This window comes from Tabrizicola soli (assembly GCF_015999335.1).
GTDB lineage: Bacteria > Pseudomonadota > Alphaproteobacteria > Rhodobacterales > Rhodobacteraceae > Tabrizicola > Tabrizicola soli.
Genome location: NZ_JAEACP010000015.1, coordinates 1 through 56304, shown reverse-complemented (window position 1 = coordinate 56304; position 56304 = coordinate 1). Strand labels below are relative to the sequence as shown.

The window sequence follows — 56304 nt, the reverse complement described above, 5'->3', positions numbered from 1 at the left end:
TCAGCTGGTCCCAGGCCCAGACCACCTCCTGCAGCCGCTCCTCGTCGCGCCGGTCGCCGCCGTTCATGTCGGGATGCAGGTCCTTGACCAGGATCTTGTACTGCCTGCGGATCTCGGCCTTGGTCCAGGTGTCGCGCGCGTCCAGGATCTCGATCGCCTTGCGCTCGGTCGGCGGAAGCTTGCGGGTCGCGTTGGAGATCACCTTGCCGGGATTCTGCGTCGCCTTCTCGCCCAGAAGCGCCATCGGGTCGTTCACCCCCAGCCGCGCCCAGGCATTGCCGTCGCCGATCCGGCTGAAGGGCTTGGTCTCGCGCTCCCAGACCCGGTCCTTGTCCAGGAACTTCTGGAACTCCTCGTCCGAGGTGCCCTGGAAGAAGTTCCATTTCAAATTGTACTCGCGGATGTGGTCCTTGCAGAACCAGAAGAACTCGTCCAGGAGATCGGGCGATTTCGGCGCGCGATAGGCGCCCTTTTCCTTGCAGCCGGGATAGTCGCAGGCGCGGTCCGCGGTCTCGAAGGCGCCCGACATGCCGCGCCGCCCGGTCTTCTTGCGCCTCTTGTCCGCCGCGGCGCTGAGGTTGAAATCAAAGGGCGGGCGACTGGTCATGCGAAGGGGGCCTTTCCGACTCGGGGCCACGAGTTTAGGTGTTTTCGCGGCAGATTGAAGGGGGTTGGACTGACATGGCCGTGAAAGACGAGATCGAGGCCCGGCTGACCGAGGCCTTCGGCCCGACTGCGCTGGAGGTGATCAACGAAAGCCACCGCCACCAGGGCCATGCGGGCGACGACGGGTCGGGCGAAAGCCATTTCCGCATCGTGATCCGCGCGCCGGCCTTCGCGACGATGACGCGGATCGCCCGCCACCGTGCGGTGCAGCAGGCGCTGGGGGAACTCAACCAGCGCATTCACGCCATCGCGCTCGACATCGGCTAGGGCGCGCGGGAACCCCGGCGGCCCCGGCGGGTTGCCTTTCCGACCCCAGGCAGGAAAGGAGAACGCCATGGTCCCGCATCTTCGCCTCTGGCTCATCGCGCTCTGGGCCTCCTCGGTCGCGGGCGCGGTGGTGATCGCCGGCCTCGTCCTTGGACATTACGAATGGGCCACCTTCCTCTGGGCAGCCGCCATCGGCCTGGCGGTCGGCCTTCCAGCGGCGCTTCTGAACTGGGCATACCTCCGCCCCCGCCGGGCGCGCGAGGTCGGCCTGCTGGGCCAGGCACCCCCCGACAGGGGGTAGCGCGCCCCGGTCAATGCCCCTCGGCGGGCATGGCCGCAATTCGGTAAAAGGGCAGAGGCCGGGCCATCGCCCCGCCATGACCCGAGGCGTCTCGCCGACACAATCGTCCAAGGGGGGTGTGCGCCGTGTGCCTCCCGGGGCGTCGTCATTCTCGTGAGAGAAACGCGCTGTCTGCTTCCGGAGCTCCGGAAGCGACTCATCCCGACCCGCCGTGCCACAGGCCGTCGAAGCTGAGGTTCAGGACTGTCTCCAGCAAGCCTGAGGGCCGGGCGGGCAGACATGGCCCACCCCGGCAGGGAGGCGAAGAGGGCCAGTTTGTGGCAGGCCGGGCACCTTGACCGCCCCGGCAGGTTGTCCATTCCTGAAGGACCGCACGCAAACCCCTGAAAACGAAACGCCCGGAAAGCCGCCCATGCGAGGACAGCTTTCCGGACGCCGGGGATGATCGCGCAGCTTCTGCGGCCCACGGGAAAGGCGGAGTCCTGGACCGGGCGCGCTCCTGCCACGCCCGGTCCAGGGAGAGCGTCACCTCTTCAGATAGGCCTTCGCGATCCCGGTGCCGACGGTGTATTTCGGGTCCACCATGTTGCCCAGCCGCGCCTTGCCGGCCATCGTCAGCAGCATGTAGGCCTCTTCCTCGCCCATGCCGGTCTCGGCATCGACCCAGCGCACCAGCTCGCGGTAGGCGATGCGGGCGGCATCCTCCAACGGGCGGGCGCTGCCGATGGTCATGATGTGGGTCTCGGTCTCCAGCCGGGGCCAGCCGATCGTGTGGCCCTTGATCAGGTCGACCTGGATTTCCACCGTCGCCGGCATCTCCATCGCCACGCCGCACAGTTCGCCGTCGCCCTGGATCGCGTGGCAATCGCCCAGATAGAGCAGCGCGCCCGGCGTGTTCACCGGCAGATAGATGATCGCACCCGGCGCCACGTCCGGCAGGTCCATGTTGCCGCCATAGTAATCCGGCTGCAGCGAGGAGATCGCCTCGATCTCGGGGCTGGTGCCGATGGTGCCGATGAAGGGCTCGTAGGGCAGGGTGATCTTGTCGGACCAGTAGACGCCGTTCTCGTCCAGCCGGACCTTCTTGACCCTCTCGGGCAGCGGCGCGTTCAGGACGGCGGTCTGGCCGGTGCCGACGAGGCCGCCGAATTCCGGCAGAAGGCAGGTGGTCCCCACCGGCTGCGGCCCGCGCGGCCGGATCGAGAGGATGCGGACGGCCAGGCAGTCGCCCTTTTCCGCGCCTTCGACATGGATCGGCCCGGTCTGCGGGTTCAGGTAGGGGAAGTTCAGGATCTCGGACGGGCGGTCGGTTTCCTTCTGGATCCTGCCCTCGAAGGCATCATGCGTTTCCACGGTCACGACCGCGCCCGGCTCGACCCGGATCACCGGCGGGACATAGGGGCCGTAGACGTAGTGGAACCTGCCCTGGTCCTCGATCGAGATCTTGTGGCTTTTCCCGGCCTTGCCCCTGGCGACGCCCTGCCGGGCCATGAAGGACGTGTCATACCAGCTCATGCGGACTCTCCCTGCTTGATATTCAAAGTGCGAGCCATTTCTTCACCTTCTCGCGGTCGCGGATATCCTCGGGCGGGACCTCGGCGATGATGCGGCCCTTGTCGATGACGAAGCCCCGCTGCGCGAGCGAGACGATCAGGTCCAGGTTCTGCTCGACGAACAGCACCGTCAGCCCGGTCTCGGCGTTCAGCTTGCGGATGTTGCGGGCGATGTCCTTGACGATCGAGGGCTGGATCCCCTCGGAGGGTTCGTCGAGAAGCATCAGCTCCGGCCCGCCGATCATCGCCCGGCCGATGGCCAGTTGCTGCTGCTGTCCGCCCGACAGGGTGCCGGCCGCCTGGGTGGCGCGTTCCTTCAGGATCGGGAAGAACTCGTAGACCTTGGCGTAATCGGGCGTCCCGCCCCGCCTCGCGGTCTCGCCGACCAGCAGGTTCTCGCGTACCGAGAGGCGGGGAAAGACGTCGCGGCCCTGCGGGATATAGCCCATCCCGCGTTTTGCCCGGTGCTGGGCGGGCAACGCATTGATCACCTCGCCGTTCAGGGCGATGCTGCCCTGGCTGACCGGGATCAGTCCGATCAGGGCGCGCATCAGGGTGCTTTTGCCCACGCCGTTGCGGCCGATGACGGCGACGATCTCGCCCTTGCCGACATGCAGCGACACGCCCTGCAGGACCGGCTCGCCGCCATAGCCGGCGCGCAGGTTTTCCACTCGCAGCAGGTCACTCATCGTCCGAGGCTCCCAGATAGATTTCGGCCACGCCCGGATGCGAGATGATCTCGGCGACGCTGCCTTGCGCGAAGATCTCGCCGAAATGCAGGACGGTCACCCGGTCGGCGATCTGCTGGACGAAGGACATGTCATGCTCGACCGCCAGGATGGTGACGCCCTGCGCGTTCAGTTCGCGCAGCATCTCGCCGGTCTGGCGGGTCTCCTCGGGCGACATGCCGGCGGTGGGCTCGTCAAGGAGGAGAAGCGACGGCTCCACCCCCACGGCCATGCCGATCTCCAGCCATTGCTGGCGACCATGCGACAGGGTGCCGGCCAACTGGTCCTCCAGCCCGGTCAGCCCGGTGAAGCCAAGCACGCGCCGGATCGTCGCTTCAAGGTCGTGGCCATGCAGGTGATGCTGGAACGAGATCACCAGGTTCTGCCGCACCGACAGGTCCTTGAAGATCCCCGGCACCTGGAACTTGACGCTCATCCCCTTGCGGATCCGCGCGAAGGAGGGGGTCCGGGTCACGTCCTCGCCCTTGAAGCGGATGGTCCCGGCATCGGGGGCATGGGCGCCCAGGATCAGCCTGAACAGCGAGGACTTGCCCGCGCCGTTCGGGCCGATCAGGCAGTGGATCTCGCCCTTCTCGATGCCGAAGTCGATGTTGCGCGCCACATGCACGCCGCCGAAGCGTTTGCACAGGCCGCTGGTCTGAAGGATCATCATTTGCCCCGCCCCTTGCCGAACAGCCGCGAAACCCGCTTTGCGGCGCTCAGGACGATGCCCTCGGGCGCGAAGAGGACGGTCAGCACCAGGACGGTGCCCATGACCACGATGGCATACTGGCTGCCGTAGATCGTCAGCGACTGGTAGACCGCGATCACGATCAGCGTGCCGATCAGGGTCGCGGTGATGTCCTTGCGGCCGCCGAAGGCCACCCAGATCACCGGCAGCGCGGCGGCGGTGATGCTCATCGAACTGGGGGTGATGTACTGGCCCCAGGCGGTGTAGAGGACGCCCGACAGCCCCGCCAGCGCGCCCCCCAGGATGAAGGCGAGAAGCTGGTAGCGGCGGACCTCGTAGCCCAGCATCTCGGCCCGGTCGGGGTTCTCGCGGATCGCCACCAGCACGTTGCCGAAAGGCGCGTTCAGCAGCATCCGCAGGCCGAGGTAGACCAGAACCACGAGGCCGAGCAGGACGTAGTAGAGCGCCACATCGGCATAAAGCATGATCTCGCCCCCCGGCCAGGGGATGGTCAAGGGCGGCATCCCGGACATGCCGTTGAACCCGTTCAGCCGCGCCTTGCCGATCGCCCATTCCGGCCCGGCGGTCTGCGCCATGAAGGCCTGGAACACCAGCGTCACGGCCAGCGTGACGATGCCGATGAAGACGCCGGTGACCCGGCCGTAGAACATGAAATAGCCCAGCACCAGCGCCAGGAGCGCCGCCACCCCGACCGACAGGACCAGCGCGATCAGCGTAAAGCCATAGGCCGCGCCGAAGTTGATCGTCAGCACCCCATAGGCATAGCCCGCCAGCCCGAAGAAGGCGGTCTGCCCGAAGCTCAGCGCCCCGGCATAGCCCCAGATCACGCTCAGGCCGAGCGCCATGAAGGTCCAGACCAGGAAATAGGCGGTATTGCCGACGGTCCAGCCATCCGCGAACTGCGGATAGGCGGCAGCAGCCAGCACCACCAGCGCGAAGCCCGTCCAGAAGCCCCGGCCTCGCCCCATGGTCTGCGGCCCCTCCAGCCGCGACAGCCAGAGCTTCAGCGCCGACTGACGCGCCATCGGCGCCACGTCGACCAGCGACGGATGTCCGGAAAGCCCCGGTTTCATCTTGGTTCCCCTCATTTCCGGCCCCTCAGCAGCCAGCCGGACAGCCCGCCCGGCATCAGGCGGATCACGACGATCACGGTCAGCAGCAGGCCGATCTGCCCGAAGAGCTGCCCCTGCCAGGCGGTCATCCCGGCCCGGATCACCGCCAGGATCGCCGCCGCCGGGGCCGCGCCCATGAAGATGTCCCCGCCGCCGATCACCACGGTGACGAAGCTTTCGACGATGAAGGTGCTGCCCATCGTGGGCACCAGCGTCATCGTCGGCGCATAAAGCCCGCCCGCCAGCCCGGCCAGCGCGGCGCCAAGGCCGAAGGTCAGGGTATAGATGCGGCTGGTATCCACTCCGGTCGCCCGCGCCATGCGCGGCAACTGGATCGTCGCGCGGGCGATCACGCCGAAACGGGTGTGGTAGAACAGAAGGTACAGACCCAGGAGCAGCAGGACGGCAATCGCCATCAGCACCAGCCGGTAGGTCGAATAGGAATAGCCGCCGACCGAGAAGCTGCCCAGCGGCGTGCCCACGCCCTGCATGGTCGAGCCGAGCACGATCAGCACGCCCTGGGTGGCGATCATGCTGATGCCCCAGGTGGCGACGATGGAATCCAGCGGCCGGTGGTAGAGCCGGCGGATGATGGTGATTTCCAGGATCATGCCGATGATCCCCGCGCAGGCCGCGCCGCCCAGGATGGCCAGCGGCAGGGGCAGGCCCTTCTGCGCCAGCGTCGCGGTGACATAGGCGCCGCAGGTGATGAACTCGCCATGCGCCAGGTTGATGACGCCCATCATCCCGAAGATGATGGCCAGCCCCATCGAGGCGATCACCAGGAAGGCGAAGGCGTCGCCGAACTGGTAGAGGAACGAAAAAGCGGTCGCGAACACGGCCGTCTCCTTGCCAGGGTTTGCTTGTCCCGAAGGCGGTGCCGGGGGGCACGGTGGCCCCCCGGTGCCGGTCAGGCTCACTTCGTCGGCGGGTTCGACGGGGTGTATTGTTCGCTCGGGTCGTTCTGGGTCAGGTCGCAGCCCGCCTCGCCCAGCCAGTAGGGGGCGATGTTCTCCCAGACCTTCGGGAACTCGATCGAGTGGTCCTCGTTCACCTTCGCCAGGAAGATGTTGTGCGACATGTGCTGGCTCTTCGGATCCAGGCAGACCTTGCCCGACGGCCCGTCGAAGCAGACGTCGCCCTTGGCGATCTCGGCGCGCAGGGCGGCGTGATCGGTGGTGCCGGCACGCTCGACCATCGACTTGTAGAGATACATGGCGATGTACGAGTTCGCGGCTTCCTGGTTGATATAGGGCTCGTCGGGGAAGCGGGCGCGGAACTTCTCGATGAAGGCCTTGCTTTCCGGGGTGTCCACTTCCTCGATGTAGTTGGTGGTGACGTACATGTCCTTCAGGCTGGGCGGGGTGAAGCGCTTGTGCTCATAGCCCTGGCCGACGTTGACCGAGGAGGCCATCGGCAGGCCCACGTTCGCCGCGGCCGCCTGTTCGTAGTACGACGCCTGCGCCGCGCCGACCAGAAGCGTCACCACGAAGTCCGGCTTCGCGCCCTGGATGTTCTGGATCGTCTGGCTGAACTGCGAGACACCCAGCGGGATGAACTCCTCGCCGACCATCGTGCCGCCGTTGTCTTCCACGATCTTGCGCACCCATTCGGCCGAGATCTGGCCGAAGTTGTAGTCGGCGGCGATGGTGTAGACGTTCTTGCCGTAGGTCTCCATCATCCAGGGGATGAGGGTCGAGAACTGCTGCTCCGGCACGGCGCCGGTGACGATCATGTTGGCGTCGCAGACCCCGCCTTCGTACTGGTTGTTGTAGAAGGCCAGCCCGTCGAACTGGTTGACGATCGGGCGGTACGCCTCGCGCGAGGCCGAGGAGAAGCCGGCGAAGACCACGTCCACCTTGTCGCTTTGCAGCACGCGGCGCATGAATTCCTGGTAGCGGGTGTTGTCGGACTGGGTGTCGTAGACCACCAGCTCGACCGGGCGGCCGCCGATGCCGCCGGCGGCGTTGATTTCCTCGGCCGCGAGGGTGATGGCGTTGACCTTGACCATGGTCGCCGCGGCGAAGTCGCCGGACTGGTCCTCCAGAACGCCGATCCTGATCGGGCCATCCTGCGCCAGCGCGGCCGTGGCCGACAGCGCGACGGCGGCGCAGCCAAGGCGCAGCGCGCTTGCCATGCGGGTCCTGAATGTCATCGTAACCTCCTGTTCATGTTTGATTATTGTTCCGCGCCTGCGGGGGCTGACCGCCCAGCCGCATCGAGGATGTGGACGCCGCCACGAGTTCGGCGGCGAATTCTTCGACCGAGATGCGGCGGCGCATGCTGGCGGCCCGCAGCTCGCGGTAGGCCTCGTCGTCGCTCAGGCCCTGCTTTGCCATCAGCTGCAGGATCGCCTTGACCACGACCCGCCGCCCCTCGGCCCGGCGGCGCAGCGCCTCGCGCTCCTGCGCCTCGCGCTGGCGGGCGGCATGTTCGTTGAAGGCGACGAAGACGGCGGTGAAGATCCCGGTCGCGCGCAGCGGCTTCATCAGCCAGGCCGAGGCCCGCTGCCGCACCACCCGTCCCAGACGGCTGGGGGCCTCGCTGCCGATCAGCGCGACAAGGGGAATGTCCCGGGCGGGCGCGGCGACATCCTCGTCGGCATCGAAGAAGACGATCTCGGCCTCGGCCGGGTCGGTGGTGATCTGCAGCCCCAGCCGTTCCAGCGTGCGGACCAGCACGGCCGATCCGGCCTCGTCCCGAAGCTGGATCAGCGCCCGCGCGCCGCGGAAGTTCGAGCGGGTGACATGGCCGGTCATGACACCACCTTCAGGGCGGGCGGGGAAAAGGTCAGCGGCTCCCAGACCAGATAGGGGTCGGGCTCCACGACGCTGCTGCCCTCGTGGATGATGTCGAAGGTCCCGTCGGCGCGGGACCGGCCGATGCGGGGCCAGAGGAAGCTGTGCCGGTTGTCGGGATTGATGCTGACCGGGCCCTGCGGCGCCTGGAAGCGCACATCCTTCAGCGCGGCAAGCACGGCCGGCACCTCGGCCGATTGCGCCAGCCGGATCGCCTGCGCCAGGACATGCACCGCGATATAGCTCGCCTCGGCATCGGCCGAAGGCTCTCCGGCCGCGGGATAGGTCGCCTTCCAGGCGGCCAGGAAGCGGGCGTTCGCCTCGGACCGGATCGAGGAGAAATAGACGCTGGAGGACAGATGCCCGTCGCAGGCCGCCCCGATCAGCGCCAGCTCGGGCTCGGCCAGGCTGCAGCTCACGACCGGCAGCTCGGCCGGCTGGTCCAGCCCGGCCGCGGCGCATCTTTCGCGGAAAGCGCGGAAGAAGCTGTAGGAGGATTCGCCGATCAGCGTATTGAAGATGAAATCCGGCCGGCTGCGCAGGATCAGCTCGATGATCTCGTCCAGCTCGCACTCGCCCAGGGGCACATAGCGCTCGCCCAGGACCTGACCGCCGTTGCGGCCCAGGATGTCGCGCATGATGCGGTTGTTTTCCCAGGCCCAGATGTAGTTCGACCCGACCATGAAGGCATTCCGCCCACCCTGCGCCAGAAGGTAATGCGCCAGCGGCACGACATGCTGGTTCGGGGCCGCGCCGGTGTAGACGATGTTCTCGCTGGTCTCGAACCCCTCGTAATGCGACGGATACCACAGAAGCGCATCGTGCTTCTCGAAGACCGGCAGCACCTCCTTCCGGCTGGAGGAGGTATAGCAGCCGACGACATGCGCCAGCCCCTCGCGCTGCAGAAGCTGCCGCGCCCCGGCGATGTAGTTCTCGTTCCGGCCCTGCGGCTCGACCTCATGCACGGCGAAGGCAAAGCCGCAGGAGCGGTCCGCCGCGATCTCGTCCACGGCCAGCATCGCGCCCCGGAACATCGTGGTTCCGACCTCGCCATAATTGCCCTGCCGCGAAAAGAGCAGCCCGAGAGGGATAGGGATGCGGTCCAGTCTTGCCTCCAAAACACGAAGGCCCACCACATTGCTGTGCTGGGCGTCATTGCCATCCGGCGATCGGTATGTCGGGTCGGGAAAGTGGCTCTCTCAACGATGAGATCGGGCGCCACTTGTGGGACGCTTGCATGGAATCACCTGCCAGTCAAGCAGCCCGGATGCCCGACATCATGCGGAGACCGAACCACTAAGCCGCCGGAAGGCGGCCAGCACCGTGATCCGCCGCCAGTGACCCGGCCGTCCGCCCTTTCGCGTCAAGTCCTTCTTTCCGACCGGCCGTTCATGCGGTTTTGACGCATCCCGCTCGGTTTGCGCTTTGCCGCGCCCGGCAATCGGGCGTAGCATTTGACGCAACGTCATTTCCCGATGCCGCCGGATACCGCCATGCCCCGCCGTCTCCTGGCCTTGCCGCTCATCCTGCTGCTCCTGGCCTTCCCGGCCCTGGCCGAGACGCGGGCCAGCGACCGGGTCGCGCTTGTGCTGGGGCTGGCCGCCTACCAGCACATTCCGGGCCTGCGGAACACGGTGAACGACGCCGGCGCGCTGGCCGAAACGCTGGAGGGCATCGGCTTCCAGGTCCAGATCCTGATGGACGCCACCCGGGACGAGACGCTGGCCGCGCTGTCCGACTTCGCCTTCAAGGCCGAAACGGCCGATATCGCGCTGATCTACTATGCCGGGCACGGCGTCTCGGTGCAGGGCACGACCTTCCTGATCCCGGTCGACGCCCAGGTGCGCGCCGCCAGGGACATCGTCGCGGCCTCGGTGACGATGGACCAGATGCTGGCCGCGGTGGACGGGGCGCGGAAGATGTCGATCCTGATCCTGGACAGCTGCCGCGACAACCCTTTCCCCGAGGTGATCGACCTGCGCGACCCCGAGGTGGCCAAGGGCCTGACCACCGGCAAGGGCGGGCTGGCCGCGCCTTCCCCCGAACGCGGCACGCTGGTCGCCTATGCCGCCCGCGACGGCGAGGTGGCGCTGGACGGCGACGGGGCGAACAGCCCGTTCAACGTCGCGCTGCGCGACAACATCGTGAAGCCCGAGCTCGAGATCAGCCTGCTCTTCCGCCAGGTGCGCGACGAGGTGCTGGCCGCCACCGGCAACCGGCAGGAGCCGACCACCTACGGCTCCTTGCCCGGTCAGCCCTTCTACCTGACCGGCGGCACGGCGACCCCGGCCGAGCCGGGGCTCGAGGACCTTGCCATCGCCTGGCAGCGCGTGGTGGCGGCGGACCGCGCCAGTCTGGAGAGATCGGCCGCGGCCGGGGATTCCCGCTCGCTGGTCGGCCTCGCGCTGGCCAAGCTCGACCGGCAAAGCACCGATTACGCCCCGCAAGAGGCGCAGGAGCTGCTGGAACAGGCCGTGGCCGCAGGCGACGCGGACGCGAAATACCGGCTGGCCAAGGTGCTGGAGGGCGGGATCGGCGTCGATCCCGACCCGGCGCGCGCGCTCAGGCTGTACCAGGAGGCCGCCGAGGCCAAGATCCCGGCCGCGCTGAACGACATGGGCTATTTCCACTTCGCCGGCGAGCTGGGCCTGACCAAGGACCGCGACAAGGCGCTGGCCCTCTTCCGCGAGGCGGCCGCCCAGGGCCATACCGAGGCGATGTTCAACCTGGCTTCGTTCGCCGCCAACGGGCTGGTGCCGGACCTTGGCCCGAAGGATGCCGCCGACCTGCTCTACCGCGCGCTGCGGGGCGGCAGCGAGCTGGCGCTGGACGCGCTCTTGAACAACGCCGACAAGTTCCCGGCCGAGACCTGGGCCGGGTTGCAGGCCATCCTGGCCGGGAAGGGCCTTTACGACGGCGCGGTCGACGGATCGTTCGGCCCCGGAACGCGGCGCGCCATCCTGGCCGCCTATGGCATTTTCGAAACGGAGGATTGAGCGATGCGAAGATTTCTGACATCGGCCCTGCTGGCCCTGGGGCTGGCGGTCCTGTGGCCCGCGGGCGCCGCGCTGGCGCAGTCCTGCGGCGGCATCGAGGAGCCGGCGTGTCCGCCGGAACACTCTCGGGTGGACCCGGTCGCCCCCGGACCGGCGCTGAACACCGGCTCGACCCGGATCATCGTGCGCCTGCTGGAGGGCGCGAACGACACCTGCGACGACGACCGGATCGAGCTGCGCTACCGGATCGACTGCCTGCGGCTCTACTATCTGAAGGTCGCCGAGCTCCTGCCCGACAACGGCGATTACCTGCCGGTCAAGAAGGCGATGCTGGACGCGGCCGCCAGGCTGGATGCGATCGTGACCGCCAACCTCGACACGACCGCCCCGGCGATCCGCCCGCGCGAGAAGCACAAGCCCGCCGCCAAGCGCATGCCGCCGATCCGCGCGGTCACCGAAGAATCGGCCGTGCAGGCCGCCGCCGAGGCCGCGAAGGTGGTCGAGGAGACCGAACTGATCATCATCCGCTCCGGTGGCGATCCGGCGCGGCGCACCCAGCATTACACCGACATCGCTGCCGCGGTGGAGGAGAACCTGGTCATCCTGCGCTCGGCCTGATCCGGCACGGCCCCCTTCGGGGCGGTCAGTAGAGATCGACGCGGAAGGGCGTGGTCGACCAGTGGATGCGGGCGATGTCGACCAGCCGCTCGACCGGATCGGTCTCCAGCCCGCCGCCGCCGTGCTGCGCGGCGGCGGCCTCGTAGGCCGCCTTGCTGCCGGCGCCGAAGGCCCCGTCCGCCGTGATGTCGGCGCCAAGCTCCTGCAACAGCCGCTGCGCCGCTGCGTCGACGGCCTCGCGCGGGGTCGCGGCCAGCACCTTGCGGGCGCGTTCGACCGCGACCGGATCGCGCAGCGCGGCGGCGCGGCCGGCGCGCAGGGCCGCGTCGGCCGGGGAAAGGCCGCCCGCGCCCTCGGTCAGGATCAGATAGGCGGCATGGGCCCCGGCATTGGCGTCGCCCCGCTCCAGCCCCTTGTCGAACCACTCCACCGCCCGGCCGAGGTCGGCCTTGCCAAGCGCCCCGCTGGCGATCAGCGTGCCGATGTTGCCGGGCGCATTGGGATGCCCGCCCTCGGCCGCCTTGGTGAACCAGTCCAGCGCCTGCTTCGCGTCCTTCTCCTGGCCGCCAAGCCCGTTCATGTAGACCAGGCCCAGGTTGTTGTAGCCGTAGATGTCGCCCCGCGCGGCGCTTTCGTTCAGATAGCGCAGGCCGCGCGCGGGGTCATGATAATCGCTGTCCCGATCCAGGTAGAAGAACCCCAGTTCGTTCATCGCATAGGTATGCCCGACCTCCAGCGCGCGCATCAGCAGGTCATAGCCGCGCAGCTTCTCGTCACGGGTCTTGCCGAAGCGCACCAACTGGCGGCCGAGGGCGTAGAAGGCATAGGGATCGCCCAGTTCCACCCCCTCGCGGTAATAGGCCAGCGCCTCGGGGGGTGCGGCCTCCAGCGCCGCGCCGCCGGTTGCGCGCGCTTGGTTCAGGATGGCGTTGCCGATGGCATAGGAGGCCCGGGTATGGCCCATCTCGCGCGCGGTTTCCCAGGCGGCGCGGGCCTCGTCATGGCGGCGCAGCGCGGCAAGGGCGCGGCCCAGCTGGTAGTGGAAGCGCGCGTTCTGCGGCTCGCGCAGGATGGCGGCCTCGCAGGCCTCCAGCGCGGCCTCCGGCTCGATCTCGTTGGCGAATCGGGCAAAGCCGACGCCCTCCGGGTCCAGGTGATCCGCCGCGGCAAGGTCGCAGGGATCGGGGGCCAGCTCGACCTCCACCACTTTCGCGCTGCCGTTCAGCTCGACCTCGAACTGCGAGCGCAGGACCGCCTCCTGCCCCGCCGGCATCGCAAGGCCGTTCACGGTGGCGAAGGCCAGCCGGTCCAGGTTGGCCGCGGGAAGCGGGAAAAGCGGCGCGGACTGGACCCCCGCCTCGTCCAGAAGCACCAGCCGGCCGCCGCGCGGCGGCTCGACCAGGTCGATCCGGTCCGTCGGGCCGGCGGCCAGCCCTCCGGCAAGGGCCGCGCCGATCGGGACGGCAGGGGCAAGGGGCGCGCGGATCGTGATGTCGGCTTCGGCCGGCCCGGCCTCGATGGGGATCGCGCCGGCCGAACTGGCAAACAGCGTCAGCCCCCGCCCGACCGAGCCGCCGTCCTCCGTTGCCGGGGCTGCGGGACCGCTCCCCCCGGCGACCGCGGCGATCCTGGCCTCCTCGACCATGGTCGAGCTGTCCCAGGGCACCTGCGCGCCCTTGGTCTCGACAAAGACCTTGCGGCGGATCTCGTCGAAGACGTCGGTGACCGGGACGGCCCCCAGCGCCGCCGCTTGCAGGAAGGCGCTCGCGAAGGGGCTGTTCTCGCCCGCGCCGTCCAGCGCGACCTCGCCGGGCGAGGTGGAGAAGACGAGGTAGGAATTCACCGGCGCCGCCAGCGAGGCGAAGCCGGTCTCGACCTCGCGCATGTCGGGGCCGAGCGAATCCTGCAGTTTCACCCCCGCGAAGGGGTTGTTGCGGCAGCTGTCCAGGATGACGATCTGCAACCGCGCCCGCGCCCCCAGGATCGAGACCAGGCTGCCGACCGAGACGGTCTCGAACGGCAGGTCGCCAGGCTGGTCCAGCCGGGCGTCGGTCGGGATCAGGTAGTTCTCCGACCCGACCTGCACGCCGTGGCCCGCGTAATAGAGCAGCACCTCGGTCCGGCGGTCGGCGTCGAACAGGATGCGCTGCATCAGCGCCTCGAAATCGCGCTTGGTGGCGTCCTTCAGCAGCGTGACGTCATAGCCCTGGCCCGCCAGCATGTCGGCGACGTCCACGGCATCGTTCCAGGCGTTCGGCAGGCGGGGTGCGTGGGCATAGCTCTGGTTGCCGATGACGACGGCGTATTTCTGGCGCGGCCCCTGGATTTCCGCCAGCTTCCGGGCGACCGCCGGGACATGCCCCTGCGGATAGGCGCCCATGTCGCTGTCCTGGGCCAGGGCCAGCGCGGCCGAGGCGAGCAGCATCGCGGCGGACAGGCCGCCGCGCGACCAGGTCCGCCGGTCCATCTTTCAGGACCAGCCGCCGCCGCCGCCGCCCGAGTCGTCGAAGTCGATCACCGGCTTCTTCTTGACGACGGGGGCGGGCGCGGCCGCCGTGGCAGCCGGGGCGGGGGCGGGGGCCGGAGCGACCGCCGTGGCGGGTTCTTCCGGCGGAACGATCTCGTCACAGGCCGCGACAAGGGCCAGGGCAGAGACAAGCAGCATGGAACGGGAAAGGATGGCCGGCATGGATGCACCCATGGGTTCACACTACCGAAGTATCGCACCAAACGCGGCGAAATTCACGAACCGAATCGCGCCGGCCGGACAGAAGTTCCAGACGGCGCCTAGCTGAGGGCCTGGAACTCCACCCGGCGGTTCTGGTCGGAATCGGGGTCGTAATCCTCAAGCAGGAACCGCTCGCCCAGCCCGACCGCCTCCAGACGGCCGGGGTCGATGCCGCAGTCGCCGACGAAGTAGCGCTGCACTTCCTCGGCCCGCAGACGGGACAGGCGTTCGTTGTAGTCGTCCGAGCCCGAGGCATCGGTATGGCCGATGATGCGGAACAGCTGGATGTCCGCCGCCCGCATCACGTTGCACAGCTTCTGCAGCTTGGGCTTCTGCGCGTCGTCCAGTGCCGCGCTGTCGAAGGCGAATTCGATCCGGATGTTGACGCCAAGGTCCGCCGGCATCTTGACCAGGGTGGCGGTGGCGTTCTCGGACACGACCGTATCGGTCCGGGGGGCTTCGACCGGCTCGACGGCGGCGACTTCGGTGCCTTCCGGCGTCGGTGTCGACGGTGCCGTGGGTTCGGTGGCGACTTCGGTGGCGATCTCGACGTCTTCGGCGGTGACCAGGGTCAATCCCCGGGTCAGCGAGGTCTTGCCCTCGACCGCGGCCTTGTAGGCATCGCGCTGCGCCAGGAACAACTCCAGCAGCTCCTGTTCGGAAAGGTCCTGCGCCGATCCCGCCGCCGGAACCAGCGCGGCACAGACTGCAAGGCCTGCCAGCATCTTGCGCATGGTCGAACCCCCTTTTCGTGAAAATCGGAGTCTTGCCTTGGCGAAGATTAGGGTATGCTGTCCCGGTATTCAATTCACACCTTTGGGCGGGCTGCACGATGCTGCAAATCTCGACCGAACCTCCGACCTCTCCGCGCGCGGGCCGGGGATGAGCACGCCGATCACAGTCGTTCCGACCGCGCGGCCGAGGTTGCCGGTCGCCGTGGGGGCCGGGCTGACCAACCGCGGCATGGTGCGCGAGCGCAACGAGGATTCGATCCTGACCGATCCCTCCGGCGCGCTTTGGGCGGTGGCCGACGGGATGGGCGGCTATGGTTTCGGCGACCTGGCCTCGGACATCGTGATCGACTGCCTGGCCAGGATCCCCGACGGGGTGGACCCCGGACCCGCGCTGGTGGCCCGGCTGAAAGAGGCCAATGAGCTGGTGCTGCAACGCCAGCGCGCGCCCGGCATGGGCCGGATGGGCGCGACCGTGGTCGCCGTCCTGATCGGCCGGGCGGTGGCGCATGTCGCCTGGGCGGGCGACAGCCGCGCCTATCTTCTGCGCGGCGGGCATCTGCGGCCGCTGACCCGGGACCATTCGGTGGTGCAGGAGATGGTCGACCGGGGCGAGCTGACCCCGGCCGAGGCCGAGAGCCATCCGGAATCGCATATGGTCACCCGCGCCGTCGGCGGCGGGGCCGAGCTGGACGTCGATCTGGTCAGCGTCCCCCTGGCGGTCGGGGACCGGCTGCTTCTGTGCAGCGACGGCCTGACCCGCTGTGTCTACGAATCCACGGTCGAGACCCTGTTGCGCGACGCCGCCAGTCCCGAGGAGGCCTGCCAGAAGCTCATCCGCGAGGCGCTGGACAGCGGCGCGCCCGACAATGTCTCGGCCATCGCCATCGTGATCCGGGACGGCTGACATGCAGCCCGGCAACCTTGTCGCCCCGATCATCGTCGCCATCGGCGTCATCATCGCGGCCGTCGCCTTCGCCATGGTCACGACGCTGCTGGAATCGGCCGACAGCGGCGCCGACCTGCGCCTGACCCGGCTTGAGGAGAGCTTCGCCGCCGAAGCCGCGCAGCGTGCCCGGCTGGAGGCCGAGATCGGCACGCTCAAGGCCGATCTCGCCCGGCTGCGCGACGAGATGAGCCTGATCGCCAACCGCGCCCCGGCGGCCCCGGCGGCGGAAGTGGCCGCGCCGGTGGACAGCGGGCTTTCCCTGCCCGAGGACGGCCAGCACCTGCCCGAGACCGAGGCGCTGACCGAACAGATGCGCGCCGCGCGGGAGAGGTTCAACACGGGCGTCACCCAGCCGCGCAACAAGACCATGCTGGCGCTTCTCGGCCGCCCGCGCGAGGATCTGGGCACCGATTGCCGGACGATCACCAATCCCCGGCTGAAGGACCTGGTCGAGACCCGGCAGATCGGCCCGGTCAAGGCCACCATGCTGAAGCCCGCGCTGGACAGCCTGGAGCGGATCCTCGCCCGGCTGAAGGAGGACGAGCCCGACATCGCGGCCAAGCTCGGCACGGCGGGATCGCTCTGCGTCCGGCTGATCCGCGGCTCGACCAGCGCGGTCTCGAACCATTCCTTCGGCACCGCGATCGACATCACGCTCCAGGGCGAACTCGACCCCTTCGCCGACGGGACGATGCAGATCGGGCTGGTCATCCTGGCCGAGCATTTCAACGCAGAGGGCTGGTATTGGGGCGGCGGCTACAACCGCGAGGACGGGATGCATTTCGAGGTGGGCGAAGAGACGCTGCGCAAATGGGTCGAGGACGGGCTGATCCCGGCACAATGAGCGACCGGCCGGACCCTCCGCGCACGGTCCCGCCGGCCGGGCGCAGGGCGATCCCGGAGCCGGAGCTTTACGAACATGCGGCAGGGCCGGTCCTGCGCATGGCCGCGCAGCTGGCGACGATCCGGGGCCAGGACGCGTCCCTCCTCCTCCAGCGCGCGGCCGAGGCGCTGGACCGTTTCGACGCCGAGCTTCAGCGCGCCGGGGTGCCGCCCTCGACCGTGCTGCCCGCCCGCTATGCGCTTGGCCTGGTGCTTGACCGGGCGGCGCGGGCGAACCGCGCGGTGGACGTGGCGCTCTGGGGCGCGGGGGCGCACCGGCTGATCTTCGACGGGCGCGACCTTTCGGCGGCCTCGCTCCGCGACTTCATCCGCAAGGCCGCCGAGGCCGGCCCCGAATTCGACGGCGTCCGCATCTTCCTGGAACGTCGCCTCGCCACGCTGGACGGCAGCCGCACCCGCCTGAAGCGCGACATGGGCGCGGGCTGGACCGGGATCACCCTGGTCCTGATCCTGGCCTTCGCGCTTCTGGTGGCGGGCTGGGCGGGCTTTGTCGAATGGCGCTTCCATCGCGACCTGACGCGGCTTTTCGATGCCGAGGCCCTGGCGATCGGCCTGGATCGCGAAGGGGTGATCCCCGACCTGCCGCAACGCCTGACCCGGCTGGGCGCGGCTGCCGAGGGCGTCGCGCGGTCGGCCGCGAAGGCGCCGATCCGGTTGTTCGCGGGTCCCCTGGGCTTTGACGCCGCCGCCCATGCCGATGCGGTCCATGACGCGGCGGTGCAACGGCATCTGCCCGCCGCCCTGGCCCGCGCCATGGATGCCGCGCTGGCCGGCGAGGGGGAAAGCCTGCCGCTCTACGATACGCTCCGGGCCTGGGCGGTGCTCTCGGGGCAGGCCGACTGGTCGCCCGCCTATCTGGCCGGCTGGCTTTCCGACCGGGCCGGGGCGATGCCCGACCTGCAACCGCTGGTCCCGCACATCACCCGCCTCGATCCGCCCGCCGGGCCGCTGCCGCAGCCCGACGCCGAGCTTCTGGTCCAGGCCCGCGGCTTCGCCGCCGAGGCCGCCGAAGCGGCGCGGGCCTTCCTGGAACTGCAACGCTCGCAAGGTGCCGCCGGGCTGGCCCCCTGGCGGCCCGATGCGGCGGTTCCGGGCCTCGCCATCGTCCTGCAACGGCGCTCGGGCGGGGCGATGGACCGGCCGATTCCCGGCCTTTTCACGCAAGGGGGCTGGGACTACGCCCGCCGCATCGGCGCGGGCCTGGCCGTGCAGACCGCCCGGGCCGAGGCCGCGCGGCTGTTCGACACCGCTCCCGCCACCACCAACGACGCGCCGGACCGGGTGCTGGACCTCCTCCAGCGCGAGACGCTTGCCCGCTGGAAGGCCTTCCTCGCCGACCTCCAGGTCCGCCCCTTCGCCGATCCCGACCAGGCTGTCCTGGTCTCCGGCCGCCTCGCCACCCGCGATTCGCCGCTGGCCGCGCTGTTCCCCGAGGTCTGGACGCAGGTCGGCGGCCGCGACCGCACGCGCCCCCATGCCATGCAGCTGCGCATCGCCTCCGAGTTCGCGGCGATGATCCAGTATTCCGAGGACGGAAGGATGGACGAGATCGCGGGCCTGTTCGCGGGGCTGAACGTGGCGCTTGGCGCGCTGGACCGGGACGAGCCGCGCGGCATCCAGCGGCTGATGTCGGCGCAGGCGCGGGGGACGACGCTGGCCGCCTTGCGCACCGCCCCGCCGATGCTGGTCCAGATCGTCGAGGACGTGCTGGTCCAGACCAGCGCCGCGCAGGCCGATCCGCTCTCGAACCCCCTGACGCGCGCCTGGCAGGCCGAGGTCCTGCCCCTGTGCAACAAGGTGACGACCGCCCGCTATCCCTTTGCCGAGGGCGCGGACGCCAGCCTTGCCGAGGTGGCCGCGCTTCTCGGCCCGGGCGGGGCGGTCGACCGCTTCTTCCGCAGCCGGGCCGAACCTTTCCTCGACACCACCGGCACGCCCTGGCGCTGGAAACCGGACGCGCGTTTCGCCGGGCTTGACCCGAAAAGCGCCGAATTCCTGCAACGCGCCCAGGCCATCGCAGCCGGCCTGACCGCGCAGGGGGCCGAACTGACGCTGGCCGCCCTGGCGGAACGCGGCAAGACCTTCGTCGCCATCGGCGGCGCGGGCGGGCCGGTGGAGACGGCGCTTGATCCCCTGACCCTGGCCTGGCCCGGCGCCGATCCGCAGGCCGGGGCCGAAGTGCGCTTCACCACCGCCGAGGGCGGCGCGACCCTGGCCCAGCCGGGCGAATGGGGGCTGTTCCGCCTTCTCGACGGCATCCGCCTGCGCGAACGCGACGGCGGCAAGCGTTTCCTGGTCGACCTGCGCTCGGGCGGGGCGCGGCTTTTCATGGAGGTCGGCTTCCAGGCCGAGGCCAATCCCCTGTCGCGCTGGCGGCTGCTGAAGGGTCTGGTCTGCCCCACCGCCCTCTGAACGCTTTTCGGCCCCGCGCGGCGCGATTTTCGGCTAGACTGTCCGCATTGCCCCGACCCGGTTTGACGATGCATTCGGACAGGAGAGATCAGCATGGCTGATGGTCGCAACATCACGGTCGGAACGGCCCTGGGCGACAGTCTGCTTTTCGCGCAGATGGAGGGCTTCGACGAGATCAGCCGGTGCTTCCGCTACGAGGTCGGGCTGGTGAGCAAGGACATCAACCTGAAGGCCGAGGACATCCTTGGCACGCCCGCCACGATCAGCCTCCGCACCGACAGCGCCAAGCGGCATTTCCACGGCATCGTCGCCGAATTCGCCTTTCACGACTATCGCGAGGACTATGCCCATTACCGCGCCGTGCTGCGGCCCTGGCTGTGGTTCCTGAGCCACCGCAGCGACAACCGGATCTTCCAGCAGAAAAGCGTGGTCGAGATCGTGGAGGAGGTCTTCAAGCCCCATGCCCATGTGAAGGTGGAAAAGCGGCTGAAACGGTCCTATCCGCCGCGCGAATATTGCGTGCAGTACCGCGAAAGCGACCTCGACTTCGTGCAGCGGCTGATGGAGCACGAGGGGATCTTCTATCACTTCGACCATGCCGAGGACGGGCACAGGCTGGTCCTGTCGGACGCCAATGCCAGCGTGAAGGACGCCGAGGGGTTCGAGACGATCAAGTTCCGCAACGAGGCGGGGAACGTGATCGGCCAGGACGACGTGATCACCTCGCTGCTGCCCCGTGCCTCGGTCCGGTCGGGGGCTTATGTGCATACCGATTACGATTTCACCAAGCCCGCGACCGACCTGATGACCAAGTCCGACGCGCCGAAACCGCACGAGGCGGCGAAGGGCGAGCTTTACCACTATCCCGGCGCCTACCTCGAGGTCGGGGCGGGCGAGCCGCTGGCGGCGATCCGGCTGGAGGAAGCCCAGGCGCCGCATGTCCGGGTCGAGGCGGCGGGGAATGTCCGGGGCCTCTGGTCCGGGGTCGGCTTCAAGCTGGAGGAGTTCGAGCGCGAGGCCGACAACGTGAAATACCTGGTGCTGCGGTCGGATTACGAGATGTGGGACGACCAGTACCGCGCCGGGATGCAGCGGCAGGGCGAAGGCTTCGGGGTTCGCCTGCAACTTCAACCCCTTGCGCTGACGTTCCGCCCCGAGCGGCGGACGCCGAAGCCGCTGATGTCGGGCCCGCAGACGGCGGTGGTGGTGGGGCCCTCGGGCGAGGAGATCTTCACCGACGAATACTCCCGCGTGAAGGTACAGTTCCACTGGGACCGGCTGGGCGGCAAGGACGAGAACTCCAGTTGCTTCGTCCGGGTCAGCTCGGTCTGGGCCGGGTCGGGGTGGGGGTTCATCCAGATTCCGCGGATCGGGCAGGAGGTCATCGTCGATTTCCTGGAAGGCGATCCCGACCAGCCGATCATCACCGGACGGGTCTACAACGCCGCGCAGATGCCGCCCTATGGCCTGCCGGCGAACGCCACGCAGTCGGGGTGGAAGTCCAATTCCTCGCCCGGCGGGGGCGGCTGGAACGAGATGCGGTTCGAGGACAAGAAGGGCGCGGAGGAGGTCTACTTCCAGGCCGAGAAGGACCATAACGAGCTGATAAAGAACAACGAATCCCGCAGCATCGGCAACGACTTCGCCGAGGACGTGGGCCATGACGCCAAGCAGGACATCGGCCATGACCGGACCGAGACGGTGGGCAACGACAAGTCGGTGACGGTGGGGCACGACCAGTCCACCAGCATCGGCAACAACGACACCGAGACGGTGGGGGTCGACCGGGCGCTGACGGTGGGGTCGAACGAGACGATCAGCGTGGGAAAAAATTCAAGCGAAACCATAGGGTTGAACCATACCCAGACGGTCGCGGCGGCGCAGGCGATCACGGTCGGCGCGGCGCGGGTGGATACGGTCGGTGCCGCGGAGACGCGGGTGGTGGGGGCGGCGCAGAGCAATACCATCGGCGCCTCGCGCGATGTGACGGTGGGGGCGGCAGAGACGCATTCCATCGGGTCGGACGACAGCTGGACCATCGGCGGCAACCGGACGGTTTCGGTGGGCGGCAACGAGTCGATGTCGGTGGGGGGCAACCAGACCGAGACCGTCACGGGCGACGTGGCGCTGAAGGTCGCGAAGGGGCGGGCGACGGATATTGCCGATGCGGAAATGGTCAATGTCGGCAAGGACATGGGGGTCAAGGTCGGCAAGAAGCTCGTGCTGGACGTGACCGACGAGATCACCCTGAAATGCGGCGATGCCCAGGTGACGATGAAGAAGGACGGGACCATCACCATCAAGGGCAAGGACATCAGCCTGACGGCCTCGGGCAAGATCAACGCCAAGGCGGACGGGAACGTCACGATCAAGGGCGCGAAGATCAACCAGAACTGACATGGTTGAGGACAGGTGAACGGGTTTTCCGGGCCGAGCGGCGGGAAATGCGGCAAGCCCTTGCGGGCGCTGGATTAACCGGGCTCCGGCGCCCCGCCGGTCCGGTCTGGCATGCGTCTGGCATCGGTCTGGCATCCGTCCCGACGCGGGGGCGGGCGTCGCGGTGTTCACCATGACCGGCGAATCGCCTGGGGTGTGCGGGCGGGTGCCGGATCGGGCGTGTTCCGCGCGTGCCTTCTGTCTCGCGGCGTCCCGTGAAGGACGGCAAGCGGCCCGGACGGTCTCCGGCGGGAGCATCTGGAAAAAGAGCGAGTCAGCGGGGGCTAAGGAGAGAGCGAAGCGCCGGGGCCGGGTCGGACGCCTGGGCCGGGAGGGGCGGATGGCCGGGGGTCCAGAGGAGCAGGGGGCCATCGGGCGGCGCGCCGGGAGCGGGGGCGGGCAGGGTGTCGAGGGCGAGCCAGAGGGCGTCGGGGGCGAGGCTGTCGGGGGAGAGGGCCAGCGCGGCGTCGGACCAGCGGTCGATCTGATCCGCCGTCAGCTCGCCCTCGGCGATGAGGAGGAGCGAGAGGGGGAAGCGCCGCCCGGCGCTGTCCTGGCTGGGCAGGATCACCCCGGCGGCAAGGCGGCCGCCGGAGGGCAGTCGGAAGCGCAGGCCGCCGGGCGGGAAGGTCGCGCCGTCGCGCAGGAGGGGGGCGATGTGGCGGGTGAGCCAGGCGTCCCAGTTCGGGCGGAAGGCGTCGGGCAAGCCGCGCCAGACGAAATCGCCGGTGGCGGGCAGCTTGCCGAAGAAACCCGCGACCGGGCGGTCATCCTCCGGCGTCAGAACTTCGTCGGGCATTTGAAGTTGCCGAACATCTTCAGGTCGAAGGGATTGTCGACCGAGGCCGCGCGCAGCTCGAAGGCGGCGGAAAAGCCGGAGAGGCCGAGGTTCAGCCGGAAGACCTCGGGCAGGTCGGTGGGGGCGAGGCTGCCCTTGCGGATCAGGCGCAGCCAGGCCCAGGAGCCGGTCTCTGAGGTCAGGAGCTCTCCGCTGCCGTCGGCGGGCTGGAACGACAGCGAGATCAGGTTGGTGCCGTCGGGGCCGGGCCAGGTCATCGGCATCGGCCGGGTGGCGGCGTTGAGATAAGTCAGGACCTGGCCGTCGACGTTCAGGGTGACGCTGGCGGCATTGGGGGTCAGGTCCCTGGCCTCCAGCGTGAAGGCCATGACCGGGCCGGAGCCGCCGGGAAAGAGGCCGTCGCGGATGGAACGTGCCCGCTCGAAGGGGGCGAGGAGCGCGCCGTCGAGGCCGAAGTCGGCGCGCCAGGCCCAGGGTTTCACGGTGGTGTCGATGTAGGGCAGGAGGTTGTCGGTCACGAACTTGTCGATCCGCGCGCCGGGGGCGAAGAGCTCGCGGAAATCGGCGACGTTGACGTCGATGGCGGAGGCGGCGTCAAAGGGATAGCGGCCCTCGGTCGCCTTGACGCAGAAGTCGTAGACATCGGCGCGCCAGCGGTCGTTCAGCTGGCTGATCACCGCGTCGCGGGTCACGGCGATGGTGTCGCCGGCGATGCCGGCGACCCAGTCGTCCAGCGGGTCGGGGAGGGACCGGGCGGCATTGGCGACGGCGCCGGTCAGTTCTCCAAGGCCTCCGCGGGCGAGGAGGGTCGCCTCGGGGTCGGGCGAGTTCATCGCGCTGGCCAGTTCCTTGGCGAGACCGTCGAGTTGCAGTCCGACGTCGTCGAGGAGGGGCGGGACGCCGTCCACCTCCTCGATCGCGGCTTTCAGGGGGGCGAAATGCAGGGCGACGTCGCTGCCGGGCGGCGGGCCGTCCTCGACCCCGCCGGTGGAGGTGGCAAGCTTGCTTCCGGCTTTGAGGAGCTTGCCGACCTTGCCGAGCTTGGCGGTGGCCTTGGTGACCAGGCCCTCCGGGACGGCGGCTTCGTCCTCGGGGATGATGCGGGTCAGGTCGACCTCGTCCACCACGGCGCGGACGAGGCGGCGGAGGGTCGAGTCGGGGCTGGCGAGATCCTTCATGTTCGCGGTGGCGGTGGGCAGGTCGGTGATCGGCGCCAGCCGGATGTCGCGCAGGAAGCCGTTCCACTGGGCGATGAAATCGTCCTGGTAGAGCTTGAGGATGTCGGCTTCCAGGGTGGCGACCGAGGCGTCGGAGCTTTCGGCGCAACCGCCGGCGAAGACCTGCTGGTCCAGCGCGGCGGTGGCGGCGACCTCGGGGATCAGGGGCAGGACGGTGGTGTGGAAGCCCTGGTAGGTGAAGGCGCCGGGCAGGCCGACGCGGAGGGTCTTTTCCGAGATCCGCGTCAGGACGCGGGTGGCGTTGGGGCCGGCCTTCTCGGCCGGGATCCAGTCGGGGAGCGCGGTGACGGTGGGGTCGGAGATCAGGGCCGCATAGGCGCGGGCGGCCAGCGGGATGGTGCAGATCGACTGGAGCGCCTGCTGGACGAGGGCCTGGTCGGGGGCGATCTTCTGCTCCTCGGATCCCATGCGGTCGATGGCGGCGAGCTGGTGGTCCAGCGCGGCTTCGGTGGGGAAGGGGTCGGTGGGGGCGTTGAGGGGCAGCTGGTCCTGCCACCATTGTGCCGCGAACCCGCGGTCGTAGGGGGCGAGGCCGGTCATCATGTAATAGACCTTGAGCGCGCCGAGAAGGTATTCCGGATCGCGGATCTGGCGCCACATGGTGGCCTCCAGCATGGCGACCATGCGGGGTTCCAGGATGTTGCGGAGCGAGCGGTCATAGGCGATGCGCTGCGCCTCGGCCAGTTCGGAGCGCGCGGTGGGGCCGATCCAGGTGAGGGGCGAGGCGGGGACTTCGGTCGCGGCGGCCTTGACCTCGGTCACGCCGTCGAGCGCGAGGTCGAGGTCGAGGGGGTCGGTCGGGGCCTGGCGGGCCGCGACATTGGCGAGGCGGCCGGAGAGGTCGGCGAGGAGGCGTTCCTGGTCGTCGATGCCGCCGGAATAGCGCAGGAAGGAGAACAGGAAGAGAAGCCCGGCGAGGAGGGTGACAAGCGCGGCACCGGCCAGCGAGCCGCGCCAGAGCCATTTCCGGCGCTCTTCGGCGGCGGCGTCGAATGTGCCGAGACCCGCCTCGGGGAAGATCAGGTCGGTCAGCATGTTGCGCAGGAAATACGACCGCTTCTCGCCGAAGGGGCGGCGGGCGGGGGTGTCGGCGCTCAGGCCGAAGGAGCCGGCGAGTTCGCCGACCAGCCGGTCGATGGGCGAGCCTTCCTGGGTGGCGGAGGTCAGGTAGAAGCCGCGCAGCCAGGGGCTTTCCTCATAGCGGCTTTCGCCGAAGACGGTGTCGATGAGGAGCTTCAAGGGCGCTTCCAGCCGTTCGACCTGGGCGGGGAAACGGAAGACCTCGGCCCGCTGGTCGAGGGGCACGTCCTCGGCCATGCGCGAGGTGAGGCGGGTTTCGAGGTTGGCGAGAAGCGCCTTCACCTCGCGTTCGATGGTGGTGCGGTCGATGCGGGCGTCGGTGGGCAGCGTGGCGCCCCAGACCTGCTCGCGGTCCCTGGTGGGCAGGGTGCCGAAGAAGGATTCGAAGCCGGGGACGAGGTCGACCTTGGTCAGCATCAGGTAGACCGGCAGCTGGATCTGCAACCGCTCGCGCAGCTCGGCCAGGCGCTTCCGGATCTCGCGGCCATGGTCGCGGACGGCGGCCTCGCCCGCCAGCAGTTCCTTGAGCGAGAGGGTCAGGATCACCCCGTTCAGCGCCCGCTTGCCGCGGTGCTTCTTCAGCATGTCGAGGAAGCCCAGCCATTCGGCCGAGTCGATCTCGGGGTCGCTCTGCTGCTGGACGTAGCGGCCGGCGGTGTCGACCAGCACGGCGTCCTCGGTGAAGAACCAGTCGCAGTTGCGGGTGCCGCCGACACCCTTCAGGTCGTCGGACAGGTCGATGGGGAAGTGGAGGCCCGACTGGCGCAGCGCGGTGGTCTTGCCGGAGCCGGGCGGGCCGATGATCACATACCAGGGCATGTCGCGCAGGAACTTCCTGCCGCCGAGCTTGGACCGTTTCATCTCGGTCAGCACCTGCGCGAACTTGGTGTTGATCTCGGCGACATTGGCCTCGCCGGGCAGCGCGGCCTTGGGTTTCTCGGGCGTCGCAAGCTCGGTCACGAAAAGCTGGTTCTTCTTTGCGGCGCGGAGTTGCGCGAGGAGGAGGGAGAAGAGCCAGAGGACGAGGATGACGGCGATGACGATCAACCGCACCAGATCGTCGGCCAGGGGCACCATGTCGCCGACCGAGACCAGCGGGCCGAACAGCCAGATCAGCGCGCAGAGGAGGAGGATGCCGATGAAGGTCCACAGGCGGCGGGAGAAGAGGAAGCGGAAGATGGCTTTCAGGACTTTCATCTAGAGCTTCTTCTCGATCTTGATCTCGATGCGGCGGTTCTCGGCCCGGCCCTGTTTCGTGCCGTTGTCGCCGACGGGTTCGCTGTCGGCCCGGCCTTCGGCGGCGAGCAGTTCGGGCGGGACCCCGGCGGCGGTCAGGAGGTCGGCGATGGTCCTGGCGCGGGCCTCGGACAGGCCCTGGTTCGAAGCGAAGGGGTTCGAGGCTTGCACCGGCACGCTGTCGGTATGGCCGATGACCGTGACCTTGCCGATCACCTCGATGTTCTCCTTGATGCAGTCGGCCAGCGCGGTGACGAGGGGGCCGTAGACCTCGTTGATGTCGGCCTTGGCGGAACGGAAGACCTCGGGGTTGGAGCCGCGCAGGGTCAGGAAGGCGAGGCTCACGTCGTCCTTGCCGGTCAGGGCGGCGGCGGTGTCGGCGGGGGCCTTGGCAAGGCAGGCGGGGACCAGTTCCAGCACCACGGGCTCGATCTTGATCTCGGGTGCGGCGGGTTCGGCGTTGGTGCGGACGGGGCGGAAGATCTCGGCCCGTTCGGGGGGCGGCAGCAGGCGGGCGAGGGCGTAAAGCTGCGTCGCCTTGTTCGAGAGCTGGATGCCGAGGCCCACGTAAAGCGCGGTGATCACCGCGACGGCAGCCAGCGCGATGGTCCAGAGCGGCACGGCAAAGCGGGGTTTTTCGTCGGGGGCGAGGACGCCCTGCCAGTGCGGCGAAAGCTCGGCGGCTTCGGCCTCGGGGTTGCGGAGGGCGCGGGCGATGGCGGAGCGGAGCGCGAGGAGCGCCGCGTCGCCGGTGCGCCCCTCGACCCGGTACTTGCCGCGAAAGCCGAGGTTCAGGCAGTGGAAGCCCAGTTCCAGCAGTTCGGGATCGCGGTTGGGATAGCGGAGGAGTTCTTCCAGACGGTCGAAGAACCGGGTGCCGGCGTCGACCTCGCCGGTCAGGCCCACGACCAGCGGCTGACGCGGCCAGCCGGAATGGCCGCCCCAAGGGGTGTTGAGCGCGATGTCGTCGATCAGCGCGGCGACGAACCAGGCGGCCTGGTTGGCGCGGGTCATCGGCACGCCCATGCCGACGGCCGAGTCGCGGGCGTCGATCAGGTTCTCCTGCAGGCGCAGGCGCAGGCCTTCCGCATTGGCGGGGGGCAGCGCGCGTTCCAGCTCGGGCGCGAGTTCCAGAAGCGAGGCGAAGGCGACGATCAGCGGGTTCGGGTGGGCGCGGGCGAGGCGGGGCCTGGGGCCGCGGGCCGTTCCCTGGCCGTAGTCCTGCGGCGGGCCGCCGAAGCCGCCGCCCTGTCCGCCGCCCCCGTAGCCCTGTCCCCCGTAGCCTTGCCCGCCATGGCCCTGGGTCGGTGGGGGACCGCCGCCGAAGGTCGGCTGCACCGGAGCGGTAGAGGGCGTGTTCGACTTCACCGGCCGGATGCGGGTGCGCCCGGCGTCGTTGGATAGGCCGAAGGGGTCGTCCTGGTCGCTCATCGGTTCACGGCGTAGCAGTCGATTTCGGGTTCGCGGTCCAGCGCGCCGGACACGCCGATGACGAAACCGGGCGCGTCGGTCAGCTGGGCGAAATGCTCGGACTTCTGGTCGAGTTCGAGGCAGAGGCGTTCCCCGTCATAGGGGATCTCGCGCGGCTGGGAGTGGAGGGGTTTCAGCGGGATGCCGGGGAGGCGGGATTTCCACAGTTTTTCAAAGGCATCCGCCGCGCCGACCGTGGCCTGGGAGACGAAGATGCGGCGCAAGGATTCGTCCGACATGTCCGAGCCCACGCGCAGCACGATGCGGCTGGTCCTGAGGAGGTCGGGGTTGTCGATGCGGACCTTCCAGATGTTCTGGGCGTGGCGGGCGACCTGAAGCGCGCGCGACTTCGGCTCCACATGCCGCAGCGACAGCATCAGCGAGCGCAGCGTGTCGGCCAGCGCCGCGAAGGCGGGTTGCGGATCGAGGTGGTCGTAGGCAGGCAGGTCCGACAACCGCCGCGAGGAGGAGCCATAGGTCGCCATCCGCCCGGCCAGCCCGGCCAGTTCCATGAACAGCTCGGACGGGTGGTGCAGGTTCTGCGCCAGCATATGCGCGACGCGGGGGCGGGCGGTGTTGGCAAGCTCCAGCAGCAGCAGGTTCTCGATCGACCGGCCCGCGCCGCCCAGGACCAGCTTGCCATGCGCCTCGGCGATGCGGTCGAGGCCGGTGACGACCTCTTGCGCCAGCCCCGCATACCAGGACACGGCGGAGAGGCAGAGCGCGGGGGCGAGATAGCCGTCGGAGATGGCGACGGACCCTTCGGCCCGCAACCCGTCGACGCGGGCGACGGGCAGGGCGACGTAGCCGGCGGCATCCTCTCCCGGCAGGATCAGGCGGGCGGCAAGGCGGGCGACCTCCAGTTCCTCGGGCTCGGCCCCGCCACGGATGGCGTCGCGGACGATCTGGATCGTGCCGCGATAGCGCGAGCCGGCGGGCTCGGCATGGGCGGGGTCGATGGTGGCGGAGCCGGGGCGCTCGATCGGGATGGCGAGGGCGACGTGGCCGGACATGTCTGCCTTGATCGGCACGGGCGCGGGGGCGGACATGGTGTCGGGAATGGCGAAGGGGGTGCCGTCGGGGAAGATGCCGGAGGCCTGCGCGATGGCGACGCGGCCGGCGTCAAGCGCGGGCTTGTCGAGGGTGAGCGTGCGGAACCCCCAGGCCTGCATCGGGGCTGCCTGGAGCGCGCCGCGCACCAGGCCCTCGGTATAGCGGTCCTGCTGCTGCAGGTGCTGGGTGCGCAGGAACAGCCCCTCGGACCAGACGACCTTGTTCTTGTCACTCATGCTTCTGTCCTGTTCCTGCACCCGCGGCGGAAGTCACATCGGGGTCAGCTTGATCCCGCTGGCGGTCACGTCAAGCGCGAAGGTCACCGAGTCGGTCGGCGAGACCGAGGACTTGGCCCGGAACTGCTTGCCGGCCGGATCGCGGTAGCCCGCGACCACGGCGATCAGCGCGGTCGCGGGGTCGAGCGTGATGGTCTTGGTGGCCTTGGCCCCCGGCGCGAGGGTGAGGGTGTCGGCCTTCACCAGATCGCCGCCGAGCGCCGTGGCGGGGGCTTGCAGGGCGAAGAAATCCGCCCCGTCGAAGGCCCCCGCGCCGCGCAGTTGCAGGACCTGCAGCGTCAGCGGCCGGTCGGCGCCGTCCGGGCCGGGGTTCATGCCGGCGGTGCCCTGGGCGACCAGCGTGACCGCTCCGGGGCCGGCGGGGGCGCAGGCGGTCGCCAGAAGGGCGGTGCCGGTGATCAGAAAGGCACGGCGCGGAAACTCATGTGTCATCGGTCTTCTCCCTGTTGCCTTCATATGCGTCACGGAAGTCCGCGCCGACTTCGCCAAGGAAACGGTCCTCGGCGGCGCGGGCGATGTCCTTGTAGCGGTCGGTATAGGCCTTCCAGAGCTTGGCGTTGCGGCCGCCGGAGAGGAGGCTCTCCAGCATGCCGAGGTCTTCGAGGTCCTTCTCGACGGCGGCAGGATCGAAGCGGTCGATCATCCGGCGCAGCGCCGACTGGATCGCGACCCAGGAGCGGACCTGGTGGTCGGCCAGGTCGCGGAAGGCGCCGTTGATCGCGGTTTCCGGGTCGAGGTAGCCGGGGCCCTTCGCAGCGACGAGGGCGGCGATGGCCTCGTTGGTGGAGGCGAGGAACTTGAGCGGGTTGACCTCGGTATTGCTGATCACCGTCTGCGCCACGCGGGCGTTCTGCTTTTCCCTGGCGCGGGTGCGCAGCATCAGCATCAGCCCTTCCACCAGCAGGCGGAAACGCTGGCCCATCGCCTCCATCTCGGCGGCCGGGTCCTGCGCCGTCGAGGGATCGAGGCCGAGGCCGCGGAAGAAGGCCTCGCGCAGGCCGGTATCTGCCGCAATGTCCGGCTGGGCGGGGGCGGCGGCAGGAGGTACGGCTGCGGGCGGCGGGGCCGGTTCGCCGCGCTGGCGGGAACGGTTCTCTTCGGCCACAACCGGAGGCGTGGCGGGAGCTTCAGGGGTCAGGCGCAGGGGTTCGGGCGGCGGGGGCTCCGGGGCGGGGGGCTGTGGTTCGGGGGGCGGTGGTTCGGGGGCGGCCACCGGGGGCGGCATGGTCCACCAGTCGTCGGAGGCGGGGGCGGCGGCCGGCGCGACCGGGGCCGGCTCGGCGGGCGCTGGCGGCTCGGCGGGCGCTGGCGGCTCGGCGGGCCGAACCCTGGCCGGCTCGTCGAAGAAGGACCCGAAGCCGAAGTCGCCCCCGCGCGGGGCGATGGGCTCGGGCACGCTGCCCGTGGGGCGGGCCTGGACCGAGCGGTCGAGGGTGAAGGGATCGTCGAAGAGCGGCGGCGCGGCGCGGTCGGGGGTGGGGTCATAGCGCCGCGCCTCGGTCGGGCCGGTGTCGAAGGGCTGCGGCAGGCCCTGCGGGCGCTGGACCGGCGGGGGCGGGGCAACGGGCTGCGAGAAGAAGTCGTCATGCGTCATCTGCCGCGGCGCGGGGGCCTGGGTGCGGGGCGCGGCGACGGGGGCAGGGGCCTCGATCTCGACCCGGATCACGGTATCGCCGAGGCGCAGGCGCATCCCGGTTTCCAGCCTGGCGGCATTGCCCGGCCCGAGCGGCTGGTCGCGGCCGTCGATGAAAAGCCCGCCCCGGCTGGCGTCGGTGACGATGAACTGGCCGGCCTCGCCGGTGATCACGCAATGCTTGCGCGAGACATACATGTCGGGATCGTTCAGCTGCCAGGAACAATCGGCGCCGCGCCCGATGGAGAGTTCGCCGCCGGGATGGCGCATCTCGTGCCGGTCCTGGGGATGGGGGCTGTGTTCGATGATCAGGCGGAGGGTCATGCGGCCTCCACCTGGGCGATGCGGGTGAGGCGGAGGTCGTCGGCGTCCTTTTCGCGGCGGGGGGACAGCCAGGTGCTGCGGCCAAGCCGGCACTGGCCGAGGCGGGCGTCGGGGATTTCCTGCCGCGCCAGGACGAGGCGGAGGTCGAATTCCATCTCGCGGCCCATCGCGTGCCGGATCGCGTGGCGCAGGCGGGCGGTCAGGTCCGGATCGGCGAGGAACCGGGTGAAGCGGGCAAGGGGCAGGGGGCCGATGCGAAGCTCGACCAGGGTCTGGCGCTGGAAGCTGCGGGCGCCGACCACGGCGGAACGGCCCAGCCCGGCATGGGCCCGGCCGAGGCGGGATTGCAGATGCGGCGGGATCTCGGTCCAGGTGCCGAGGAATTCGACCAGCGAGACCGGGGCCTCGACCACGTCGGAGAGATAGGCGGTCAGCCGTTCGGGGCCGTAGACCTGCCGGCCGAGCGAGGTGGCATGGCGCAGCTTCAGCCGGGTCTGGGTATCCGGCCCCTTCGGCTTCGTTCCCGGCAGCGCGACGCCCGCCAGCGCCTCGACCAGTGCCCGGACCCGGCCGGCGGCTTCGTGTTCGATCTGCACCTCGGGGCGGGCATCCCCCCAGGCGCGCCAGTAGAGCGCCATCATCCGGTGCTGGAGGAGGTTGCAGAAGTCGAGGAAGGTGGTGTCCGAGGCGGCATCGCTGCCTTCGGTGAACCAGCGGTCGGACATCCGGCCCATGACCCAGCGGGTGAGGTGCAAAGGCAGCGCGCCCTCGGGGCCGAGGAGGCCCAGGACCTCGACATCCACCTTTGGCGGGCTGCCGGGGTGGAAGCCCGCCACGTCGCGGGTGCCGAAGGTCAGCCTTGCGCGCTGGCCGAGGCGGGCGGGTTCGCGCGCCGGCCCGCCGGAGCGGCCGAAGCGCAGCTGGTCGCGTTCGAGACGGCGCAGAAGCTCGAAGAAGCCCATGGTTTCGGGCGTGGGCACATCCCCGGTCAGATCAGGGCGCGGTTGCCCGGCGTCATCGGCCACGACACGTCCTCCTGTCTTTGCATGAGATGGGTTTTCGTGCGCACGAAGGAGTTGATCGCGGCGTGGCGGGCGAAAAGCTGGTTGAGGAGGGCGGAGAGCAGGAGGGTGGAGCCGCCCGCCATCGTGGTCTCGTCCAGGTCCAGCGTGATCTCGACGCCGTGGCCGAAGCAGATCGGGCCGGGGATGCCGAGGCGTTCGACCACCTGGCGCGAGCGGACGCGGGTGATGGAACGGGCGTGGCGGGCGAGCGCGGGATCGCCGCGACCGGCGTAGAGGTCGAGCATGGCGCGCAGGGGTTCCGCCTCCTGGCCCGGTTCGGCCAGCGACAGGTGGTTGAGCGCCAGCTGCGCCACCAGCCGCCAGGCGAGGTCGTCGAGCTGGCTTTCCCCGCCCGAGACCACGTTCGGCAGCGCCGAGGCGACCGAGGCGCGCGGGCGGCGGAAGGGGGAGAGGAGTTCGATCCGGCCGACGGGATCGCCGGTTTCGAGCGAAAGCTTCGGGCTGTCGTCCAGGATCGGCAGGTCGCGGTTGGTGCAGAGCGCGCGGATGTCCAGCCGCCGGATCGCCTTGGTCACGGTCACGTCGGCGGGGCGCGCAATGGAGAGGAAGAGGTCGTCGCCGGCATAGCTGGTGCGGGTCTGGCCGCGGCGGATCTCGTCCTCGCCGGGGCGGCGGGGGCGGCGTTCGGTGGTGTAGACCAGGCCCGAGCCGCGGTGCCGGCCGACGGAGTAGAGCGGTTCGACGGCCGCGTCGGGGCCGTCGCTGTCGGCGTCCTCGACCCGGGTCAGGCGGTAGATCTCGAAGTCGCGCGGGCGGGTGCGGTCGGCGTGGACGACATGGGCGGCGGAGCGGCCGTCGATCTCGATCACGTTGCACTCTTTCTCGAAGAGGTTGACCAGCGGCGCGACGAAGAGGCGGAAGTCCCTGGCGGCGAGGTCTGAGAGTTCCGGGCGAGGGGCGTCGAGGTAGACGACGACCTCGCAGGGGCCGGTGGCGCAGCTGCGCAGCGCGGGGTTGAGGGCGTCGAGCCGCAGGTAGTGGAATCGGTCGGGCATCAGGAAATATTCCCGCATCAGGCGATAGCCCTCGAACGCGGGGCGGACACGGGGCAGAAGGCCCTCGCGGTCGGGGATGCCGGCGAGGGCGGGACCGGCGAGGGGGTAGGCCGGTCCTTTGGCGGGCCGGGCGACGGCGGCATGGCCATGGCCGAAGATCGCGTCGAAGATCGCGCCGCCGCGCGGGCCGCCGGTGAACCAGAGGTCCAGCCGGTCGAGCGACAGCTCGGCCAGCGAGCCGGGGCCGACGCGGGCGAGCGTCAGGCGGATCGCGGCTTCCGCATCGGGACGATCCAGCCCGGCGGCGTTCAGGGCGCCCTTGTCCTGCAGGTAGTCGGCCGCTTCCAGCGCGATGGGCCAGAGCGTCACGTCCTGCGCGGTGGTATAGGTGGCGCGGGTGGAGATCCCCTCGCGGTAGGCGGCGACCGAGCGGGTGCCGCGCGGGACGCGGTGCCCGTCGAGCATGGTCTGGACCTGCGGGCCGGGATGCAGGACCGCCATGGTCATCGCCGGGGCGGGGCAGACGAGGTCGGGGTAAAGCTCGTCCAGCAGGTTGCGGACGTAGCGGCTGCTTTCGGCATCGACCTTGAGCCGGGTGCGGGCGGCGAGGTAGGCCACGCCTTCCAGCAGGCGTTCGACATAGGGGTCGGGGCAGGGCACCGCGTCGAGCGAGAGGTTGCGGGCGACCGTCGGGTGGAGTGCCGCGAATTCGGTCGCAAGCTCGCGGATATGGGCGAGCTCGTCCTCGTAATAGCTGAGGAAATTGCGGTCCATCATGCGTCCTCGACCGCCGTGGTGGCGCGTCCGTTGTCCAGGTCGATCATGGTGGAGAGCCGCAGGCGTTCGGGCACGGGCGAGAGCATGAGCATCGCGTCGACCTCGATCCGCATGCCGGTGCGGTCGCCCTGGGCCACCTTGACCCGGATCGAGTCGCGCTTGAGGCGGGGTTCGAAGACGGCGATCACCTCGCGCAGTTCGCGGGCCAGGGCGGCAAGGTCGAAGTCGGAGATGGAGCGGCCGGAAAAGGAGGGGACGCCGTAGTTCAGGACCGAACGGCGGACATGGGGGAAATCGGCGATCAGGTCCTGGGGCGTCTCGTAGCCCTTGCCCTCGCGGTCGGTCAGTTGCAGCCCGGATTCGAAGCGTTCGACGTTGAACAATGCCTCGATGTCGCGCCGGACCGCCTCGCGCAGGACGGCGGCGTTCACGACGATGCCGCGCTCTTCCAGAAAGGCGCGGCGGGCGGTCCGGGTCAGGAACAGGTGCAGGTCGCGGCGGGTGTCGTCATCGAGGCCGGGATCGGCCTCGATGACGCGCGCCCCGCCGGCCAGCACCGCCTCGACCCTGGCGGCGCCGATCCGCGCCGCCAGATCGGCGCGCTGCCGGTCGGTTTCCGAGACGATGCCGGGCAAGTCATCGACGAGGCGGTCCCACAGGCTGGGCTGGACCGCTTCGGTCCGGGATTGAAGGATCGGATCAGCCACCGAAGGTGTCCTTTCCCTGCCGGAGAGGCCCGCGCTCAGGCCCCCGCAACCAGATCATATTCGAATTCGTGCTCGCCGCCGGCCGAATGGTCGCTGGCCTGCTCGATGTAGAGGACCTTCATCTTGTTGAAGACGATGGAGATGGTTTCCATCGGCGGCGTCTCGACATCGCTCGCCCCGGCGAAGTTGTAGCCTTCGACCATGCAGTCCGAGAGCGTGATGGTCAGATAGTCGAGATGAGTCTCGCCCGAGTCCTTGCGCAGGGTGACCACGATCTCGGGGAATGCGGTCGCCAGAAGCACGGCCTGCGCCAGGTAGGGCGAGGACTTGTCGTAGAACTTGGAGACCGTCAGCGAGGTCACGTTCGCCATGCCGGTGCTGCGGCCCACGCCGGGGGTGTTGATCGCGGGACGCGTGGCCCCCCAGGACAGCGAGGCGATGGTGATCTCGCCCTCGTGGTCCTTGCGGCCGCTTTCGCCAGGGATTTCCTCGATCTTCATGTAACCGGAAACAGCCATTTCCTTACCCTTTCATCCGTTAAATTGGGGATACTCCATTTATATTCACTTGGCTTTCACCGAGGGCAGTTCGGAGACGAGCCGCAGGCTCGCGTTGATGCCCTCGAGCTGGTAATGCGGCCGCAGGTAGAAGCGCGCGTTGTAATAGCCGGGGCGCCCCTCGACCGAGTCGACCTGTACTTCGGCCTTGGCCAGGGGCCGTTTCGCCTTGGCCTTGTCATCCGCCATGGCCGTGTTCGACAGCACATAGCGGTTGATCCATTCCGACAGCCAGACCTGCATGTCGGCGCGTTCCTTGAAGGTGCCCACCTTGTCGCGCGCCATCGCCTTGAGGTAATGCGCGAAGCGGCTGACCGGGAAGAGATAGGGCAGGTTGGCCGAGAGGCGTTCGTTGGCCTGGGCGTCGGGATCGACCAGGCGGCCGGCGCGGGCCTCGTCGTCCTGCAGGCTGTGCGCGCCGATGAAGGCGGCGATGTCGGTGTTCTTGCGGTGCAGGATCGGCATGAAGCCGAGTTTGGCCAGTTCCGCCTCGCGCCGGTCGTCGATGGCGATCTCGGTCGGGCATTTCATCGCGATCGAGCCGTCGTCGGTCGGGAAGCTGTGGACCGGCAGGTTGATGACCGAGCCGCCGGATTCCACGCCGCGGATCTGGGTGCCCCAGCCGTAGAGCTTGTGGCTGCGGTTGATGTTCACGCCCATGGCGAAGGCCGCGTTCATCCAGACGTAGTGGTCGTGCTTGCCGTCGATCTCCTCCTCGAAGGCGAAGCCCTTCACAGGGATCGTCGCCGCGCCATAGGGCAGGCGGGCCAGCACGCGCGGCATGGTCAGGCCGATGTAGCGCGCATCCTCCGACTCGCGCAGCGACTGCCAGCTGGCATAGTCGGGCGAGGAGACGATCTGCTGCAGGTCCTGCGGGTTCGGCAGTTCCTGCCAGCTTTGCATGCGGAAGAGCTGCGGCGCGGCGGCGGCGATGAAGGGGGCATGCGCCGAGGCGCAGACGCCCGACATGTTGCGCAGAAGGCCCACGTCGCGCGGATGGTGGCTGAACTCATAGGCCCCGAGGATCGCGCCGAAGGGCTCGCCGCCGAACATGGAATATTCGTCGGTGTAAAGCCGCTTGAAGATGGGGGACTGGTCCCACATCTGGCCCTCGAAATCCTCCAGCGTATCGGCCAGCTGGTCCTTGGTGATGTTCATCACCCGGATCTTCAGCTTCTGGTCGGTTTCGGTGTTGTTCACGAGGTAGTGCAGCCCGCGCCAGGTGCCCTCGATCTCGCGGACCTCGGGGGCGTGCATGATCTCGTTCATCTGGGTGGTCAGAAGGCTGTCGATGCCGGCGATCAGGTTCTTGATCGACTTGACCGCATTGCCCGAGATGGTCGCGGTGCCCGACCGTTCGGTCGCCGCCAGCGCCAGGTTCTGCACCAGCTTGTGCAGCTTCTGGCCTTCGTCGTCCTTGACGCGGAAGTCCTTTTCCAGAAGGTCGCTGAATTCGCCGAGATCGACGGCCTGGGCCTCGGGGGCGGCGGTGGCCTGCTTTTCCTGTTCGGCCATGGCTCAGCCCTCCTTCTTCACGGCTTCTTCGGCGACCTGCTGCAGCAGGGGCTCGTTCTGCAGAAGCTGGGCGATGCGCTTTTCGGCGTTCACCTTGCCGTCCATGTAGCCAAGCAACTCCTCGAGCTGGCGGCGCATCTTCAGGAGTTCGGCCAGCGCCGGAACCTGCTCGGCCACCTTGTCGGGGGTGAAGTCCGACATGTGCTTGAAGGTCAGGTCGACGAACATCTCCTCGTCCGCCGCGCCGTCCTTGCCGGGCAGGCGGTTCGGCACCCGGGCCTTCACCCGGGGGGCCAGCGCCTCCATGAACTTGCCGAAGCGTCCGGCGTCGACGTCGACGAAGGTGCGGTCGTTGACCGGCTTCGTCGCTTCCCTCGTCTCGGACTTGCCGGCGAGATCGGCCATCACGCCCATGACGAAGGGAAGTTCGATGGTCGTCGGGCTGCCGTAATGTTCGACATCATAGGCGATCTGCACCCGTGGAGCGCGGTTGCGTTCGATCACCTTCGCCTTGCTCTCACTCATCTGTCGGGCCCTTCCCTATGTGGTGCCGCCCTACTGGGCGGCGGATTTCTTGTCGTCCACTCCGGCTACGTTCTTGAATTCCTTCATTCCGCTGGGCGCGATCTCTTCCATGAGCTGCAGGAAGTTCATCGGGACCATCTTCCGCATCCGCCGCGCCAGATGCGGGATCGGGCTGGACGGCTCGGTGCGTTCGTAGAAGTCGATGATCATGTCGAGGCAGCGTTCCACGTCCCGGCGCGAGGTGACGGCGGCGGGGATGCCGGCTGGCGCCGGGGTTGCATGGACGCCGTTCAGGGCGGGGACGGGATCTGCCATGGCGGGGGCCTCGGGTGCCGGGGGAGCGGCGGCGCCCTGGGCCTGGGCGGCGGCCAGGGGCGCGAGGGCGCGGGCCAGCACCTTGTCCAGTTCCTTGAAGCGGACGCCGACGCCGTTTTCCATCACGCGCCCGTTCAGCGCGGCTTCGAGCCGGGCCAGGGCGGCGCGGGCGGCCTCGATCGACTGGACCAGGGCGGCCGTCTCCTCGGGCCGCTCGATGGCCTGGGCGCGGCAGGCGGCGGTGACGCGGTTCACCCGCGCGTCATGGCGCGACAGCAGCTCGGCCATCTCCTTGTCGCCCAGGCCCGAGGGCATCTCGGCCTGGGCCTGGTTGCGGCTCAGCCCGCCGGCGCAGAGGTCGCCGCCGGTGATCGGGCCGATGCCGCGCGGGGCGAGGATCACGGTGAATTCCAGATCGCACAGGAGGCCGTTGTCCGCGTTCTCGAGCTGGAACAGCGAATTGATCCGCCGCGTCGCCGCCTCGCGCGGGGAGGGGCTTTCGCGCAGGGCCGGATGGGCGCTGTCCCAGAAGCGGTCGACCGTGGCGGTCAGAAGATCGAGACCGTCGCGCAGACCGGCAAAACCCTCGGCATTGGCCAGGGACCGGGTGACGATGACCAGAAGCCGGAGGTCGCGGCCCGAGCGGGCCAGTTCGGCGGCCTGGTCAAGCACGCCGGTCCAGTCGACCTCGACGCTGCCGGTGCCGCCGTTGCGGACATTCTCCAGCCGGAAGCTGCGTGCGGCCGGGTCCAGCAACCGCTCGATGCCGTGAAAGCGCGGGTCGTTTCTGAGTTCCAGGCCGGAGGCATCGTCTTGGCCCACCGGAACCAGAAATGGTTCTAGGTCCATCTTCCAAGGCCTTCTTCAAAACGTGCAAACTGGTGACTATGGCTGCAAGTCTTGCACCACTTGACCTAAAGTCAAGGTCTTGCATCAATGACCCGCGAGGCGATTGACACGATGTTCCCCGGCTCGTCCCGGAGGATCTGGGCCAGCGCCTCGGCGAAGGAGGCGATGGATTCGTCCTTGGGCCGCCGGATGCCGAAGAGCGAGGTCTTCGACAGGAAGGCGATGATCTCGGACTTGCCGAAGCTGTCCTCGTCCACGGTGGTGGCGAAGGTGCCGATGCCGTTCTTCACATCCTCCAGCGAATGCAGGACCCGGATCCGGCGCTGGCCGTTCTCCACCGCGCCGACATCGGCGAGGTCATGCGCCTCCTGCTTGAGGTTGGGCAGGAGGTTGTAGACGGCCCCGGTGTTGTCGACGACCACGACCCAGAGCGACAGGCCGGTCAGATCGGCCGGGGCCAGGACCTCGACGACGGGATTCTCGCCGGCGTGGTAGATGCCGGAGAGGTTGACCTGGCCCGTCGCGCCGTCGCCGAGCCAGATCGACAGCCGGTCCGACTCAAGCTGCGGCAGGACGCGGCGGACGGCGCAGAGGTCGGCGTTCAGGATCGTGGCGTCGATGCGGAGCTGCCGGTCGCCGATGGCATCTTCCAGCGCCTGCTGGAGCTTGCCGCGCGCCGCCTCGGTCTCGATCGCGCCGGTGATGACGATGGTGTCGCCCAGGGCATAGCCCGCCTCGGGCGGCGCGTCGGGGCCGAGGGGGCCGCAGAGCGCGAAGGGCTGCACGACGTCCCGCACCGCCTGCACCGGCAGAAGGCGCGGGCCGATGGCGATGTCGATGCGGGCGGTCATCCCGGCCTGTCCGGCCCAGTCGGAGATCGCCGTCGTCCTGTCGGCGGCAAGGTCGCGGCTGTCGGCAAGGCCCGTCACGGCGAGGGTGTTGTCGGTCACGGACAGCGCCCATTCGGCCAGGCCCTGCATCTGGCCAAGCCCGGCGGCGACGTTTTCGACCCAGCGGTCGTCCGGCACCCCCGTGGCAAGGGTCAGCGCGGTCTCGGGCGGGGTGGTCCCGGTGGCCCCGGCAAAGGCCTGGCGCAGGCGCTGGGCCGAGCCGGCGTCCGGCGCGTTGCCGGAGAGCGCCGCACCCTGGGGTCCGGCGCTTGCGGTCAGGAGATAGGGGGCGGCGACGGGAAGGACCGGCTGGTTCCAGCCCTCGAAAAGCCCGGCATACCAGGCCCCGCCTCCGGCCAGCCCCAGGAGCAGCACCAGAAGCAGCGCCCAGTTTCCACGCTTCCGCGACTCGCCGCCATGCGGCGCCTGCCGGCCCGCGCGCCGGGCATTCGGCCGCAGCACCTCGTTCAGGCGGGCGACCACGGCCTCGGCGCTGGGGGCGCGGTCGGCCAGCGCCGGGGCGGTGAGCCAGTCGATCAGGCCCTTCAAGGGCTCGGGAACGCCTTCGGTATCCAGCCGCGACTGCTTGCGACGCACGATCTCTCCCGGCGTCGAGCCAGCGAAGGGCACCTGGCCGCGAAAGGCCGCCAGAAGCGTCGCGCCCAGGGCATAGAGGTCCGACCGCTTTTCGGCGCGGCCCTCAAGCTGCTCGGGCGCGGCATATTCGTATTTCCCGGCGAATTCGTTGCCGACGATGGTCTTCGCCCCGGTCGAGGTGTCCTTGGCGATGCCGAAGTCGATGATCGTGGCCCGCCCGGCCTCGCCGTCGCGCAGGACGACGTTGTCGGGCGAGAGGTCGCGGTGCACGATCCCGCGCGCATGGGCGGCGACCAGCCCCTCGGCCACCCGGTGCGCGATGATCATCAGCTCGCGCGCATCCATCCGGCGGCGGGCCATCACGTCGTTCATCGAGGGGCCGTCGATGAAATCCATCACCAGGAAGACATGGCCCTGATCGGTGCGCGAACATTCGGTGTAGCGCACGACGGCGTCGTTCAGCACGTCGCGCATCTGCTCTTCGCGGCGCATCAGCTGGATGTAGTCGTCATTGCCCGAGAACCGCGCGTTCAGCGCCTTGATCGCGACGATCCGGCCCGAGATCTGGTTCTTCGCGCGGTAGACCTCGCCCGTGCCGCCACGGCCGAGCACGCCCTCGATCTCGTAGGTGTGGTTCAGGACCTGGCCCTGGCGGAAGATGTCTCCTGGCAGGGGGCCGATCATCCCCGGCCCCCGCAGCGGACCGGGGTCGGGCATTCACCACCGGCGGCGGCCACCAAAACATTCGCCATGCGAAGGTTTCCGGATTAGATTGACCTTGCGGAAAGCCTGCGTCTTTCCGTCCGGATGAGCAAGCATATTCAAATCGGCTGAGGGGGATGGATTATGGCCCCACGTGGCGGCACCGAGACGATCAAGCGCAAGGAGCTGGTCGGCAAGTTGAATCCTGTCTGCCTGAAGGCGTTCTCGGCAGCGGCACAGGCGGCGAAGGCGCGCGGCAATCCTTATGTCGAGCTGGTGCATTTCATCGAGGCGCTGTCGCAGTCGTCCCGGTCGGATTTCGAGATCCTCTGCGCCTCGGCGGGGGTGGATGCCTCGCGCCTGGCGGCGGACATCACGCGGGCGATGGACGCGCTGCCGCATGGCGCGGGGTCGGTCGAGGAATTCTCGGACCACATCTTCCGCGCGATCCAGGAGGGCTGGACCTTCGGCAGCCTGGAATTCGGCGACGATACCGTGCGCTCGGCCTACATCCTTCTGGGCGCGCTGAAGGTGCCGGTGCTGGAGGGCTTGCTCTTCAAGATCAGCCTGGAGTTCGACAAGCTGGACCCCGCCATGGGCGCGCAACTGGGCGATCTGCTGGCGGAATCGGTGGAAGGCGGCGGGGCCGCGCCCGAGGCCGCGAAGGCGAAACAGGCCCCCGGCGGCAAGTCGGCGCTGGACCAGTATGCGACGAACCTGACCGAGCGGGCGCGGGCCGGGAAGATCGACCCGGTGATCGGCCGCGACCCGGAAATCCGCCAGATCATCGACATCCTGATGCGCCGCCGCCAGAACAACCCGATCCTCACCGGCGAGGCCGGGGTGGGCAAGACCGCCGTGGTCGAGGGCTTCGCCCTGCGTCTGGCGCGCGGCGACGTGCCGCCGCAGCTGAAGGCGGTGGACCTGCACATGCTGGACGTGGGCCTGATGCAGGCCGGCGCTTCGGTGAAGGGCGAGTTCGAGAAGCGGCTGAAGCAGGTGATCGACGAGGTGCAGTCCTCGGAAAAACCGATCATCCTCTTCATCGACGAGGCGCATACCCTGATCGGCGCCGGGGGGGCTGCGGGCACCGGCGATGCGGCGAACCTTCTGAAACCGGCTCTGGCGCGGGGGGAGCTGCGGACGGTCGCGGCGACCACCTGGTCGGAATACAAGGAGCATATCGAGAAGGACCCCGCCCTGACCCGCCGCTTCCAGGTGGTGAAGGTCGAGGAACCGGCCGAGGAGGCCGCCGTGCGCATGCTGCGCGGCGTGGCCGGGGTGCTGGAAAAGCACCACAAGGTCGAAATCCTGGACGAGGCGATCGAGGCGGCGGTGACGCTGTCGCACCGCTACATCCCCTCGCGCCAGCTGCCGGACAAGGCGATCAGCCTGCTCGACACCGCCTGCGCCCGGGTCGCCGTCTCGCAGCACGCCACCCCGGCCGAGGTGGAGGACATCGAACGCCGCCTGTCCTCGCTGGAGGTGGAGCAGGGGATCATCAGCCGCGAGGAGGCCATCGGGATCGAGGTCGGCGAGCGCAAGGCCGAGGTCGAGGCTGCGCTGGCGAAGGCTGCGGCCGAACTCGACGCCGCCAAGGCCCGGTGGGAGGCCGAGAAGGCGCTGGTCGATGAGGTCCTGTCGCTGCGCGCCACCCTGCGCGGGGCGGGCCAGCCGGTCGATGAAACCGGCGTGACGGGGGAGACCCCGCCCGAAGACACCGAGGACACCGCCGAGCCAGAGGCACTGACCCCGGAAGCCCGTGCCGAAATGCTGGCGACCCTGCGCGCGAAGATGGCCGCCTTGGCCGAAGCCCAAGGCGAACGACCCCTGATCCTTCCGGCGGTGGATCGCCTCGCAGTCGGCGCCATCGTCCAGGATTGGACCGGCATCCCGATGGGCCGGATGCTCGCCAGCCAGACCGAACGCGCCCTGCAACTGGCCGGGACGCTCTCCGAACGCGTCGTCGGTCAGGACCACGCGATGGGCATGATCGCCAACCGCATCCAGACCAGCTACGCCGGGCTGGGGGCCCCGGAGAAACCCATCGGCGTCTTCATGCTCTGCGGCCCCTCCGGCGTCGGCAAGACCGAGACCGCGCTGGCCCTTGCCGAAACCCTCTACGGCGGCGAGCAGAACCTGATCTCGATCAACATGAGCGAGTTCCAGGAGGCCCATACCGTCTCGACTCTGAAAGGCGCGCCGCCCGGCTATGTCGGCTACGGCAAGGGCGGCATCCTGACCGAGGCCGTCCGGCGACGGCCCTATTCGGTGATCCTGCTGGACGAGGTGGAAAAGGCCCATCCGGACGTGCACGAGATCTTCTTCCAGGTCTTCGACAAGGGGATGATGGACGACAGCGAAGGCCGCCGGATCGACTTCAAGAACACGCTGATCCTGCTGACCTCCAACGTCGGGTCGGAAGAGATCATGGCGATGACCGAGGACGGCAAGTCCGGCGCCGACCTCGATGACCTGACCGCCTCGCTCCGCGCGCCGCTTCTGAAGGTCTTCCCTGCCGCGCTCTTGGGCCGGGTGGTGACGATCCCCTACTATCCGCTCTCGGATGCGATGATCGAGGCCATCGCCGGCCACAAGCTGCGCGGCATCGCCCGGCGGCTGGAGGCGGGGCATGGGGCGGAACTGGTGGTCGGCGCGGGCGTGATGGACACGATCAAGGCCCGCTGCACGGAAATCGAAAGCGGCGGCAGGATGATCGACGCGATCCTGACCAACACGCTGCTGCCGGAACTCTCCCGCCAGGTGCTGAACCGCAAGCTGGAGGGGGCGGAGCTGACGCGGGTCACGGTGACGGGTTCGGACGCCGGGTTCGGCTATGAATTCGAATAGGAGGGGCGGCGATGCATGACGGAACCTTCCTCGGGCTGCCGGGCGTCCATCGGGGCGAGATCATCGGCATCGGCCCGGATGGCCGCGCTGAACTGCTGGTCCCGTCGCTGGACGAGACGCCCGTCTTCGCGCTGTCGCTGGTGCCGGTGACGGTGGCTTCGGTCGGGCGGCTGGCGGCGGTCACGATGATGGACGACCAGCCGCTGATCCTGGGGCTGGTCCAGCCCCCGGTCCCGGAGGTCGAGGCGGACGGGGAGAAGCTGGTGATCGAGGCCCGGCGGGAGCTGACCCTCCGCTGCGGGAAGGCCAGCATCCACCTGACGGCGGACGGGAGGGTGACGATTCGGGGGACCCAGGTCCTGAGCCGGTCGGACGGGCCGAACCGGGTCCAGGGGGCATCGGTGCAACTGAACTGAAGGCCGGGTGCGGCGCGCGAATAGATTGCCGGCACGTTTGGACTGAGGGGGTTCGGTGTGGACGTTCAGGATTTGTGAAGAATTGGCCGCGTCCGGCCCGACAGGCGGGAGGCTCGGACGGTAAGGTGCCCCCCGATCACGGGGCTGTCTTCGACAGGAACGGGTTTGTCGGGGCTATGCGGTCCAGGTAGGCTTCGATCAGCGGTGCTGCCCGGTCCGGGGATGACAGGCCGGGACCGAAGACCTCGCGCGGAACGGGGGGCGTTGCCGGAAGGTCGATCATCGGGTCGTCGCCATCCCGGTACGGATAGAAGGACTTCAGGAGCGCAAGGCTGTCCGCCAGCCATTCGCCAAAGGCCGGCAGGCGCGGATAGAGCTTCTGACAGTAGAAGAGAAGCTGGTTCGCGCGATCCGCGACGTCCGGGTCCTCATCGCGGCAGAACACCGCATCATTGACCACGATGAGCGCCATGTTCAGCATCCCCCGCTGCGGTCCGCGCCAGTCGTCGTCGTCGGTCTCGAAATAGACCGGCCGGTAGCTTTGCGAGAACGCGGCCCAGGCAGAGCGCACATAATGCGCGACGGTCCGGTCTTGGTCATCGAAAGCGGCCAGGCCCGCCGCGATCCATTCCCCCAGCGCAATGGTCAGGGCGAGGCTGGCCGCATCGGACAGGAGTTCCAGCTGCTCTTCGAAACCCGTCTCGCCGTCAGCATAATCGTCGTGAATGCGCCATTCGTCCCAGGCGTAGCCAAGCTCGGCCGCGCCAGGCGCCAGGGCAAGATACTGATCGAACAGCGGTTTCATGGTGCGATCGGGGTTCGGTCCGGACGGATGTACGGATTCGCGGCCATCCGCTCGGGCGTGGCAAAAGCGGCATAGGCGGCGATCAACCCGCCAGGCTCTACCGGCTCCGCAAATACGTCTGGCGCCACAGGCTGGCCGCGGAAGAGACGGATGTAGGCGGCGATCTCCGCCTCGGAGGCCGTGTCCCAGTCGCGGCTCTGCTCGGGAGGTCGAGGAGCGATCTGGTCGATGCGGGCAATGGCCGCCGTGAGCCAGGTTTCGAACGCCGGGAGCGACGTTGGGTCAAGGACATGCCGGACCAGGTGAACGAGGTGAAAGGTCTCCCGAAACGGCTGGTCGATCGTGTCGCCCCAGCGTGCCGGGTTCACGGCGGACATCAGAAGCCTGCGCAACCGCTTGATCGCCGAGACGGGAGCGGGCCGGTTCGGAACCGGATCGGCCTTGACGGAGGAGATGTCGATCCATTCGGACGCGGGCATCTGCAGAAAGACCGCCTCGGCAAACTTGAGGTAGGGCGCAATGTCCAGATGATGCGCGAACCGCAGGAACCCCCAGGTCGCCGTCGCAGCGGCCAGGGCCGTCGTTCCATTCGTCGTCTTGTTCTTCAGCGCGACGAGAAGGGGTGTCTCACGCTCGACCGGACCGATATGCTTGTCCGGCCCTTCCCAGACGAAGGCGAGCGGGGCTTCGGCAATGGTCGCCGGAACTGCCTTTTCATACCATTCCATCCTGTCCACCTTCAGCAATAGAGATCCTTGACGTCCTTCGGCTTGGCAACCGGGCTGCCCACGCAGACCTTGATCGTCATGCAGGCCTCGGGGCCGTTCCCTCCGACCGCGCAGAGAAGCTTCTTGCAATGTTCGCAGGCGTCCTGCGACGTGTCCGGGGGGCTGGACGTGTTCCAGTCGATCCCCAGGACCAGCGTTCCGCCGACCGGCGAGGGCCCGCTCTTGAACAGGTCCTCGATGATCCGCGCCTCGGTATGCGCGGTGTGCGGGCGCTGGTCGGCGCGGTTCTCTTCGTAGACATGGCCACCGCAGGCGCCGCTGGATTTCCGGACGTTCTTGCTGCCCTTGGCATATTGCGGCGTGCCCTTCGCCATCCCGGAGTAGTAGGCGCCCATCCTTCGGTTGGAGCAGGCCCGCACCACGGACGGCGACCCGCCTTTCGGCGTGAAGACGCCGTGGGTGATGGTAGGTTTTGACGCATTGTTCGTGCGTTTCTTCTTCGGCTTCTTCTTGTTGCGCTTGTTCTCGCGCTCGCGCATGTTGCGCCGAACGGCGTCGTTCGCCGATTGCAGCTGGGCGCATGGATTTTCCTTCGGGCCCATTCCCGCGGCGGCGGTCGCCGCGCTCATGCCGACCGAGCAGTTGCCGGCGTTCATGTGGTTCTGGGTGGTGAGGTCGGTGAAGCGTTCCGCGCCGCCGCCCTCGAAGATCACGTCGAAGGAATAGGCGGCGAACTTCAGCGGGCCGGTGATCTTGTGGGTCACGACGCCGGCGCCCAGGCCATTGGTCGCGGGCTCGTCGCCGGTGGTCTTCGAGTATTTGCTGCCGTTCTTCTTGCCCGCCTCCTTGCCCTTCACGAACACGCTGGTGCAGCCGTCGGTGGTGTCCGAGGCCATGCCGGTCAAGGGATAGGGGATCGGCACCGGCCCGGCCGGGGGCGGGGGTGGCGAGAGGCAGACGTCGGGCATCGCGGCGATGGTCTTGTTGGGCGTGGCCTTGCCCGAAACCTCCAGCCCGTTGGCGAAGACGCTCATGGGCCGATCCCCCGCATCTCGGCGGTCAGGGCGACGCGGCGGCCGTCGTCTTCGCCGGCGATGCACAGGGCGCGGTTCTGGGGCAGGAGGCCGGCGCGGCCCATTTCGAAGGCCCAGGCGAGTTGCGCGGGCATCAGGGCGGCGCCGATCTCGCCGGCGTATTCGATCAGGTTCCAGTGTTCCGTATAGCCGCGCGGGCGGCGGGAGCGGCCCTCGGGCGGGGCGCGGTCCAGGCGCATCTGGGCCATCATCTGTTCCTTGAACTTGAAATGCTCGCCGTTCAGGTCGCCGATCAATGCCGGAAAATCATAGAACGGAATCCCCGTCGCCGCCAGCGCGGCGCGGATCGCCTGGGTCAGGCCCTCGCCCGTCACCGCCTGCTCGCGGGTGCCGCCGTCGCGGCCGGGTTCAAGGCCGGTGCCCATGCCGGTGATCGCCAGCTCGGGCCCTTGGGTGCTGCCGGTGCGGGCGACGAGGATGGCGGAGGCGGCTTCGCCCACGGTGAAGCCCGAGGTGTTGGCGCCGCAGAGGAGGCGGTTCCTGCCGATGTAATGCTCCACGATCCGCTGGCGCAGCAGGCTTTCGACGCCGACGAGGATTTGCAGCGGGTAGCGGCTGGACTGGCGGGCGGCGGTGGCGAGGAGGTGCGGCAGGCCCGAGCGTCCGCCGCCGATGACGCCGGAGCCCGGGGGAAGCGGGCGGCCCAGCTTGCGGGCGAGGCCGTCGAGGACGAGGGCTTCGAGGTCGGCGGGGCGGCCGGGGCGGTCCTTGGGGGCGACGGTGACGAGGATGGGGATTTCGGATGCGGGGCGGCGGAGCGCGGGGGGGAGGTGGGCGACCTGGGCCAGGCATTCCTCGATCGGCGGCGTGGCGAGATCGGGGAGGAAGCCCGGCCCCTCCCACCATTGATGCGCGGCGACGCGGAAGCAGTTGAGATTGGCGCCTGCGGTCGGGTCCCAGAGGTTGCCGGTCTCCGACCCGATGATCTGGCCGCGGATGCCGGCGATGGTGGAGGGGCCGTCGGGGCCGAGCGCGGACCAGATGCCGTAGCCGATGACCGAGAGGCCGGGGGCGATGCCTGTCTCAGCCATTGCCGCCCCCCGGCCAGTGGGTGGCGCCGTCGAGCGGGCGTTCGACGACGATGGCGCGGGCGAACTCGAAGAGGTCGCGCTCGGCGGTGATGCGGGTGCGCCAGGTCAGGCACATGCGGGCGGCCTCGGGCAGGAGGAGGACGGTGTCGAGATTGGCGATGCGCTGGGTGACGCGGCCGGACTTGCGCTCGAAGGTGACGACGATCTGGGTGCGGGGGATCGCGCCGGAGAGGCGGCCTTCGGGGGAAAGGTTGACCGTCTCGACCGGCTCGCCGCCCAGCGGATAGGGGATCTGCTGGTCGGGGGGCGAGGCCTGGAAGTAGCGGTCGTCGAAGTCCATCGGCAGGAGGGGGACGCGGTTGTCGAGCCAGGTATCGTCGTAGGTTCCCGCATACTGGCGGCGCGGCAGCCAGGTGCGACCCAAGGGGCCGAAGGCCATGGGGGGATAGCCGCCGTCGGGGGAGACGGCGTCCTGGCCGAATTCCGAGGTCTGGGCCAGCGGCTTGCCCTCGCGGTTGAGCGAGTTCGGGTAGTAGCCAAGACCCGCGGGGTTTTCCGGGAAGGCCTTGGCCATGGCGGGGTTCTCGGCCTCGGGGTCGATGCCGCCATAGGCGTGGTCGTAGCCGATGTCCTGCACCAGGAAGGGGCGCTTCTCGGAGGGCGTATGACCGGCCGCGCCGCGCAGCCAGATGCGGCTGCCGTGGGCGGTGAACTTCTTGGCCCATGGGCCGAGGCGGATGCCGACGTCGACCGTCGTCGCGGGCTCGCCGCGCGGGGCGTGGGCGCGGGCATGGCAGAGGACGTCGCAGCGCGGGCGGAAATGGGCGAAGTCGGTCTCGAAGACCGGGGCGTCCCAGGCGGGGTCGGCGCCGAAGACATCGGCCTCGATCAGGGGCAGCTGGTCGGGGGCGACGAGGGTCGGTTCGCCGCGGGTGGGGGAGAGGGTGAAGGTGGCGCGGACCACCAGCACGATCTGCTCGTGCCCCTGCTTGTCCAGCGCCAGGGTGAAGTTCGCCGGAAAGGGCGTGGTGTTCTCCAGCCTCATGGCGCGGGCCCTACCATCTGCGGGTGAACCCCCGTGGCTGGGGGAGCACCGGGCCGTGCCAGTTCGGCAGGGGCGCGTCGGGGGCGCGGGTGGCAAGCTCCAGCGCCAGGGCGCGCTGGTCGAGCTGGTAGGTCGCGACAGCCTCGATCGGGGGCTGGATCGTCCAGGCGGGGAGGCCGAGGAGGTGGCGGGTCTGGGCCACGAAGCGGGCGCGGTTCGGGGCGAGCCAGCGGGCGAGCTTGTCGGGGTCGGGCCAGTAGAGCTTGGCCTCGATGAAGCTTTCCTGCGGGCAGGCGGCGACCAAAGGGTCGTCGGGATCGTCGGGGAAAGAGTCCAGCTCCAGCGATTCCGCACTCAGCCGCGCGCCGGTGATCCGGCAGAAGGCGGCCCCGGCAATGCGCGACAGGAGGGAATCGTCCATCTGGCGCAGGAGCCAGTCCAGGGTGTCCGCCGCCCCCAGCGCCCCGGTCGCGACGATGCCCCAGCGTTCGGTCAGCCGGTCGGACATGAGCCGCGCGATGGCGGCGCGGGCGGCGCGGTCGTCGAGGACCAGGGGCAGCAATTCGGCCGCCATCCGGGCCTCGGCAGGCGGGGTGGCGGGGGTGATGAGCGTGGAGAGGATCGCGGGGGAGGTGCGGCGGTCGCCGAGGAGGGCGGCGGCCCGGGCGGCGTGGAAGCGCAGCGCCGGGTCGGCGGTTTCGGCGAGGCGGGCCAGGTCGGCGGCGAGGTCGGCGCGGCCAAGCTCTCCGGCCAGCTGCATGGCGCGCGCCGCGACGCGCGGGTCGCGATGGGCAAGGAGCGGCTTCAGGTGGCCCTTGGGGTCCACGCGGCGCAGGCCGCAGACCTCCAGCGCGATCCGGGTGGCCATCGGGTCGTGCCCGGTGATCCAGTCCCGCATCCGGGCCGCCATCCGGTCGGGCGCGCACCAGGCGGCGGCGAGACCCAGGGCGGCGACCTGCTCCCAGATCAGGACCTCGGGCGGGGCGAGGGCAGGGAGCACGAGGTCGGGCCGGGCATGCAGGCCGAGGTGGAAGGCGGTGAAGACCTCGCCGAATCCGGCCGCGACGGCAAGCGCCTCATGCGCCAGCTCCAGCCCCGTGTCGCGGGCGATGGTGAGGGCGTCGAGATGGCCGCCGAGGCGGGCCTCCAGATCGAAGATCTCGACCAGGCGGAAGTTCGGCCCGTCCTGGCCGAGCCGCAGCTGCGACACGACGAAGGCCGCGTTCTCCGCATGGAGCCGCAAGATCCGGCGCTTGACCAGAGGCGCGTTGCAGTTCATTCGCAAACCGTCCCGCGAGGGCTGCGCTGGGACCAGCTTAGAGCAAGACGGGCCAAATCCAAGCCCGGCATTCCGGACCCGGTGCCGCGAATTGCGGGAAGACTCCGGTCCGGCGGCTGGCCGATCCTATTGCGGGGCCTCGATCCGGTGCGGGACGATGACCTGGCCGCCGTCGCGGGCAAGCAGGACCTCGGGCTCGACCTGCCAGCCCTCGCGGATCGCCTCGGAGGTCAGGAGGGTGCAGGGCGGACCGCAGGCCAGCAGGTGGCCGGCCTGGAGGAGGGCGAGCCGGTCGCAGAAGCGCGCGGCCATGGTCAGGTCATGCAGGGCCATCACCACGATGGCGTCCCGGCGCCGGGCATGGGCGCGCAGATGGCCGAGCACGGTCAGCTGGTGATGCAGGTCCAGCGCCGAGGTCGGTTCGTCCAGCACCAGGAGCCGGGGCCTGCGCACCAGCCTCTGGGCCAGAAGCACCATCTGCTGCTGGCCGCCCGACAGGCTTTCCAGCGGCCGCTGGGCCAGCCGCTCCAGCCCCAGCGCCGCGAGGGCCGCAGCGGAGGCGGCCAGATCCTGCGCCGCGACGCGCCAGCCCAGCCCCTCGCGCCGGCCCAGCAGCACGCATTCCAGCACCGAGAGCCGGGCGGAGACCTGGAAGGCCTGCGGCATGAAGCCGATCTGCCGCGCGGCCAGCGCCTCGCCCGACCATCGGGCGGCGCCGGCGCCGTCGATCCCGGCAAGCTGGCGCAGAAGCGTCGACTTGCCGGCGCCGTTCGGTCCGATCACGCCCAGGACCTGGCCGGGGGCGGCGGTCAGCCGCAGCGGCTGCAGCACCGTCACCCGGCCCTTGCGCACCTCGCGTATGGTTGCGGTCAGCATCAGCGTCCTCCGGCGGGTTTCAGGGCGAACAGCACGGCCAGCAGCATCGGGATGCCGGCGATCGCGGTGATGATCCCCACCGGGATCACCGCGCCGGGCGAGAGGAGCTTGCCTGCGACCGAGGCCGCGACGAGGATCAGCGCCCCCGTGATCGCGGCCATCGGCAGGGCGAAGCGATGATCCTCGCCCACGGCGGCACGGGCGACATGCGGCGCGATCAGCCCGACAAAGCCGATGGTGCCGGTGAAGCTGACCGCCCCCGCGACCAGGGCTGCGACCAGAAGGAAGACCCGCCGCCGCATCGCGTCCACATCCATGCCGAGGCTTGCCGCATTCGCATCGCCCAGCCGCAGCGCGGTCAGGTTCCAGGCATCGCGCAGCACGAAGGGCAGGCAGAGGAGCAGGATCGCCCCGGTGACCTGCACGCTGGTCCAGCTGGACTTCAACAGGCTGCCGAACAGCCAGAAGACGATCTGCTGCAGGACCTCGGGGCTGGCCATGAATTGCACCAGCGACTGCAGCGCCTGGAAGAAGAACAGGACCGCGATCCCGGCCAGGACCAGGATCTCGGCCTGTGCGCCCTTGAAGCGGGCCACGAGATAGACGAGCCCCGTCGCGAGGAGCGTCATGGAGAAGGCCGCCAGCGGGGTTTCCAGCCATTGCGGCAGCGCGGTCAGCCCGCCGAGGAGGATCGACAGGGCGGCGCCGAAGCCGGCCGCTGCCGAAAAGCCCAGGGTGAAGGGGCTGGCCAGGGGATTGGCCAGGATCGTCTGCATCATCAGCCCGGCAAGGCCCAGACTTGCGCCGACCAGGATCGCCATGAGGGTCTGCGGCATGCGGATCTGCCACAGGATCGCGGCTGCCGCGCGGTCCGCGCCCTGCGGTCCGGCCCGGAACGCGCGGTTCAGCGCCTCGAGCGACATGCCGGAGGGGCCGGTCACCAGATCGGCCAGGATCAGCGCCAGCAGCACCAGCGCGGCGGCCACGGCCGCCGCGCTGCGCAGCCTGATCCGGCGGGCATAGCCGCCGATGCCCGGGCCGGGCTCGGTCATTGCAGCTTCTGCACGAAGATGCCGTCCAGCGGGATCGGCAGCCATTCGGCGTAATAGGCCGCCAGTTCCGCCTGCGGGTCGACATCGGCGAAGGCCTCGGGGTGCAGCACCTTGCCGAGATAGCGGGCGAAGACGAAATCGGACAGGGACCGCGCGCCGCCGTGGTAGATCGCATGGACCTCGCCGGAGGTGACCGCCGGAAGGCCGGCCCATCCGGGACGGGTCAGGTAACTGAGCATCCTGGCCTGCACCTCGGCGGCATCGGCGTTGAAGCCGACGCGCACCGCCTCGGGCGAGGAGAGCCATTCGGAGCCGGCCAGAAGGATGACCTCCGGCTTCTCGGCCAGCACATATTCCGGAGCCAGCGGGCCCCAGTTCTCGACCTGGCCGCGGGCGATGTTCGCGCCGCCCACCAGTTCGATCGTGCCCGCCCACATGCCGTTGCCATAGGAATTGCCGATTTCGGCCGGGCCCTTCCTGGCCAGTTCGACATAGACCTTCTTCGGCGCGTCGCCCGCCGCCGCCACGCGCTTCACCGTATCGGTGATCCGCTCCTCATAGAGCGCCGCCAGCTTCCCGGCCCGATCCTCGCTGCCCATCAGCGTCCCGATGACGCGGGTGGAGGCGAGATGCGCCGCGAGGGTCTGGGCGTTGTAATCGACCACGACGACCGGGATGCCCGCCGCCTCGAGCTGGGCGACGCCTTCGCCCAGGGCGTCGAACTGCCAGCCGGCCAGCAGGGCGACATCCGGCGCGGCCGCGATCGCGGCCTCGACCGAGAAAGTGCCGGTTTCGGTATCACCCACGTCCGGCAGGCTGTCGATCATCGGGTAGACGGCCTTGTAGGCCTCCCATTGCATCGGGCGCCATTCGGCCCAGGGGGCGCGGGAAATGGCGACGACCTTGTCGATCCCGCCCGGGCCGGTGATGGCGATGAAATCCTCGTAGTAGAAGCCCAGAAGCACGCGGTCGGGGTGATCGGGCAGGGTGATCGACCGGCCCTTGAGGTCGGTCAGGGTGACTTCGGCCGAAGCGGGCAGGGTGGCGCCGAGGGTCAGCGCGGCAAGAAGAGCAAGTCGTTTCATCTGGGATCTCCGTAAGGGAAGCGGGTCATCGGCGGTGCCGGCGGCCGCCATCGCCCGCAACGGATGTGCGGACATCGGCAGCCGGGGCCGCGGGGGAAGACGGGTCATGGAGGGACCTCGGGCCAGGGCGCAGGGGGGCGCCCGGAAGGATCAGGGTTTCAGGGAAACGCGATCAGGCCAGAGGCGGGGCACGCATCCCGCGTGCGGGATCGAGAACGCTGCGCACCGCGCGGCTTTCGCGCGGGGCGACGACTGCGGCGACGAAGGCGAGGTTCGCATCCCGCAGTCCGAACATCGCCGGTGGCAGGTCGACCGCGCCGACGATATGGCAGGCCGGACAGTCGCCGTGGGCGGGAGGGCCGTGGTCTTCGCCCTCGGCGCAGAGATCGGAAAGCGCGCCGCCGGCAAGGAGGAATGACTGCTGCGCGGTGTCGTCCACGGAAGGGATGCGATGCGCGAAGCCGGTCGCCGCAAGCCCCATGGCGATGACTGCCAGGAGAAGCAACCGCTGAAAGAGGACCGACATCACCCGCATCGTGCGGCACTCTTGCACCGCTTCACGACTCCGACAACCGGATTTGCGGGGGTGCGTCACTATTGCCGTCAGATCCGCTCGCGCCCATGCGGGGCCAGCCAGTCGATCCGGGGATTGATCGGCAGGATGCGGTAGGGATTGATGGTGTCGTGGCTGTAGTGGTAGTGCCGCACGATATGGTCGAACTTCACGGTCTCGGCGATACCGGGCCACTGATAGAGCTCGCGCAGCCAGCCCCAGAGGTTCGGATATTCCCGGATCCAGGCCCGGTTGCACTTGAAATGCGTGTGATAGACCGGATCGAAGCGCACCGCGGTGGTGAAGAGCCGCCAGTCGACCTCGGTCATCCGGGGGCCGGTCAGGTAGCGGTTGGCGGCCAGATGCGGTTCCAGCCAGTCGAGCGTGGCGAAGACCTCGGCCACCGCCTCGTCATAGGCCGCCTGCGAGGTGGCGAAACCGGCGCGGTAGACCCCGTTGTTGAAGGCGGGATAGATGCGGTCGTTCAGCGCGTCGATCCGGGAACGCAGAGGTTCGGGATAATAGTCGTCCCGGTTGCCGGTCAGCCCGTCGAAGGCCGAGTTGAACATGCGGATGATCTCGGCGCTTTCGTTCGAGACGATGGTCCCCGTCTGCTTGTCCCAGAGGACCGGCACCGTCACCCGGCCCGAGGCCCTGGGATCGGCGCGCAGGTAGAGGTCGCGCAGGTAGGGCAGGCCGTAGAGCCGGTCGCCGGTGGCGAGGGGGAAGTCGGTGCGGAACTCCCAGCCCTCGGACAGCATGTCGGGATGGACGACCGAGACCCCGATATGCGGCTCCAGCCGCTTCAGCGCCCGGAAGACCAGCGTGCGATGCGCCCAGGGGCAGGCATAGGAGACATAGAGGTGGTAGCGCCCGCTTTCGGCGGGAAAGCCGCGCTGACCCGCGGGACCGGGCGCGCCGTCCGGCGTGATCCAGCTGCGCCAGGCGGTGGTGGTGCGCAGGAAGCGGCCGCCGGTGCTGGCGGTGTCATACCACTGGTCGCTCCAGACGCCGTCGACAAGCTTGCCCATGCTGGAAGTCCTTCAATGGTCCGAGCCCCTGGGCCAAGGCAGGCCCCCCGGGGGATCGTCGCGCGTCATGCCGGACGGCAAGGATGGGCCGGGGACGAAGCCGGGTCAATGCGCCTTGCCCGGACCGGCGGTTCCGGCCACAGCGCCAAATGCCAACCGGAAACTCGGACCGTTTTGACCAGCTGTTTTGCCTGTGATTTCAAGGCTCTAGGAAGCGGAACTCCGCAAGCCGCGGAAAACATGCCACAGTATGTGAGTCATGAAGCCATTTAAGATCAATGCGTTAAGTTATGGCGGTGCTGTCAGACGAATGCGAACTGGCCTCTACAAGGACAGTAGGGCTGTCCCTTAGCCGGGCGCTCCTTTCGTCTCAAGCGAAGTTCTTCTGACAAGGCCTTTGCGACTGTTTACATCGTGGTTCCGCGGCCGTCACGCAGCCCCGGAGCTCGCAGCAAGCCCCTCCTGCAAGTCCTTAAACCATTGATCCAAGCGCTGCTCCACATAGTTGCGGTGAGGTGGTGCGAGTGACGTGGCACGGGCTCCGAGCTCATCACGCAGCTTAGCTAGCCAAGGCACTTCCGAAGCGAGCGCCTCGCCGTATCCTTGCTGATGCCTCTCCCTGATCGCGCTCAGCAGCCGATCATTAAGCTTCCCGTCGATCAGCGCGACGTCCGCGAAATCCTTCTCCGGGATATGGTTCAGGATTGCGATGCCCCCGAAGTTCCCTTTGCCCAGGTCCCATTCATGCAGAACGCCCACGGCTCCCGGGTCAGCCCTAAGATTTTTCAGAAGCTCGGGAGCATGCACCTTCATGGCGTTGTCCAAGGCACGCGACGCGGCCGCCTTGACGAACGTTTCGATTGCCCGGAATTCGGTGGTTTCATTCTCATTATAGACGAGACCGGCATATGAGCCGCCGTTGAACCCAAACAGGTCTCCGCCTGCGGCATTCGGTCCTCGCGTCGCTGCCCCCCGGTGACCACCGCTTCCTTGCGGCGGAAAGTCCAGGCCGAACTTCGGCTGAGCGAATGAGGACCTTACGAGCCGACGGGTGGCCTACCGCCCCATCTGCTTGCTCCGCTTCCCTATCCCACCCTGGAAGCGCATGATCACCGGGCTGGTATCGCCAAGGCGCACTGGGGGTAGGCGCGAAGGGCGGGAAGCGGACTGACCGCGCTGCGGCATGGCGATTGCAGCATAAGCCTTCAGCAGACATTCAGCTTGGCCGAGCCCCGACAAGCGCCCCATCGAGGTAGAGTTCGGGAATCCGGCCGGCCTTGTCGAGGATGGTGCGGAAATTGTCCTCGATCCGCTGTGGGATGGCGGGCGGGGTATAGACGCTGCCGCCGATATCCACCGGGCGTCGGCGCAACCGGCCCGAGGCGGCGGGGTCGGCCATCAGGTTGTCCGACAACAGCGCGTGCAGGTTCAGGAAGGTGTAGCTGTCGTAGCCGATCTCCTCGGGCGCCTCGGCGATCAGCTCGATGGCGGCCTTGTGGTTGAGGATCATCTGCGTCTCGATCAGGTCCTTGCCCTCGGCGACCTTGCCGAAACGGATCAGGTTCTCGGTGTCGAGGCGGCTGTAAGTGTTGCCCTCCAGCTTCGACGAGGCCCAGGAGAGGTCGATCATCAGCCGCCCGATCACGTCGCGCAGATGGTGACCTGCCACTGAACTTTCATCCAGCTGCGACCGGAGCCGGTTTTTGATTTACGCCTGTCGGCGTGGGTTGAGCAATCGCCCGACGCGCGGAACTGTCATCGCGTGCAGCGGGTCGGGCGATTGCGGTGGTCAGGTGCAGGGCGAAGCCTGCAGGCGTCTGGTAGCCGAGGGCTGAATGGGGCCGCGCGGTGTTGTAGTCGGTGACCCACTCGGCGATCAGATCGCGGGCATGTGCCAGGTTGCGGA

General features: G+C 68.9%; 50 protein-coding genes (1 of these 50 only partly in view). 10 read left to right on the top strand and 40 right to left on the bottom strand.

Going from position 1 to position 56304, the window contains the following annotated elements; all coding sequences use genetic code 11:
• Positions 1 to 607 carry the 5' portion of a DnaJ domain-containing protein gene (locus tag I7S92_RS14785; protein WP_197645701.1) on the bottom strand. Its footprint begins 26 nt before the window's first position, so 607 of the gene's 633 nt are visible here — the first part of the coding sequence; its start codon is at positions 605 to 607; the stop codon falls past the left edge of the window.
• A 74-nt stretch (positions 608 to 681) separates the two neighbouring features.
• Here I7S92_RS14785 and I7S92_RS14780 point away from each other — a divergent pair, with 74 nt between their 5' ends.
• Positions 682 to 933 (top strand): BolA family protein, encoded by a 252-nt coding sequence (locus I7S92_RS14780; protein WP_197645690.1) that lies wholly within the window; start codon positions 682 to 684, stop codon positions 931 to 933.
• A 67-nt stretch (positions 934 to 1000) separates the two neighbouring features.
• Entirely contained in the window at positions 1001 to 1234 is a 234-nt protein-coding gene (locus tag I7S92_RS14775) for a hypothetical protein (RefSeq protein ID WP_197645688.1), read from the top strand.
• 525 nt (positions 1235 to 1759) lie between these two features.
• Here I7S92_RS14775 and I7S92_RS14770 read toward each other — a convergent pair.
• The 8 genes from I7S92_RS14770 to I7S92_RS14735 all read right to left on the bottom strand — a co-directional run bounded on the left by I7S92_RS14770 (position 1760) and on the right by I7S92_RS14735 (position 9270).
• Entirely contained in the window at positions 1760 to 2749 is a 990-nt protein-coding gene (locus I7S92_RS14770; protein ID WP_197645686.1) for an acetamidase/formamidase family protein, read from the bottom strand.
• A 22-nt stretch (positions 2750 to 2771) separates the two neighbouring features.
• A complete protein-coding gene (locus I7S92_RS14765) occupies positions 2772 to 3476 on the bottom strand; it encodes an ABC transporter ATP-binding protein (protein ID WP_197645684.1) in 705 nt (234 codons plus the stop codon).
• Complete coding sequence (locus tag I7S92_RS14760; protein WP_197645682.1) at positions 3469 to 4188, bottom strand: ABC transporter ATP-binding protein; 720 nt, start codon at positions 4186 to 4188, stop codon at positions 3469 to 3471. The genes I7S92_RS14765 and I7S92_RS14760 overlap by 8 nt, the downstream gene beginning before the upstream one ends.
• Complete coding sequence (locus I7S92_RS14755; RefSeq protein ID WP_242070224.1) at positions 4185 to 5315, bottom strand: ABC transporter permease subunit; 1131 nt, start codon at positions 5313 to 5315, stop codon at positions 4185 to 4187. Before I7S92_RS14755 ends, I7S92_RS14760 begins: the two co-directional genes overlap by 4 nt.
• A complete protein-coding gene (locus tag I7S92_RS14750; RefSeq protein ID WP_287865050.1) occupies positions 5312 to 6178 on the bottom strand; it encodes an ABC transporter permease subunit in 867 nt (288 codons plus the stop codon). The genes I7S92_RS14755 and I7S92_RS14750 overlap by 4 nt, the downstream gene beginning before the upstream one ends.
• A 77-nt stretch (positions 6179 to 6255) precedes the next feature.
• The gene (locus I7S92_RS14745; RefSeq protein WP_197645680.1) at positions 6256 to 7494 is read right to left on the bottom strand and encodes an urea ABC transporter substrate-binding protein; all 1239 of its coding nucleotides are present in this window, start codon (positions 7492 to 7494) and stop codon (positions 6256 to 6258) included.
• Between the two features lie 13 nt (positions 7495 to 7507).
• Positions 7508 to 8098, bottom strand: coding sequence for an ANTAR domain-containing response regulator (locus I7S92_RS14740; RefSeq protein ID WP_197645678.1), 591 nt, complete (start codon positions 8096 to 8098; stop codon positions 7508 to 7510).
• Entirely contained in the window at positions 8095 to 9270 is a 1176-nt protein-coding gene (locus I7S92_RS14735; protein WP_287865052.1) for a transporter substrate-binding domain-containing protein, read from the bottom strand. The genes I7S92_RS14740 and I7S92_RS14735 overlap by 4 nt, the downstream gene beginning before the upstream one ends.
• 360 nt (positions 9271 to 9630) lie before the next feature.
• Between I7S92_RS14735 and I7S92_RS14730 the strand changes: the two genes are divergently transcribed.
• Both I7S92_RS14730 and I7S92_RS14725 read left to right on the top strand, forming a co-directional pair.
• A complete protein-coding gene (locus tag I7S92_RS14730) occupies positions 9631 to 11133 on the top strand; it encodes a caspase family protein (RefSeq protein WP_197645676.1) in 1503 nt (500 codons plus the stop codon).
• A 3-nt stretch (positions 11134 to 11136) separates the two neighbouring features.
• Positions 11137 to 11751 carry a hypothetical protein gene (locus tag I7S92_RS14725; RefSeq protein WP_197645674.1) on the top strand — a complete coding sequence of 205 codons (615 nt, stop codon included), beginning with the start codon at positions 11137 to 11139 and terminating at the stop codon, positions 11749 to 11751.
• A gap of 25 nt (positions 11752 to 11776) precedes the next feature.
• Here the strand turns inward: I7S92_RS14725 and I7S92_RS14720 are convergent, their stop codons facing one another.
• From I7S92_RS14720 to I7S92_RS14710, 3 genes are all read right to left on the bottom strand, one after another.
• Entirely contained in the window at positions 11777 to 14218 is a 2442-nt protein-coding gene (locus I7S92_RS14720; protein WP_197645672.1) for a caspase family protein, read from the bottom strand.
• Positions 14219 to 14221: 3 nt separating this feature from the next.
• Positions 14222 to 14416 (bottom strand): hypothetical protein, encoded by a 195-nt coding sequence (locus I7S92_RS14715; RefSeq protein WP_197645670.1) that lies wholly within the window; start codon positions 14414 to 14416, stop codon positions 14222 to 14224.
• A 122-nt stretch (positions 14417 to 14538) separates the two neighbouring features.
• Positions 14539 to 15213, bottom strand: a complete 675-nt coding sequence (locus I7S92_RS14710) for an OmpA family protein (protein ID WP_242070222.1) — start codon at positions 15211 to 15213, stop codon at positions 14539 to 14541.
• 148 nt (positions 15214 to 15361) lie between these two features.
• Here I7S92_RS14710 and I7S92_RS14705 point away from each other — a divergent pair, with 148 nt between their 5' ends.
• The 4 genes from I7S92_RS14705 to I7S92_RS14690 all read left to right on the top strand — a co-directional run bounded on the left by I7S92_RS14705 (position 15362) and on the right by I7S92_RS14690 (position 21871).
• Positions 15362 to 16117 (top strand): PP2C family protein-serine/threonine phosphatase, encoded by a 756-nt coding sequence (locus I7S92_RS14705; RefSeq protein WP_197645669.1) that lies wholly within the window; start codon positions 15362 to 15364, stop codon positions 16115 to 16117.
• A gap of 1 nt (position 16118) precedes the next feature.
• Positions 16119 to 17003 carry a M15 family metallopeptidase gene (locus I7S92_RS14700; protein WP_197645667.1) on the top strand — a complete coding sequence of 295 codons (885 nt, stop codon included), beginning with the start codon at positions 16119 to 16121 and terminating at the stop codon, positions 17001 to 17003.
• On the top strand, positions 17000 to 19474 hold the full coding sequence (locus tag I7S92_RS14695; protein WP_197645665.1) for an ImcF-related family protein: 2475 nt from the start codon (positions 17000 to 17002) through the stop codon (positions 19472 to 19474). Before I7S92_RS14700 ends, I7S92_RS14695 begins: the two co-directional genes overlap by 4 nt.
• A gap of 93 nt (positions 19475 to 19567) precedes the next feature.
• Positions 19568 to 21871, top strand: coding sequence for a type VI secretion system Vgr family protein (locus tag I7S92_RS14690; RefSeq protein ID WP_197645663.1), 2304 nt, complete (start codon positions 19568 to 19570; stop codon positions 21869 to 21871).
• A 313-nt stretch (positions 21872 to 22184) separates the two neighbouring features.
• On the opposite strand, the gene tagF is transcribed toward I7S92_RS14690, so the two are convergent.
• The 14 genes from tagF to I7S92_RS14620 all read right to left on the bottom strand — a co-directional run bounded on the left by tagF (position 22185) and on the right by I7S92_RS14620 (position 40568).
• Positions 22185 to 22709, bottom strand: coding sequence for a type VI secretion system-associated protein TagF (gene tagF, locus I7S92_RS14685; protein WP_197645661.1), 525 nt, complete (start codon positions 22707 to 22709; stop codon positions 22185 to 22187).
• The gene (gene tssM / locus I7S92_RS14680) at positions 22691 to 26224 is read right to left on the bottom strand and encodes a type VI secretion system membrane subunit TssM (RefSeq protein ID WP_197645659.1); all 3534 of its coding nucleotides are present in this window, start codon (positions 26222 to 26224) and stop codon (positions 22691 to 22693) included. The genes tagF and tssM overlap by 19 nt, the downstream gene beginning before the upstream one ends.
• Entirely contained in the window at positions 26225 to 27694 is a 1470-nt protein-coding gene (gene icmH / locus I7S92_RS14675) for a type IVB secretion system protein IcmH/DotU (protein WP_197645650.1), read from the bottom strand.
• Positions 27691 to 29022, bottom strand: coding sequence for a type VI secretion system baseplate subunit TssK (gene tssK, locus I7S92_RS14670; RefSeq protein ID WP_197645648.1), 1332 nt, complete (start codon positions 29020 to 29022; stop codon positions 27691 to 27693). Before tssK ends, icmH begins: the two co-directional genes overlap by 4 nt.
• 33 nt (positions 29023 to 29055) lie before the next feature.
• Entirely contained in the window at positions 29056 to 29514 is a 459-nt protein-coding gene (gene tssJ / locus I7S92_RS14665; RefSeq protein WP_197645639.1) for a type VI secretion system lipoprotein TssJ, read from the bottom strand.
• Entirely contained in the window at positions 29504 to 31039 is a 1536-nt protein-coding gene (gene tagH, locus I7S92_RS14660; protein ID WP_197645637.1) for a type VI secretion system-associated FHA domain protein TagH, read from the bottom strand. Before tagH ends, tssJ begins: the two co-directional genes overlap by 11 nt.
• Positions 31036 to 32064 carry a type VI secretion system baseplate subunit TssG gene (gene tssG, locus I7S92_RS14655; protein ID WP_287865071.1) on the bottom strand — a complete coding sequence of 343 codons (1029 nt, stop codon included), beginning with the start codon at positions 32062 to 32064 and terminating at the stop codon, positions 31036 to 31038. Before tssG ends, tagH begins: the two co-directional genes overlap by 4 nt.
• Positions 32028 to 33896: a type VI secretion system baseplate subunit TssF gene (tssF, locus tag I7S92_RS14650; RefSeq protein WP_242070221.1), complete on the bottom strand. Its 1869-nt coding sequence runs from the start codon at positions 33894 to 33896 to the stop codon at positions 32028 to 32030. The genes tssG and tssF overlap by 37 nt, the downstream gene beginning before the upstream one ends.
• Complete coding sequence (gene tssE, locus I7S92_RS14645; protein ID WP_197645635.1) at positions 33893 to 34603, bottom strand: type VI secretion system baseplate subunit TssE; 711 nt, start codon at positions 34601 to 34603, stop codon at positions 33893 to 33895. Before tssE ends, tssF begins: the two co-directional genes overlap by 4 nt.
• A gap of 35 nt (positions 34604 to 34638) precedes the next feature.
• Entirely contained in the window at positions 34639 to 35121 is a 483-nt protein-coding gene (locus I7S92_RS14640; RefSeq protein ID WP_197645633.1) for an Hcp family type VI secretion system effector, read from the bottom strand.
• 45 nt (positions 35122 to 35166) lie between these two features.
• Positions 35167 to 36675, bottom strand: coding sequence for a type VI secretion system contractile sheath large subunit (tssC, locus tag I7S92_RS14635; RefSeq protein WP_197645631.1), 1509 nt, complete (start codon positions 36673 to 36675; stop codon positions 35167 to 35169).
• Positions 36676 to 36678: 3 nt separating this feature from the next.
• Positions 36679 to 37200, bottom strand: coding sequence for a type VI secretion system contractile sheath small subunit (tssB, locus tag I7S92_RS14630; RefSeq protein WP_197645622.1), 522 nt, complete (start codon positions 37198 to 37200; stop codon positions 36679 to 36681).
• Between the two features lie 30 nt (positions 37201 to 37230).
• Positions 37231 to 38364, bottom strand: a complete 1134-nt coding sequence (locus I7S92_RS14625; protein WP_197645616.1) for a type VI secretion system protein TssA — start codon at positions 38362 to 38364, stop codon at positions 37231 to 37233.
• A gap of 71 nt (positions 38365 to 38435) precedes the next feature.
• Positions 38436 to 40568, bottom strand: coding sequence for a serine/threonine-protein kinase (locus tag I7S92_RS14620; RefSeq protein WP_242070220.1), 2133 nt, complete (start codon positions 40566 to 40568; stop codon positions 38436 to 38438).
• Between the two features lie 129 nt (positions 40569 to 40697).
• On the opposite strand from I7S92_RS14620, the gene tssH reads away from it, so the two are divergent.
• Positions 40698 to 43403, top strand: a complete 2706-nt coding sequence (tssH, locus tag I7S92_RS14615; RefSeq protein WP_197645615.1) for a type VI secretion system ATPase TssH — start codon at positions 40698 to 40700, stop codon at positions 43401 to 43403.
• 11 nt (positions 43404 to 43414) lie between these two features.
• Positions 43415 to 43819 (top strand): hypothetical protein, encoded by a 405-nt coding sequence (locus I7S92_RS14610; RefSeq protein ID WP_197645614.1) that lies wholly within the window; start codon positions 43415 to 43417, stop codon positions 43817 to 43819.
• 136 nt (positions 43820 to 43955) lie between these two features.
• Here the strand turns inward: I7S92_RS14610 and I7S92_RS14605 are convergent, their stop codons facing one another.
• The 14 genes from I7S92_RS14605 to I7S92_RS14540 form a co-directional block, all read right to left on the bottom strand.
• Positions 43956 to 44624, bottom strand: coding sequence for a hypothetical protein (locus I7S92_RS14605; RefSeq protein ID WP_197645613.1), 669 nt, complete (start codon positions 44622 to 44624; stop codon positions 43956 to 43958).
• Positions 44621 to 45352: a hypothetical protein gene (locus I7S92_RS14600; RefSeq protein WP_197645612.1), complete on the bottom strand. Its 732-nt coding sequence runs from the start codon at positions 45350 to 45352 to the stop codon at positions 44621 to 44623. The genes I7S92_RS14605 and I7S92_RS14600 overlap by 4 nt, the downstream gene beginning before the upstream one ends.
• An 11-nt stretch (positions 45353 to 45363) precedes the next feature.
• Positions 45364 to 46386 carry a DUF4150 domain-containing protein gene (locus tag I7S92_RS14595; RefSeq protein WP_197645611.1) on the bottom strand — a complete coding sequence of 341 codons (1023 nt, stop codon included), beginning with the start codon at positions 46384 to 46386 and terminating at the stop codon, positions 45364 to 45366.
• Positions 46383 to 47477 (bottom strand): 3-oxoacyl-ACP synthase, encoded by a 1095-nt coding sequence (locus I7S92_RS14590; RefSeq protein ID WP_197645610.1) that lies wholly within the window; start codon positions 47475 to 47477, stop codon positions 46383 to 46385. The genes I7S92_RS14595 and I7S92_RS14590 overlap by 4 nt, the downstream gene beginning before the upstream one ends.
• Positions 47470 to 48522: a DUF2169 family type VI secretion system accessory protein gene (locus I7S92_RS14585; protein ID WP_197645609.1), complete on the bottom strand. Its 1053-nt coding sequence runs from the start codon at positions 48520 to 48522 to the stop codon at positions 47470 to 47472. Before I7S92_RS14585 ends, I7S92_RS14590 begins: the two co-directional genes overlap by 8 nt.
• A gap of 10 nt (positions 48523 to 48532) precedes the next feature.
• Complete coding sequence (locus I7S92_RS14580; protein ID WP_197645608.1) at positions 48533 to 49801, bottom strand: HEAT repeat domain-containing protein; 1269 nt, start codon at positions 49799 to 49801, stop codon at positions 48533 to 48535.
• Between the two features lie 126 nt (positions 49802 to 49927).
• Entirely contained in the window at positions 49928 to 50677 is a 750-nt protein-coding gene (locus I7S92_RS14575; RefSeq protein ID WP_197645606.1) for an ABC transporter ATP-binding protein, read from the bottom strand.
• Positions 50677 to 51729 carry a FecCD family ABC transporter permease gene (locus tag I7S92_RS14570; RefSeq protein ID WP_197645604.1) on the bottom strand — a complete coding sequence of 351 codons (1053 nt, stop codon included), beginning with the start codon at positions 51727 to 51729 and terminating at the stop codon, positions 50677 to 50679. The genes I7S92_RS14575 and I7S92_RS14570 overlap by 1 nt, the downstream gene beginning before the upstream one ends.
• Positions 51726 to 52814: an ABC transporter substrate-binding protein gene (locus tag I7S92_RS14565; protein WP_197645602.1), complete on the bottom strand. Its 1089-nt coding sequence runs from the start codon at positions 52812 to 52814 to the stop codon at positions 51726 to 51728. Before I7S92_RS14565 ends, I7S92_RS14570 begins: the two co-directional genes overlap by 4 nt.
• Positions 52815 to 52986: 172 nt before the next feature.
• Positions 52987 to 53340 (bottom strand): hypothetical protein, encoded by a 354-nt coding sequence (locus I7S92_RS14560; protein WP_197645600.1) that lies wholly within the window; start codon positions 53338 to 53340, stop codon positions 52987 to 52989.
• 77 nt (positions 53341 to 53417) lie between these two features.
• On the bottom strand, positions 53418 to 54398 hold the full coding sequence (locus I7S92_RS14555; RefSeq protein WP_197645598.1) for a glutathione S-transferase family protein: 981 nt from the start codon (positions 54396 to 54398) through the stop codon (positions 53418 to 53420).
• Positions 54399 to 54827: 429 nt separating this feature from the next.
• Complete coding sequence (locus I7S92_RS14550; protein WP_197645596.1) at positions 54828 to 55211, bottom strand: hypothetical protein; 384 nt, start codon at positions 55209 to 55211, stop codon at positions 54828 to 54830.
• 403 nt (positions 55212 to 55614) lie between these two features.
• Entirely contained in the window at positions 55615 to 56067 is a 453-nt protein-coding gene (locus tag I7S92_RS14545) for a Fic family protein (RefSeq protein WP_197645594.1), read from the bottom strand.
• 7 nt (positions 56068 to 56074) lie between these two features.
• A partial coding sequence (locus I7S92_RS14540; protein ID WP_197645592.1) for an integrase core domain-containing protein occupies positions 56075 to 56304 on the bottom strand: 230 nt, incomplete at its 5' end.

Excerpts from the sequence above, each read along its gene's own strand:
- I7S92_RS14780 (WP_197645690.1), top strand. The coding sequence starts at position 682 with ATGGCCGTGAAAGACGAGATCGAGGCCCGGCTGACCGAGGCCTTCGGC.
- I7S92_RS14775 (WP_197645688.1), top strand. The coding sequence starts at position 1,001 with ATGGTCCCGCATCTTCGCCTCTGGCTCATCGCGCTCTGGGCCTCCTCG.
- I7S92_RS14770 (WP_197645686.1), bottom strand. The coding sequence starts at position 2,749 with ATGAGCTGGTATGACACGTCCTTCATGGCCCGGCAGGGCGTCGCCAGG.
- I7S92_RS14765 (WP_197645684.1), bottom strand. The coding sequence starts at position 3,476 with ATGAGTGACCTGCTGCGAGTGGAAAACCTGCGCGCCGGCTATGGCGGC.
- I7S92_RS14760 (WP_197645682.1), bottom strand. The coding sequence starts at position 4,188 with ATGATGATCCTTCAGACCAGCGGCCTGTGCAAACGCTTCGGCGGCGTG.
- I7S92_RS14755 (WP_242070224.1), bottom strand. The coding sequence starts at position 5,315 with ATGAGGGGAACCAAGATGAAACCGGGGCTTTCCGGACATCCGTCGCTG.
- I7S92_RS14745 (WP_197645680.1), bottom strand. The coding sequence starts at position 7,494 with ATGACATTCAGGACCCGCATGGCAAGCGCGCTGCGCCTTGGCTGCGCC.
- I7S92_RS14740 (WP_197645678.1), bottom strand. The coding sequence starts at position 8,098 with ATGACCGGCCATGTCACCCGCTCGAACTTCCGCGGCGCGCGGGCGCTG.
- I7S92_RS14730 (WP_197645676.1), top strand. The coding sequence starts at position 9,631 with ATGCCCCGCCGTCTCCTGGCCTTGCCGCTCATCCTGCTGCTCCTGGCC.
- I7S92_RS14725 (WP_197645674.1), top strand. The coding sequence starts at position 11,137 with ATGCGAAGATTTCTGACATCGGCCCTGCTGGCCCTGGGGCTGGCGGTC.
- I7S92_RS14720 (WP_197645672.1), bottom strand. The coding sequence starts at position 14,218 with ATGGACCGGCGGACCTGGTCGCGCGGCGGCCTGTCCGCCGCGATGCTG.
- I7S92_RS14715 (WP_197645670.1), bottom strand. The coding sequence starts at position 14,416 with ATGCTGCTTGTCTCTGCCCTGGCCCTTGTCGCGGCCTGTGACGAGATC.
- I7S92_RS14710 (WP_242070222.1), bottom strand. The coding sequence starts at position 15,213 with ATGCGCAAGATGCTGGCAGGCCTTGCAGTCTGTGCCGCGCTGGTTCCG.
- I7S92_RS14705 (WP_197645669.1), top strand. The coding sequence starts at position 15,362 with ATGAGCACGCCGATCACAGTCGTTCCGACCGCGCGGCCGAGGTTGCCG.
- I7S92_RS14700 (WP_197645667.1), top strand. The coding sequence starts at position 16,119 with ATGCAGCCCGGCAACCTTGTCGCCCCGATCATCGTCGCCATCGGCGTC.
- I7S92_RS14695 (WP_197645665.1), top strand. The coding sequence starts at position 17,000 with ATGAGCGACCGGCCGGACCCTCCGCGCACGGTCCCGCCGGCCGGGCGC.
- I7S92_RS14690 (WP_197645663.1), top strand. The coding sequence starts at position 19,568 with ATGGCTGATGGTCGCAACATCACGGTCGGAACGGCCCTGGGCGACAGT.
- tagF (WP_197645661.1), bottom strand. The coding sequence starts at position 22,709 with ATGCCCGACGAAGTTCTGACGCCGGAGGATGACCGCCCGGTCGCGGGT.
- tssM (WP_197645659.1), bottom strand. The coding sequence starts at position 26,224 with ATGAAAGTCCTGAAAGCCATCTTCCGCTTCCTCTTCTCCCGCCGCCTG.
- icmH (WP_197645650.1), bottom strand. The coding sequence starts at position 27,694 with ATGAGCGACCAGGACGACCCCTTCGGCCTATCCAACGACGCCGGGCGC.
- tssK (WP_197645648.1), bottom strand. The coding sequence starts at position 29,022 with ATGAGTGACAAGAACAAGGTCGTCTGGTCCGAGGGGCTGTTCCTGCGC.
- tssJ (WP_197645639.1), bottom strand. The coding sequence starts at position 29,514 with ATGACACATGAGTTTCCGCGCCGTGCCTTTCTGATCACCGGCACCGCC.
- tagH (WP_197645637.1), bottom strand. The coding sequence starts at position 31,039 with ATGACCCTCCGCCTGATCATCGAACACAGCCCCCATCCCCAGGACCGG.
- tssF (WP_242070221.1), bottom strand. The coding sequence starts at position 33,896 with ATGATGGACCGCAATTTCCTCAGCTATTACGAGGACGAGCTCGCCCAT.
- I7S92_RS14640 (WP_197645633.1), bottom strand. The coding sequence starts at position 35,121 with ATGGCTGTTTCCGGTTACATGAAGATCGAGGAAATCCCTGGCGAAAGC.
- tssC (WP_197645631.1), bottom strand. The coding sequence starts at position 36,675 with ATGGCCGAACAGGAAAAGCAGGCCACCGCCGCCCCCGAGGCCCAGGCC.
- tssB (WP_197645622.1), bottom strand. The coding sequence starts at position 37,200 with ATGAGTGAGAGCAAGGCGAAGGTGATCGAACGCAACCGCGCTCCACGG.
- I7S92_RS14625 (WP_197645616.1), bottom strand. The coding sequence starts at position 38,364 with ATGGACCTAGAACCATTTCTGGTTCCGGTGGGCCAAGACGATGCCTCC.
- I7S92_RS14620 (WP_242070220.1), bottom strand. The coding sequence starts at position 40,568 with ATGCCCGACCCCGGTCCGCTGCGGGGGCCGGGGATGATCGGCCCCCTG.
- tssH (WP_197645615.1), top strand. The coding sequence starts at position 40,698 with ATGGCCCCACGTGGCGGCACCGAGACGATCAAGCGCAAGGAGCTGGTC.
- I7S92_RS14610 (WP_197645614.1), top strand. The coding sequence starts at position 43,415 with ATGCATGACGGAACCTTCCTCGGGCTGCCGGGCGTCCATCGGGGCGAG.
- I7S92_RS14605 (WP_197645613.1), bottom strand. The coding sequence starts at position 44,624 with ATGAAACCGCTGTTCGATCAGTATCTTGCCCTGGCGCCTGGCGCGGCC.
- I7S92_RS14600 (WP_197645612.1), bottom strand. The coding sequence starts at position 45,352 with ATGGAATGGTATGAAAAGGCAGTTCCGGCGACCATTGCCGAAGCCCCG.
- I7S92_RS14595 (WP_197645611.1), bottom strand. The coding sequence starts at position 46,386 with ATGAGCGTCTTCGCCAACGGGCTGGAGGTTTCGGGCAAGGCCACGCCC.
- I7S92_RS14590 (WP_197645610.1), bottom strand. The coding sequence starts at position 47,477 with ATGGCTGAGACAGGCATCGCCCCCGGCCTCTCGGTCATCGGCTACGGC.
- I7S92_RS14585 (WP_197645609.1), bottom strand. The coding sequence starts at position 48,522 with ATGAGGCTGGAGAACACCACGCCCTTTCCGGCGAACTTCACCCTGGCG.
- I7S92_RS14580 (WP_197645608.1), bottom strand. The coding sequence starts at position 49,801 with ATGAACTGCAACGCGCCTCTGGTCAAGCGCCGGATCTTGCGGCTCCAT.
- I7S92_RS14575 (WP_197645606.1), bottom strand. The coding sequence starts at position 50,677 with ATGCTGACCGCAACCATACGCGAGGTGCGCAAGGGCCGGGTGACGGTG.
- I7S92_RS14570 (WP_197645604.1), bottom strand. The coding sequence starts at position 51,729 with ATGACCGAGCCCGGCCCGGGCATCGGCGGCTATGCCCGCCGGATCAGG.
- I7S92_RS14565 (WP_197645602.1), bottom strand. The coding sequence starts at position 52,814 with ATGAAACGACTTGCTCTTCTTGCCGCGCTGACCCTCGGCGCCACCCTG.
- I7S92_RS14560 (WP_197645600.1), bottom strand. The coding sequence starts at position 53,340 with ATGTCGGTCCTCTTTCAGCGGTTGCTTCTCCTGGCAGTCATCGCCATG.
- I7S92_RS14555 (WP_197645598.1), bottom strand. The coding sequence starts at position 54,398 with ATGGGCAAGCTTGTCGACGGCGTCTGGAGCGACCAGTGGTATGACACC.
- I7S92_RS14550 (WP_197645596.1), bottom strand. The coding sequence starts at position 55,211 with ATGAAGGTGCATGCTCCCGAGCTTCTGAAAAATCTTAGGGCTGACCCG.